A 57,671-nucleotide genomic window follows, 5' to 3' on the forward strand; every position below is an offset into this window, starting at 1 on the left:
GCGACTCGATACAGAAAAAACTTATCTTTAACCAAGCTTGAATATATTGATCGCTCCTGCTCTTGGTTGGCAATCAATTATTCAGCAAGCCCTAATTAGGTCAATTTACTTAAATCAACCAGGATTTACACAGAAACCCGGTTTCTTAAAAAAACCGGGTTTCTCCACACCGTCAAAGTTTTACGCTTAGTTAAGTTAAGCTACCTAGCCAGCGATTTTCAATAATTCCACATCAAAAATCAGCGTAGCATTAGGAGGAATCACCCCGCCCGCACCGCGAGCACCATAACCTAATTCAGGCGGAATAATCAACTTGCGGCGTTCTCCAACTTTCATTGTACCGACACCTTCATCCCAACCCTTAATTACTTGACCGACGCCAATTTTGAACTGAAAAGGAGAATTGCGATCGCGCGAACTATCAAATTTCGTGCCATCCTCCAAAGTGCCAGTGTAGTGCACTACAACCGTCTGACCGATTTTTGGAGTCGCCCCATTACCTTCTTTCAATTCAACATATTTCAGACCTGAACCTGTGGTAACAGTTTTCTCAGTATTTTCAGTTTTCTCTGTATTTCCAGTCATGTTATTGCCAGCAATAGTAGCTGGTTCTTTTGGTAAATTAGCATCAGCTACTAGCAAGCTATCTTCAGTGAAAGACTTCGCTGAGAGTATCTCAAGCGCAGCATCGGTTAAAGGACTATTCACTTCGGAGGCAACTGCTGTAGGTACATAGCCGCTCATTTGAGCGACTATCAAAAACACAAAGCAAACCAGCATTACGCCCAAGCTGACCAGAATTCCTTGCAAAATTAATCCTCCTGACACTTTTAACCGCGATATCTCAGATATCTAAGACATCTAGTACAACAAGAACTACAAAATTTTATCTGAACTTTTCCGCCCAAAAATAGCGGCTGCCAGTTAATTTTAAAGGCAAAAGAAAGTATGAAGTCAGAATCTTTGTAATTCTACCTTCTGCTTTCATTCATAAGTGCCTGATTGAGCCTTCTGCGTTCGGGTGACAATTTTATCACAAGATCGCAGCGAGAGCGCGCGATCGCACTTAGCGCCAGTTACGGTTTTCTAGATCCCGCATCTGACGTTCGAGACGATCGAGCCTGCCGCGCAACTCATCCATTTCCGACTGTCGGGGAACGCCCATATCTTGCAGCATATTCCGGAGTTGGCGCTGCAACTGCGTATCCCAATTGCCCTGCTCGGACTTGAGATGTTCAGTCACGTCATCGACAAAGGTTTTGGCTTGCTCGGGATTGATTTTGCCATCTTTGACCCATTGCTCGCTGGCTTCCTGCAATTTCTCCGCCACCAAGGATGTAGTACCAATGCCCAGCATTACCAGTTGTTTGAGTAAGTTGCTATTGTTATCCATAGATTTTTCCTACTGTTTGCCCCAAAATACCCGATCGGCTCAGGTCGCCTGCGGTCGCTGCGAAACCCTTTGTACAATTTTAGTTACATCAGCACTGACCTACCTTTCTATTTTGGAGCATCCAGCAGCCTGCTGGCGAGTTTAACCCGCCAATCGGCGTTCGGAAAACCCGCTAATAAGCCTCCCGACAAAATTACCCCATCACCCTGCTATCCAATGCCTGAGTGTCCCCGCTGTCACCAACCTGTAGACTCCCGAGCGATCGCCTGCACCCACTGCAAAACCCCTCTCAAAGCTTTCGGTCATCCGGGTATCCCGCTTTATCGATCGGCATCCGCAGAATTTCTGTGCGCTACCTGTACTTACCACGAAGACGACACCTGCAACTACCCGCAGCGTCCCTTCGCCAAAGAATGCACGCTTTATCACGATCGAGCTGAGCCGCTGGTACCACAGACGAGCCGTTATATCAGTGGTGGCTGGCCCCAATCAATCAAAAATTGGTGTCAGCGAAATGTCGTTTGGCTGGCTTTATTTGGTTTAATTATTATTAGCATTGCCCTGTCGATTTAATCTAATTATATCAAGCGTAGAATAGAGATATCTGCGTATGTCGGGCTTGCTATGCGGTTCATTCTCTAAATTATCCATGAGTTACGTATTCGGCATCGACGGCGGCGGAACTAAAACTATCTGCATCTTAATAGACGAAAACAGAGTTGTTTTGGGACGGGGGGAAGCAGGGCCCTCAAATTATCAAACGCAGGGAATCGAGACAGCAAAACAATCAATTGAAGTGGCAATCGAACGAGCAGTTCTGTCCGCTAAAATAGAGCCAAATAGCAATCTCAACATAGAAGCAATTTGTCTGGGACTAGCCGGCGTCGCGCGTCCAAAAGATATTGAAATAGTGCAATTTGTAGTGCAGAACTTGCAGTTGACGAATACTTTACCAGTAACCCGATCGCTCTTGCCCAGAAATATCGTAATTTGCAGCGACTGCGCGATCGCACTTGTGGGCGGTGTCGGCAATCCAGTCGGTATCGCCGTTATTGCTGGAACTGGTTCGATCGTTTTCGGGCAAAACCGTCAAGGGAAAACTAAACGAGTCGGCGGTTGGGGATATATTTTAGGTGATGAAGGTAGCGGATATGACATCGCGATTGCGGGTTTGCAAGCTGCTTTGAAGTTCTATGACGGACGCTCGGAGTTTACCGTGCTGGCCCAAAAATTTCAACAGCATTTAGGTCTAAATAACCTGGAAGAATTGGTAGAAGTCGTTTACCGGCGCGGTTGGGGAGTGACAGAAATTGCAGCTTTAGCGCCGATTGTCGATCGAGCAGCAGCAGAGGGCGATCGCGTCGCTGACGGCATTATTAGTCGTGCTGTGGCAGAATTAACATTTTCCACCAAAACAGCTATTTCAGCGCTGTTTAGCCCCACAGAAGAATTTGAAATTGTGACGATTGGAGGTGTGTGGGGTTCAGAAGCTAATTTCCGGGGTAGGTTTGAAAGTGCGATAAGTGCGATCGCCCCGAATGCTAAGGTAATTTTGCCCCGATCCGAACCAGCTTTCGGTGCAGCGTTGTTAGCATTAAACGCTCTCAAGAATTAAGCTCGTCCGGCGCTTCCTGCTAGGATTTCAGCTTAACTGCTAAAAGGACGATGAATCCCAATCTCTCCTTTATCTTCCTTATCTTCCCGATCGCCCCAGCCTTGCCAATTTTCGAGATTTTGCCAAAATTAAAAATTCTTGATTATCTACCTTATCTTCCCAACTTGCAGAATCTCTACCTGCCATCATTAAAACATCAAATGAATCCGAAACGCGAAACAGATTTAGCAGTAGTACATTCCTAAGTAAAACAAAACAAAACCAAGGAGACAAATTATATGATTACTTCTCACAAATGGCGCTCAGCAACAGCAGCAATCCTCGCAGTAGGCATTACAGTTGCAACCAGCGCGCCTCTGGTGGTAGCTACTCCCGCAGAAGCTCAACAACGAATTTCACAATATGATAGCATCCGAATTCCGTCTGGCAGTGTAATTCCAGTTAGCTACGAAAAAGAAAAAATTGTTGTTACCCGCGATGAAACTGCACCTTTAACTTTAACCGTATCGCGAGACATCCGCACAGATCAAGGAAGAGTATTAATCCCCGCAGGCAGCCAAATTGTCGGGGAATTGCGACCGGTTAGAAGGGGCAATCAAAGGGGTACTCAATTTGTTGCCAGAGAGTTAATTGTCAGCCGCCGCCAACGCTATCGGATTGATGGCTATTCCGGAGTTATTACCAGAACCGAAAGAGTTCAAAAAGGTGCCGGCACAGGTTCAGTAGCGCAAGGTGCAGCATTAGGCGCAGCAGCAGCAGCAGCCCTAGCAGGCATTACCGGGGACAAGGCAATTGCCACTGAAGAAGTATTGGGAGGCGCTGGCATCGGCGCATTAGCGGGAGTATTGTTGGGGCGGCGCAGTGTTGACGTGATCGTGATTCGCCCGGAAGAAGATTTATCAGTGAGATTGCGATCGGACATCGTGCTGCGGTAATATTAAAATCTTCAGATTAAGTATTTGCAGCAAAACATTGTCGATCGCAAACTTGTGGTCTCCCGATAATTGGCTAGGCATACTATTAAGGTTGTGCTTGGCCATGTTTGTTGGCGGAATTATTGGATGGGAGGTTGACAAAGGCTAGACAAATAAGGTAATAGAAACACTTGACAAACCTAGACGACAAAGCGTACTATTGAGAAAGTTATTTAATTGATGCTTGTGCTGTTATCAATCAAGACAAAGTTAAAATTAACAAGTGCCGAAAAACAATTGATGAGTAAACACGCTGGAATAGCTCGTTTTACTTACAATTGGGGTTTGGCGACTTGGCAAAACTTGTACCAAGATGGATTAAAGCCCAACAAATATATTCTCAAAAAGTTTTTCAATAATTACGTCAAGCCAGAGCTGGAATGGATTAAAGAAAAAGGGATTTGTCAAAAGATCACTCAATATGCTTTCGACCAATTAGGTAATGCGTTCGATCGTTTCTTTAAAGGACTGGGTGCTTATCCCCATTTTAAAAAGAAGTTTCAACACGATGCTTTCACTCTTGATGCTGGTGGCAAGCCGATGAGAGTTGGCGGGGTAAGGATTAAATTGCCTACAATTGGCTGGATTCGGACGTTTGAAGGATTGCCAAATGTTACTACTTCTAAAATAACAATTTCTAGGATTGCTGATGACTGGTATTTATCTTTTGCTTACGAGCAGAGTCAGCAAGTAATAGCCAAACAATATGAAGTTGTTGGTGTAGATTTAGGCGTGAAAACTTTAGCTACACTTTCGACAGGAGTTGTGTTTGAAAATCCCAAGTATTACTACCAAGAGGCTGCGAAACTGAAGCGACTGCAAAAACAACTATCTAGAAAAAAGAAAGGCAGCAATCGCCGATTTAAAGCGAGAATGAAAGTGGCTCGTCAACACAGTCTAATTGCCAATCTCCGCAATAATACTCTTCATCACGTTACTACTTATTTAAGCAAAAACCACGCGAAAGTAGTAATTGAAGACCTAAACATAGCAGGAATGATGGCTAATCATAGGTTGGCTAAAGCAATTGCTGACTGTGGATTTCATGAATTCAGACGACAACTAAAATATAAGTGTCGAAAATTTGGTTCCGAACTAATGATAATTAGTCGGTGGTACCCAAGTTCTAAAACTTGCTCTAGTTGTGGGAATATTCAAGATATGCCGCTTAAAAAACGCACGTATGATTGTTGTTCGTGTGGCATATCTATCGATCGCGATCTGAATGCCAGTCTGAACATATCAAGGTTGGCTTAACCTTGAAAGCTCGTTGAGGGATAGCCGCTCCGATGCCCCCGATGAAACGAGAAGTAATGACTAGACTTGTCTAGGATTTATATAGCAGTAATTAAAGTATTGGAGCGTCGAAGTCGTCCCAAATAGTCGAGGGCCCAACTCGCGTGGCTCTGTACTTTTTTGCAGCCGTTAAAACAGACAGATAGACTCTGGTTTGAGGGGACAAGTCTTATTTGCGATTAGATCATCATCTAGCCATAGATTAGTTAGTTTGGTCAAAGATTTCAGGGGTGTAATGTCTGATATTTTATTGTCATTATAATTAGGTATGTAGTTGGGCTTTAGCCCTCTTTATATATATATAAAGGAGGCTCAAGCCCAACTACGTACCTTTATTTATGAATATGAAAATTGCGTCTAATATGCCACCCGACCTTTGAGCGATGCTTTCGGTAGTTTCAGATTTATTTTTCCTACAATAAAACTGCACTGCTTCGATCGGGGGATTAGGGCGAATCTGCCTTAAGTGAACGGTATTGCGTTATAATAAAAATTAGGGGGAAAATCCACTTATAATATTAGTTAATTTTTAGGCATAATAATCACTGTCTATCCAGCCCAAAGACTGAATAAACAGGATTAATTTTTTCCATAAATATTGGGCAAACTTATCAATTCCAAAGACTCTTGCCGCACGCGACCCGCCATCGCAGCTAACTGCAAGCTCATAAAAGCATTCAAATCTTCCAAATCACACTTGGACGAGGAAAAAATATGCTGCATTTCATTTTCCGCTTCTAAACTCAGATATCCAGCGTCAATAGCTTGTTTTACAACTTCACGAATCAGCACGATCGAAATGTTCCTTACTAAAATTCAAGGTGTCCAAAGCAAAATAATTACCAACAAGCAGTTTCCGAGGCGGTCTCCCCAAATATTTCAAATTGTTTGAGTTCGCGAGACTCTTGTTTTACCAAGCCGGACATGGCTGCTAGTTGCAAATTCATAAAAGCATTTAAGTCTTCCAGGTCATACTTTGTGGTGGTTAACATCCGCCGCAGTTGATTTTCGGCTTCCAGACTTAAATAACCTAGGCTCAGAGCTTGTTGGGCGAGATCGCGAATCAGTACCATAACACTTGGGAGTTTTATTTGTTGAATAGCCTCAGTATCAACGGTTTTCACTGACTCCGCAGTGACGGCTATTGCTCAATTTGTGTGACATTTTTAATGGCCGGCCGTGACAGCCGGACTCGCAAAGTGTGACTAAGTGTTTGCACGGGTGTGACATGGATCACGCGGGGGAGAGGGGAGAGGGGGAGATGGGAGAGGGGGAGAGGGGGAGAGGGGGGAGCATTTTTCTTATTCCCTTTGACTAATGACTGATGACTCATGACTCATGACTCATGACTCATGACTGATGACTCATGACTCATGACTACTACCTTCTACCTTCAGAAGGCTCTCACCGTCTATAATCAGCAAGTTAAATATTTACGGCAAGACCTATGGAAGCACCACTTAAAGATTTGTTACAACAAATAGCCAGATTATCGGAAACTTATGCTAATTTAGCCGATCGACTCTCCCAAGCAGCCAAACAACTGCAAGACTCGGGCTTTCCTCCCTCGGACAGCTTACTTCAAGAAATTAGCGCCTACAGCCGAAACTTTGCAGAAGTCCAAAAAAAAGCACTCGAACTCAATAAATCCGCCCTCGCCCCAGGGGAAATTGCTTCCCTCAAAGACATTCAAAACTTAGTCGAGACAGCCACAGCTTCCGCTGGTAAAGCAGGAATTCGCGATGCAGCTTTGAAAGTGCTCGATCGAGTATTGGCGATCGCCCACCGCGAACAAAGCGACTTCGCGCCCTTACAATCAGTTCATGGCAGAGCTCGGGAACTTCACCGCGCCATTTCCGAATCCGCCCCAACTCAACTGCATTCCGACGCAGAATCCTTAGTGGGCGGCAAACACCCAGTTGCAGCAGTGCTCGCCCTGGTGGAGCAGCAAGACAAACTAGATGACGAACAGTGGGTGATCCTCGAAGAAACAGTCAGCGCCGCTTTTGGGAAACAAATAGCCGTCGCCATTTCCAGAGGCAAATTAACCGTTTCGCAGATGGTAAAAGCAGCACCTGCGAAAGTCGAGCCCGTATTTCAAGCAGCAACCGAACCAAAAATCAGCACCGAACCTCTACCGGAAGTTATTATCATCCCCTCGGGAAATGCGGCGCCGAAACAAGTTACAGTTGCACCACAAATCCAAATTTTGGAATCCCCCGCCGCGACGGCGCCCATGCACGAGGTGATTATCGTTCCTAGCGTGGAAGTACCTAAATCCCTCCAAGCAACCGGTTTCGGCAACATTGTGTTTGGGGCACCTCGCGAGATTCAACAAGTGCCAGTAGAGGGCGGTTTGGGATTGAAAGTGTTGGCGCACATTCAAGGAATTGGCGATCGCACTTTTAGCGCTCAAGAATACGCGGGCACTAAAGGTAAAGGCCTCCGCGTTGAAGGATTTCAGATTAATATCGAGCCACAAATTCCTGGCTTAACAGTCGAGTATATGGCTCACGTTGAAGGTGTTGGCGATACCCCTTGGATTAGCGAAGGGGAATTAGCCGGTTTTCGCGGTCAAGCGAAACGAATTGAAGGATTTGCCGTGCGGTTGAGCGGGCCGCAAGCTGATAAGTATGACGTATTTTATACTGCTCACATTCAGAATATCGGCGACACCAACGTATCCTCCAACGGCGAATATTGCGGCACTCGCGGCAAAGGTTTGAGAATAGAAGGGATCAAGGTTTGGATTGGGCCGTCTGCGAGTGCTCAAGTTGTGGGGCCTGTGGGTTTGAAAGTGTTGGCGCACATTCAAGGAATTGGCGATCGCACTTTTAGCGATAAAGAATACGCCGGTACTAAAGCTCAAGGCCGCCGAGTCGAAGGTTTTCAAATTAAAATAGAGCCTCCGGTTCCCGGTTTAAATTTGCAGTACATGGCTCATGTTGAAGGAGTTGGGGATACTGCTTGGATTGAGGAAGGGGAATTAGCCGGTTTCCGGGGTAAAGCCAAGCGCATTGAAGGATTTGCAGCACGGCTGACTGGGGTGAAAGCTGATAATTACGATGTATTTTACACCGCTCACATTCAAAATGTGGGTGATACTCCTGTTGGTTCTAACGGTCAATATTGCGGCACTCGCGGCAAAGGTTTGAGGGTTGAGGGGATGACGGTTTGGGTTGAGGCTAAGGGGTAAAAATGATAAATGAATGGAAAATTTAAATTTAAATTTTCCATTCATTAAGTACCCGAATCAGTAGGGTGCGTCAGTTCGCATTATTTTTGCCAAAAACTAACAATTTTGAAGCTGACGCACCAGCCAATAAATGGTATAGCCTTTCTCAAAAAGATGAGGTATAACTGACAGCTTATATAACCGCTTAAACCAAGAGGGCTCTCTTCCCAACAACGTCCGCGAATCTTTGTGAGAACCGCTATACGTCAGAACGATACTTTATACTTTATGTGCTTATTCAGAATCCCAAAATTGACAGCAATATGTCTCTTTGACCATTTCAGCTTGAATTTTTTGGTTGATTTCGGAGCGATTGAGTTCCCAGTTGCGGATGGTATGCACAATATCGATACCGGCCCAAATCAACATTCCGAGGACGATCGCACCAATTAAATATTCCATAGCTTTTTAAAAGGTTGAGGTTTTCTGGATCTGATCTAGCGCGGTAATTAACAGCAAATGGGATGAAAATTGTCGCAGTTGAGTGGGAATTTTCACATTTATTCTTTAGTCAGCTAGGAGTGGACTTCATTTTAACTGTTAATCAACCTTCCAAAGCTGCCAAGAGACTATGATGTTTTTTACCCGATCGCCCCGCTTAATGGTGCAGCAGGTGCGATAAGCTTTCAGCAGCATGGGCGATCGCACTTGGAGCAGTTTCACAACCCGCGGCTTCGGCGGCGCAGTGGCTGGCGTGGAGTGCGTGTCCGACTGTTTTCGCCCCAGAGTCGATCGCGCCGTCAGCTACAAAACCATTAGCTTCGTACTGACCCATTTCGGCTTGCATCTTCCTGTTAAACTCAGATTGATTCGGTTCCCAGTTGCGGACTGTTTGGACAATCTCGATCCCAGCCCAAATTAGCATTCCGAGGACGATCGCAGCAATCAAGTATTCCATAGCTTTTACACAAATTGAGGTTAGCTTTATCTAATTTAACGCAGCAATTGGCAGCAGGCAGGATAAAATACATCAGATGCGAGTTCGGATTTCCGCCTATTCTAGTTTTCGGCAGCCGGATAGTTCGGCACTCAAGTAATAGTTTTAACAATCGATAACAAAGTAACTATTTTAGAGTTTAACTTAATTTATACCGTAATTTAAACCGAAACAAAATTTATAATCGTGAAGGATAAAAAATTATGCCATACAGTCAATTTACTACGATCGCCAAAGCGAAACAAGCTTTCGGTCTGACAGTCCAAGAAGGAACTCGCTTTATACCTCCGCTAAGCCCGATCGCACCCTCAGACATCCTCAGCGGCACCCTCCAAGATAGCCTCCCCATCGTCGCTACATCGGGAAGTGAAAAAGCGCGATCGGAAGGGATTATCTATCCGGTGCTGCTGGAAGTGAGGCGGATTCTCGATCGCCAAATTAGCCTTTTCTCCGGCGAAGATTTCACGATCGACGAAGCTGTCGGACTGAATGGAGTGTTTGATTTTCTGCTGGCGCGATCGTCCGAAGTGCTAGAAATTGAAGCCCCCGCCGTTGTAATTGTCGAAGCTAAAAAGACCGACCTCAAAAGCGGATTGGGTCAATGTATTGCCGAAATGGTTGCCGCTCAACGCTTTAATCAAGCCAAAGAAAAAAACATCCCCATCATCTATGGGAGCGTGAGTAATGGCATTCAATGGCAATTTATCAAACTCGAAAACCAAATTGTGACGATCGACTTATCCGTCTATCCTCTGCCCCCAGTCGAGCAAATCCTCAGCTTTTTCGTTTGGATGATCCAGAATGGTGCTGTTAACTCAGAAACAATTTAACCTTGCAATGCCGCCAACAGACATAACAACAAAGCCTCAGTCCACTCAACAACAGCACCGTAAGTATCGCCCGTGTGGCCGCCCAAACGGTGGTTAAACCAGGCTCCGGCAAAAATTCCGATCGCACTTCCCCCCAAAGCCATCCCCACCGCCAACAGCCAGCGATCGCCCTCCAAGACAACTTGCAACACGCTCAAACTCAGCAGCAACAGCACTCCTGGGATAAAATCAAAAGGTGAATAAATCGATTCTTTATGAAAAGCTCCCTTCCCCTCCGGGCGGAGATACGGATAGCGGGCGATCGCCACCAGTTGGGCCCACCTCCCCCAACCCGCCACACCCATCAAAGCCAACCACCGATAGTTACTCAAGTCCGAGAGCGCGGCAGTTTTGAGCAGGACGATCGCGATCGCAGCCATCGCTCCAAAAGCCCCTGTAACGCTGTCCCGCATCACTTCCAGCCTGCGAACCGGGTCGGGGACTGCCAGCCCGTCCGCCGCGTCCATCGCCCCGTCTAGGTGCAGCCCGCCAGTCACCGCGATGCCTAAAACTACCACCAAGGCCGATCGAGTCAGAGCAGGCATACCCAACAACTGCAACCCAAAATCCGCGAGTCCCAGCATCCCACCAATCAAAAGCCCGATCGCCGGTGCCAAGCGAGCAATGCCCCGAAACTCCAAAGTCCAAGACATCGGTACCGGCAAGCAAGTATAAAAAGCGACGGCCGCTGCGATGGCGGCACCTTGATTCCGGAAAAAGTCGATCGTAGAGCGAACCAATTTATCATCCATCTTGACACTCCCCGACTATCAAGGTACGGGGATTCTTAAGACATTTCTGTCAAAATATCCCTATTGCTAGGGTTCCCAGGCTGACTACGTTTGCACGCTTAAGTGCGTAATCATATGTCCTCAAAAATGTTTTAGGCGTAGACTTTCCCACCGGGAGGGGGTAGGTTTTTAAATCTTGTCTGATCTGTTTATTCTACCATCTTCATTTGTGAAGATGGATTTGTTATTTTACTTAACAATGGCAAAAAGCCGTCCTATAAGGACGGGGTTTTTAACCCAATTTTTTGATAAGGTAGAAAATTTTTCATGTTGTATGCGGTTGCTAATCCATTAGCCTGTGCCAGAATTGGAATTGTAACAGCCTAGTCCTTTGGATCGGGCATTCCTCCTGCCCGAGCTCTTTTCCCCGGAAAACCTCTGCCGGCAGCGATCCCGAAGATCCCAATCTAAAATGGCTAAACTTAAGATCCGCGTTTCCCGTATCCAGAATTCTAGCTAACTCCCTGATTTCCAAGTCGGGAACATATTACAACAGAGGCTTTTGCTCCATGAGTGACCAATTAAATAACAGGGTAGTTGCTCCTTGCATCATCGATACAGGCATTGTCGTCAACAAGCGCGATATCAAAAGATTGCTGTTTGATTTAGGACGTGTCCGCTACCTTCACATCCAAGATGGCAAGATTTACAGCGAAGGGGAAGGTTATGTGCTCGAAGTCTTCGCCAACCCCGATCGTTCTACCCTGATTGCCAACCACGCGCTTTATTTGAACGTATATAGTTTTGATTACCTGGAACTGAAACACTCCCCAGAAGAAGGTTCTTATTTTGACCTGATGCAAGATGGACGGCAGTTGCGGTTAATTCCTCTCTCCAATCCCTTGCAAGAACAAGTCGCCCGCAATTTAAATGCTGCGGCGTTGGATGCGGTGGTCGATCAGGTACTCTCAGGAAATTGGGATCTGCAATTGGATGAGGATGATTCTCCGTTTTAATCGTCAGTCAGTCGATTTTAGATTTTAGATTTTAGATTTTAGATTTTAGATTTCCTCGCAGCTTTGAATCTGGGAGGTAGAGTTAAGGTCTAAAATTTTTTGCTCTCCACGACGATTGTCGGAAACTTGTCTCTGTTTTTGGGCGGGGTCATGGTTTTTTTTGTCGCGATGTCAACAACAATAGATTACATAACACGGACTGCCCAGTAGCGGTTAACGATCGACGGTGACTAATGACTGAAGACAAGGCAAAATTTTCTTTTAAATGTCAGGCTAATTGCAGCCATACCCAAGCACGTGCAGGGGTTTTTGCGACTCCCCACGGTATTGTGGAAACGCCTAAATTTATGCCGGTGGGGACGCTGGCTAATGTCAAAACCTTGACACCGGCACATCTTGAGGACGCAGGTTCTCAAATGGTTTTGGCAAATACTTATCATTTGCACTTGCAGCCCGGGGAAGCGATTGTCGCCGGCGCGGGCGGATTGCACAAATTCATGGCTTGGCCTGGCCCGATTCTGACGGATTCGGGTGGCTTTCAGGTGTTTAGCTTGAGCCAAATGCGGACTATTTCTGAGAATGGGGTGACTTTTCGAGCTCCCCGCGACGGCCGCATCATTAATTTAACGCCGGAAAAGTCGATCGAGATTCAGAACGAGTTGGGCGCTGACGTGATTATGGCCTTCGATGAGTGTCCGCCTTACCCCGCTACACGGGACGAGGTGGAGGCGGCCACAGATCGCACTTACCGCTGGCTGCAACGCTGTATGCAAGCTCACTCACGCCCGGAGCAAGCTTTGTTCGGTATCGTCCAGGGGGGCGTTTTCCCAGATTTGCGATCGCGCGCAGCGAACCAGTTGGTAGACTTGGATTTGCCCGGTTATGCGATCGGCGGAGTTAGCGTCGGCGAATCGGGGGATTTGATCGCAGATATTGTGAGAGTTACTGCGCCCCTGTTACCGGCAAATAAACCCCGTTATTTGATGGGGATTGGCACCTATCGCGAAATGGCCTTGGCTGTGGCGAGTGGCGTAGATATGTTTGACTGCGTGATTCCGACTCGGCTGGGCCGTCACGGCACGGCTTTTGTGCGTGGGGAACGCTGGAATTTGAAAAATGCTCGGTTTCGGGAGGATTTTGCTCCGCTGGATGAGTCTTGTCCTTGCTATACCTGCCAAAAATTCAGTCGCGCTTATTTGGCACATTTGGCGCGGGCTAAGGAAGCACTCAGCTATACTTTGCTGGCGCTGCACAACGTGACAGAGTTGATTCGCTTTACTGGGAGGATGCGGGAGGCGATTTTGGCCGATCGATTTACTGAAGAGTTTGCCCACTGGCTGGCACCAACTGTCGATCGATCTTGATTGGCTTTGGTGAAGATATGCGACAATTATTAAAATTGTGTTGGATAGGTAGGTTGATTCATGGAAGCTGCATTACTGTTGGCTAAACTCCCCGAAGCTTATGCGATCTTTGATCCTTTGATTAATGTTTTGCCAGTGATTCCCGTGTTTTTCTTGCTGCTGGCTTTTGTCTGGCAAGCGGCTGTCGGGTTCAGATAAGTTTCATTTCATTAAAAAGCAGGGGCAATTTACCAATTGCCCCTGCTTTTAGCTGTTGAGTTTTTGAGCCGATCTCGTTTACGGTTATTTTGGAATTATTTAACCGCAGAGAACGCAGAGAAAGAGCCCAGAGATCTGAATAATTTTGATATGCTATGTTTAGCCCTGGCCCATCGCAATTTTAAATGCCGGTCTTTCTGAGATGCGCTTCATGTAATCTAAAACAGCCGGGTAAGGACTGAGATCGACTTGTAGCATCATCGGAATGTAAATCAACATCGATCCGACTGCTGCGTCAGCGACACCGAATTCATCGCCCATTAAAAACTGCTGTTTCTCGAAAATGCTATTTAATGGTTGTAACAATTTCGGGGTTTCGCGATCGCGGCTGGCTTCGACAAATATTCCCGGGCCGAGAGTGGCGTTAGCAAAGATGACCCACTGCACGATTTCGGCTTGTTTTTCCACAGTGTCCGGCATCTTACCATATTTTTGAGCTAAATACAGCAAAATTGCCCCGGACTCCCAAAGTTTAAAATCTCCGTCCACAATAGCTGGTACTTTGCCGATCGGGTTAATTTCCAGAAACTCAGGCTGCAAGTGTTCCGCTGCTTGCATATCCAGCAAGACGAATTCGTAAGGAACCGCTATTTCTTCGAGATACCACTTGACAATTGAGGCCCTACTGCGACCTTGGCCGTAAAGTTTTAGCACGGAATTTTTATCCTTGTAATGCAATATTGTTGTTATAGCATTTTTGGTCAGTTGACAGTTGATAGTTGATAGTTGATAGTTGTCAGTTGATAGTTGTTGATTGGGAATTAGCCATTTGAAATTAGAACCTTCTGAGAATGCTGATGTTACGGGATCATCTCAGTTTTGCATTTACAGTGCGAGCTCTTAAGCTCGCACTACCTACCATAAAAAATGCTTCTTGCAAAACTGAGATGCTCCCGATGTTACGGTGGGGAAAACGACTAATGACTAATAACGTTCACTTTTCGGGGACAGCGCTACCGATTACTGACTAATGACTAATAACGTTCGCGAGCCGGGGACAGCGCTACCGATTACTGACTAATGACTAATAACGTTCGCGAGCCGGGGACAGCGCTACCGATTACTGACCCATAACTAATGGCACTTCTGTTAAGTGTAAAAACAAGATTCTGCCATCCATTTTTGTTAACTATGAGATGTTATAATTACAATATTCTAATCGACTGTTTTAGTTTACACTAAACTTTAGTAAAATAGCAATATTTCATAATTCATTCATTTTTACGTCACATTTGTTTCACAATTGACTGTTGAAAAATGCCGGGATTAGCTGTATTATATGGCAGACTATTTATCAAGTCACAAAATTCAGAATGCCACAATCTCGACCTTACCAACCATTGCTGCTGAGATTACTGCACGGGGCTAACGCTGCGATCGCCTTTTTATCAATTTTGAGCGCATTTATAGTGTACAACACCTATGACGGGCGCTTCGGGAAAGTCCCCGTGCCTCGGATTGCAGACATTATCGGGATTCACGGCACTTTTGGCAAGCTGTTGCTGTTAGGAGTGATGCCTGCTTTTGCATTGTATAGTTTCCATGCAGGTCAAAGACGGTTGGTGCAGCAAGATTCTTTTGCCAAACTGGCGCAGTTGGGAACACCGATTTGGTGGTACAGTTTGCACCGGATTGTGAATACTTTGATGTTGTTAGCGCTCACTTTTGCGATCGCATCTGGCAGTATGGTTAAGGAAGAATGGCTGCCGGCTGGGGATTTGACACAGGTTTGGTATTATTTGCACCTCTCTGGTTGGGTGGTATTGGTGTTTTGTCTGCTAATACACTTGTTGATGAGTGCGAAGGTGGGAGGTTGGCCCCTAATTTTGTCGATGTTCGATCGCAAATACCGCCCGGAGGATTCACCGGCTGTTTGGTGGCGGAAAATTCGCTCTTTTGTCGATCGCTCTTAATCGAGAACCCATTGATTGTGCATTATTTCTGGTAAAATCACCACAGACCAAACTATTTAACAAGTGATCGTAAAGGTAATGAGGTATGTTGTTGGGCTTAAGCCCTCTTATATTTATTATCTAGTAAGCAATGCCGAATCAAAAACTCCATTTATAGTCAGCTATACTTTATATTTCTGAGAAAGGCTATAGCCTTTCTCAAAAAAATGAGGTATGACTGACAGCTTATAAAACCACTAAACTAAGAAGGGCTGAAGCCCAACAACGTACCTCATCTTTCTGACAAAGGCTATAATAACTCCCAACAACCTCAAAAATCAATTAATTTATGCAAGTTTGTCTCGTTACAGGTGGTAATTCCGGTGTGGGTTTAATGACATCTTTAGGTTTAGCTAAATTAGGACATCATGTCTTTATTGCTTGTCGTTCCCAAGAAAAAGCTAAAAGCGCGATCGCCTACATCCGTGAAACCACTGGAAATCCCAATATAGAATATTTACCCTTAAATCTCGCCTCCTTAGAGTCAGTGCGTCACTGTGTCAAGCTATTTCAAGACCGAAATTTGCCCTTACATATCCTCGTCAATAATGCCGGAATATTCGATGCCAGAGGCATGACTCAAGAAGGATTTGAGTTGATTTGGGGAACAAATTATTTAGGTCATTTTCTTCTGACTTATTTATTATTATCTAAAATACCAGATTTTCCCTCAAGTCGCGTGATTTTCGTCTCCTCAGATTTAGCATTAAAACCAACTCAAATTAACTGGGATTTATTTGTCAAAAAAACACCCTTAAATTTTATCGAATCATATAACCAGTCAAAACTTTGCCTGTTGCTCTTAACCAGACAACTTGCCCAAAAATTAACCAATGTCACAGTTAACGCAGTTCATCCAGGTTTTGTCCAATCTAATATTACCATCGGTCATCGTTTGAGCAAATATCTCGGTTTAGGAATTAGTCCAGAAAACGGAGCTTATAGCAGTCTCTTATGTGCAAATTCTCCAGAATTTGAGTTGATCGCAGGTAAATTTTTAGGTCGAACAGGACAAGAAATAACATTACCTGTATTAGCACAAAATAATGATTTATGCCAACAGTTATGGGAAAAAAGTTTATTATGGACTGGCTGCAATCAATCCGTCCAGAAACAAAGAAATAATTATGATGCTACTGATGGGATATGGGGGCCTTACGATCTCAAGTTGAATCAGGATGAACTCGCGACTATTTGCGATCGTATCTTTAAGGAAGTTTTACCAAAACCGCCCGTTAAAGTTTTATTGACTCAGGCATTAAAAGCCCTTTTGAGGTGCCAATTTGGTTCAATTATGTTACTGCTGGTTCAATGTTACAAAGGCCAATTCTATATGGAAAGACATTTAGATTCGGCTGCGGTGTTGCACCTGTGTCAAGATGATAATTTATTGAAAATACTGACAGCTTATTTAGGAGACAATTTACAATTATGGCGGTCAGAATTATGGGTCAATTATCCCTCGCGTCAATTAATTCCTTTTTGGCATCGAGATATTTATCCTAATTTACTGACTGGGGAGGGAAAAACAATTAATATTTATATTGGTTTAACAGAAGTAACGGAGACAAACGGGTTTGAATATATCTCGAAAAGTGACCTCAAAAAATGTCAAGTCAAAATTACCGATTTCTTTAGTGGGAATCATTTTTTTCGAGTTCCCAATGAAGTTGAAGAGAAGGCGATTCCGGTAGTTTTAAAACCCGGTGAGTTTATTTTATTTACCGATCAACTTGTACATCGTTCGATTTATAATAGAAGTGGCAAAGTTCGTCTTTCTTTAACATTGCGGGTCGCCCAACCGAGTATAAAAGTTTTACCAGGTTACACTTCTAATTATCAGGAACCTGTCACTCTGAATTCTAGGTAAGTTGGGGATTGGGGATTAAAATTTTATTTATTTCTTATTTCTTTCTTCTTTGTGGTGAAAGTGAAGAATGTCAGCCAATTAGTGCAGAAGCTGAAGCAGAAGTTGCTCTGACTAGAAATGTGAAGAAGACTTTTTTCAATAACCAATCCGTAAAAAATGGTAACAAGAATAATAGTCCGATCGCTCTTAATGAAAAAATGAACAGAAATATCGTATTAATTGTTGTAGAAGTTTTGGTGATGGGAGGTTGGTTGTTTGCTGTGGCTGCTCCTTTATTATTCCCCTAATCCTATCATATCAAGTTTGGTGAAGAATTTAGAATTAGGTTTGTAGTGAGGACTTCAGTCCTTCATGAATGCGGACTAAAGTCCTCACTACTAACCGATATGAAGCTTTTTGTGGTGAGCGACAAGATTTGTGGCGGGTTTCCTAGGCTGCGGAATACCCGCTCAAAATATCGGCAATTCTATTATAAACTCAGCACCGCCTTCAGTTGGAGATTGAATTTGAGATTGAACTGGAGATTGAACTGTCATGCGCCCGCCATGCAACTCTACAATAATTTTATAGCAAACCGACAGCCCCAATCCTGTAAAATTTTTTAATGATTTAGTATGGTAAAATGGGTCAAATACTCTCTGTTGAATTTCCGGCGGAATTCGGGAACCGTTGTGGGCGATCGATACTGCAATAAATCTGCCTGTTGAATGCTCGACAATATCTGTTTTAATTGTAATAGTTTGATCGAATTTGTCAATCCTGTTAACAGCATCAATCGCCTTGCTGAGGATATTAGCGAATACTTGGCTCAGTTGACCGGGATAACACAAAATTGGTGGTAGGTTGCTGTACTCCTTGATTACTAATATTTTTTTCTCCAGTCGGTGAGCGAGCAACAGTAGAATATTGTCGATGCTTTCGTGAAGGTTGGCGCGTTCTTTGTTGGGTTCATCTGGAAGTGAAATGTTCCGCAAAGCCAGGATGCTCTGGCGTATGCGATCGGTTCCTATTTTCAGAGAGTTGAGAATTTGTGGCAAGTCTTCGCTGATAAAATCTAGGTCGAAGCTCTCTATTTCTTGGGCAATTCGCGGCACAGGTGTGGGATATTGTTCGCGGTAGAGGCGAAGTATCTTCAGCAAATTATTGAGATAATCGTTGACGTGAATCAGACGGCCGTAAATAAAGTTAATTGGGTTGTTAATTTCCTGGGCAATTCCGGTGGCGAGTTGACCGACAATTGTCATTTTTTCGCTTTGTACTAAATGCTCTTCGGTTCTTCTGAGTTGTGCTAATACTTCTTCTAAAAGTTTGAGTTCTTCTTGAATTTGCCCGTGGAGTTGGGATTGGGAAATTGCGATCGCCAGTGAGTCTGCAATTGCCTCCAAAACTTCCACTTCGTCGGGAGTCGCAAACCGCCGATTCGCACAAGCGAACAGATATCCCAGCCGATTAGTCTGAGTCAGTACGGGTACTGCTGCGTAGTGGCTGTCTGTGAGTTCGAGATGCACTGCTTCCTGAGAGTCTGTGGCATCGGGGGCGGAGGTTTTCTTGAGAAGTATCGTTTCGCACCGATGCAGCCGTGCAGCTAAATCTCCAGAGGGCCCTGTTTGGGCGCCGAAGATTCCCAAGCGCCCCGGTAAACCTTCCCGGCAATATTCCCAGCAAAATTCTACAGTATCTTGTCGCGGGTCGTACCAGCCGAAAATTGCCCGATCGAGCTTTAGCAAGGTACCGAGTTCGTCTACTGTAGTTTGCAGGATGCGATCGAGCTCCAAGGAAGCGCGAATGCGGCCGGTCAATCGGTGGAGAAGGGCTTCTGCGCGAGTGCGAATGCACTTTTGGGAAAACAGTTTCAGTGCCACAATTACCGCGAAAATAGCTGCGGCGAACAGTCCGGTGGCTGCTGCTGCTAATCTATTTAAGGCGAACAGTTCTTTTTCGAGATTGTCGCTGGGAATTACTAGGGCGATCGACCATTCAGCTTGTTCTAAAGGAAGATAGGCAACATAAACTCTGGCGTCGTTGATTTGAGTCAGTACAATGCCCGTTTTTTGATAAACCATCTCCCGGACTACATTCGCCAAATTAGGATCTGCGGACTCTAAAAGACTGGGAGCAGCTTTGTCAATATTTCCCATTAACCGAGTGTCGGGATGGACAATCGGCACTCCTTGAGAATTGAGTACAAAAGCGTAACTTCCTGCCTCATATTCCAGCTTTCCCGCTACTTCCCCAATTCTGTCGATAGTAATGACACCGTTCATTACTCCGATCGCCTTTTTTGGTTGATTCTCCTGAGAATTTGACCACACCGGAGCCGAAATGGGAACAATACTTTGTTTTTTGAGCGTGCGAGAAATGGTAGGATCTGAAACATATACTTGCCCAGCCATTGCCTTTTTGAAGTGTTGGCGATCGCTAACGTTAATCAAAGCTCTGCCAACTTTTGTGGTATAATAAGAACCATCTGGTTCGATTAATGCGAAATGCTTGAAGTCTTGCAGTCGATTTACTTCGGATTTTAAATAAGGCCCTGCCACAGACCAATTCATCGATCGCACCGGAGGAGTGTTAGCAAGGGTTTCGAGCTCAGTCTTTCTCGTGCCGATCCAGCGATCGATCTTATTACCGCGCTCCTTAACTTCTAACAAAACATTTCGCTCTAAATTGTTGACAATCAAGCGGCGAACCCTTTGATAGCTGATACAACCAGCGATGCTAGCTGCCATAATTGTTACGCCCAAAATTAACAACGCGATTTTGTAGCGCAGATCGTATTCGCCCTTAAATCTCGCTGGCAATAGTTGAGTTAATTTCCACCACTTCACTTTCGCAAAGCTTCCCATGGTTTGACCAATTTGTGAGATTGAAATTCTCAGCTCACCAGCGATGAACTTGCCCGCCTGTCAGCAGTCTGAAACTACTAGCAATAATTGCGGGGATTTTTGAATTTTTTCCCGCCGGCCCGCTCACCTTGTCTGACTGGAATCAGATTCTACCATATTTTTGAGAAACTACAATATTTATTCAACAATTTAATTATTCAAATTTTTCATAGTTTTGTTAACTGCTATTAATAATTTATGTCAATTGGGCAAGATAGCCCACAAGCACCCGATGTTGAAAAAAAGAGTAAATCTGGGACAGTTGACAGTTTTCATCAGTCAGAAGGAAGAAGAGAGAGGCAAGAAGGCAGATGCCATTCGGATTCGCGAGCGTCAAAAAAAGGAAGAGGGAACAAGAAGGAAGAAGAGAGAGGGAATACACAGCCAGCTTTGTTAGCCACGGATATTTTATGTTTAATTAGGTGGATTGACTGGTTTGGTAATGTTGAAATATATTGCTTTTGTGCAATTAGATAAGGTGCGGACTGCACCCTACATTGATATGTATGGCGTTGCCGCAATCATAAAATATTAAAAGTTTTGAGTTATTGTTGAACGAAAAATTTGTTGTTAAATCTTTAATTCAAATCTCAAAACTTTTTGCGGTGCTAAATAGCTGCTGTTTGGCGATTTATTTATAGAACCTTGTGAGTGTGTTCGTGCTGTTTCACATTGTCTTCAGTGCGAATGACGCGCTCGGTGTTCAGCACTCTTTTGCGTTCTAAGGAATAGGTAAAGTCGTTGCGAACTGTTCCTAAGGGAATGTGAACTTGAGCCTCGGGGCGGATTTTGTAAGTGCGGGCTGCGGCGATCGCCCGAAAGCCAAATTCTTCGCTAAACTGAGCTTCGGCGGGGAATTCCGGCAGCCTTTTGGGTGATTCGCCGTCGAGTATCGAGCCTAAAGTCGTCCCCCAAGCCATTTCATAAGATGTGGGAATTCCCTTGACAATTGCTTGCAAAGCTGCTGAGGGGATAGGTTCGATTACTTTTACTTGATGAACTTCGCCTTCTTCTTTGATGAAGCAGGTGGCTAAACCCACTACTATGTAGTCGTCGGTGCCGAGTTCGGGTGCGCTGGGATAAACTGTTGCAGTCGTCATAAGAAAAGGTTGGTAGTGGAGAAACCGGGAGGGAGAAATTAAGCGATTTGAGATTTTTGCCGGAGATTTTTTCGGGGGATTTTACCTGAAAAATCTCAAACTGGCGGTTCTAGTCTCTAAAATTTTTGTTTAAAGCTCCAAAAAGCCGATCGCGCCAGTTAGTCGATCGTACCACATCAAGGCAACTGCCGGATGATTCGGCAAGGATTTCCCGCCGCCACGACGTTGGCGGGAATATCTTTGACAACAACACTGCCTGCGCCGATCGTGCTATTGTCGCCAATAGTGACTCCCGGGCAAATAATACTTCCGCCGCCAATCCAAACATTATTACCAATATTAATTTCAGAGGCGAGATCTCGGCCAGAAAGTCGGATTTCCGGATCGGTGGGATGAAAAGCAGTGTAAATTTGCACGTTGGGGCCGCACAGCAAATTTTCGCCGATGTTAACTCGATTGCAGTCGAGAATCACGCAGCCAAAATTCATGTACAATCCGTTTCCCGCATAAATATTGCTGCCGAAGTCGCAGTAAAAAGGCGGCTCGATTTCAATTTTGGGGCCGATTGCACCGAACAATTCGCCAAGGATTTCTAACCGTTTCTCAGGTTCGTCTTCGCGGGTAGAATTGTAGATTCTGGCGAGGCGGCGGGCTCGCTGGCGATCGGCAATTAATTGTTCATCCGCAGCTAGATACAATTCGCCGGCGAGCATTTTTTGTTTTTCGGTTTTTTCCATAAGAATCGGCGGTAATAATCGGCCCTAATAATCGGCGGTAATAATCGGCGGAATAACATAAAACGGCGGTTGAAACCGCGTCTACAGAAACAATGTCCACCTCCGTGGACTGAAGAAAATAAGGTAATTTCAACCCAATACGCGATTGATAAGACGGCGGTTGAAACCGCCGTCTTCTTCAACCCGCGGAGGCGGGTTTTGCTTGTATAGACGCGGTTTCAACCGCCCGGTGTTCTTGATTCTGCAAACAAACTGTTAAATCCAGATTAGTTAATTGCTCAAAAGCTCGATCGATCGATCCTTTTCCCCGCAAAAAACCAGTATTCGCAGCGGGGCAGATATATTGAAGAGTCGAAGGCGAAAATCGATCGATAATTGACTGCACGCTGTTAATTTGCCTCGGCCAGTGAAAAGTTTTTGGCGTTCTCTGCGGTACCGGGGCGCCTTCTCGATTGGGGAGCAAGTGTCTGCCGGTAAACAACACTCCACCGCTGCCAGTATCATAAAGGCAAGATGAACCAGGAGAGTGGCCGGGAGTCCACAATGCTTTTATGCGATCGCTCACAGCAAATTCTCGCTCAAAAACCGTCAGTTGCAATCCTGGGAGCAAATAAGCTTCCTGCTCTTGAATCAGGATATCGCAGCCCGTGGCTTCCTGAATCTCCCGCGCCTTGGCGATCGCGCCGCGGTGGGTGAGAAACAGCAGCCGCACGCCACCGTTTTCCCGCAAAAAGGCTAGGTTAATCTCATCCCAAGCGGGACAATCTACCAGGATGTTCGATTCGTTTTCTACAATGAAATAAGCTGTCGCACCCAGCGTATCCCGGTTAGGTGGGAAAGCAAAGATATTTTCCAGCACGAGCCTGGGCTGTTTGGAGACTGAACTCTGTTGTTTCAAGGATATATTGAGAGGCATGGAATAAATATTATGTTTTTTTTACTATGGTTGCTTGTATTGGGGTTGATCTCTTACTACTTGTTGCAGAGCAGCACCAGCCGCATCACGCGAACTCCGGTATGGCTGCTGTGGCTGGTAATGATGGCGCCGGCGCTGATTTGGAGCGGTTGGCTTTTAGTTAACGGCGCGAGCAAAAAAGTACCGCCCGAGTTGGTAATTATACCTTTTCTGGTTTGCCCTTTTTTGTACTGGTTTTTGGTACAGTTGGGGCGCAAGCAAATTACCGCCTCCACGGCTGAGCAGATAGCAGGCTCTGGAAGTGAACCGACAGAGCCCAAACCGCCCCTGCGCCCGATCGATTCCGAGGAAGAAGCGAGCTTGCGCGATTGTTTTCCTTGGTCAATTTACTTTTTGCAAGATTTAGAATTTCGCGCGCAGGCTGTCATTTGTCGGGGACAGTTGCGTACGAACCCGGAGGCGGCTTATCAGGCGATTCGGGAGAATGTCCAGAAGCATTTTGGCGATCGCTTTTTAGTCATCTTTCAAAATAGCTTGAGTGGTCAACCTTTTTTTGCGATAGTTCCCAATCCCAGCCACCAATCCGGGGAAACTTCGGTCAAAACTGAATCTGTAACCAGGCCATTTTTTGCATTAGCTTTGGTGCTGATTACGGTGTTTACGACTACAATTGTCGGCTCGCAAATTGCCGGAGTCACTGAAAAAATTTTGCAGTCCAACCCGTATGTGTTGCTTCAGGGTTTGCCTTATTCCTTGGCTCTCATTACAATTTTGGGAATTCACGAATCCGGTCACTATTTAGCTGCCAGATTCTACAAAATTCGCACGACTTTGCCTTATTTTATTCCGGTTCCTTTTTTCTTGGGAACTTTTGGTGCATTCATTCAAATGCGGAGTCCAATTCCCAACCGCCGAGCTTTATTTGATGTCAGTATTGCCGGCCCGCTGGCGGGTTTGGTCGCGACAGTGCCGTTGTTGATTTGGGGTTTGGATCATTCGACAATTGTACCGCTGTCTGACAAGTCGGGAATGTTAAATTTTGACTCTTTTAGTCCGAAATTTTCGCTGCTGATGACTTTGTTGAGCAAGTTAACCTTGGGCGGCGCTTTCAATGCGGAAACTGCGATTAATTTGCATCCGGTAGCGGTGGCGGGCTATTTGGGTTTGATCGTGACTGCATTTAATTTGATGCCTGTGGGACAACTCGACGGCGGGCATATTGTACACGCGATGTTTGGCCAGCGGGCTAGTATGGCGATCGGGCAATTTGCCAGAATTTGTATGCTGCTGCTTTCTTTTTTGGAACAAGGTTTGCTGTTGTGGGCAATTATTTTGTTTTTGACGCCTCTCAACGACGAACCTGCGTTGAATGATGTCAGCGAATTGGACGATAGGCGAGATTTTTTGGGGTTGCTGGCGATCGGGCTTTTGTTAATTATTTTGTTGCCAGCGCCCAAGATACTCCTTCAGTGGTTAAATGTTTAGAAGGAAGAGAGAAGAGGGAGCATCTCTTTTTTGTCATTAATCATTGGGCATTGGGCGAAGCGAAGCGGAGGGATTGGGCGAAGCGAAGCGGAGGGATTGGGCATTAGGGCATTAGTCATTAGGCATTCAGTCGGTCAACTGTCAACTGTCAACTGTCAATGACTTGCGAGCTGAGAAAAGCACTACAAATGCTTTGCGCGCTCGATACTTCCTGGAAAGATGCCAGAGAGAAGAAGGCTCGCTTCGGCTACGCTGGCTGACAAGTCGCTCAGGATAAAAAGAAGGAAGAAAAAATTAGGATTTACTTATCGTCGCGAGATAGAAAAAAGAGAGACGTTCACAAATTCCTTAAGGATTGCTATTGAGAGCCTCTCAGTTTTGTCTTTATAGTGCTGTCCCCGATCGCCCGGGCTTTGTCTAACCCGTGCGATGGGGGACATCACTCACATAAAAAAATGCTCTTTATAAAAATGAGATGCTCCCTTACTATTTAAGCTAGTTTATCATTTTTCAACTCGATTTCTATCTCAAAGTGATGTTTATTTTCACCATAAAGAATTGGTTGAAAACCTCTCCCTTTGAGAGAGAAATTAAAATCATAATATTCATTACTCCAATCCTCTTCCTTCTAGTTAGAGGTCGCTCTCAAACTGTCAACTGTCAACTGTCAACTGTTGAACGAGTTATCTGATAAATATGTCCTACAGAACCTTCACTTTCCAACAATTAAAAGAGCGGTTTGGATTGGAGATGTCACTCAGTCCAATTTTGAGTGCCAAAATTATTCCTTTAGAACCATCCCAATGGCTTTGGAGAGCTCTGGAAATTAGTTCTAACACTGCTGTAACAACAGCAAAAGAACGTTCGGAACGGATTATTTCTCCTATTTTGTTAGAATTTAGAGAAAAAAATCACAGACAATTTTCTGTTTTTTCCGGTTGGGCATTTGATGTAGATGTTTCTCAGGGATTGCATGGAGAATGCGACTTTCTACTTTCTGGGACACCGTTGAATTTTGAAATTAAAGTTCCATTTTTTGCACTTAGAGAAACAAAAGGCGGAGAAATAGAATCTTGTCTGCCGCAGTGTGCTGCACAAATGGTGGCGGCTCAGCTATTTAACGAACGCCAAAAAAACTCAATCCCTGCCGTATTTGGCTGTGTAACTTCGGGGGTTGTCTGGCGGTTTCTTAAATTAAAAGGAAATAATTTAATTATTGATGATGATGTTTATTATCTCGATAATCTTCCTCTGATTTTAGGGGTTTTGCAAAAAATTGTTAATTTATACAAATAATCTATAGCCTTTCTCACTAACATGAGGTACGCATAGGGCATGGGGCATGGGGCATGGGGCATAGGGCATAGGGCATAGGGCATAGGGCATAGGGCATAGGCATCGCAGGCATACCTCACTTTTTTGAGAACCGCTATAATTACTATCCTAAAATAGGTTTGTAGTGAGGACTTCAGTCCTTCTCTATTTTTGAGGAATCAAGTCCTAACGATCGCACTAAATTAATTATTCAATCGAAAATAAAACAAGATGAAAGTACCAACGATCGCACTAACTCCCGAACAAACAGCGCTAACTCCCATTTATCGCGAAAAGTGGCGGCAAATTGGACTGTCGATCGCACCACTCGATCGCCCGATCGCGACAGCCGCCATCAACACCGCCTACAACATCATCGGCTTGGGCGAACCGGAAATTATTTTCTGTGACAGCCCTTACATAGCTTTGGAAGCTCTTGAACGGCTAAGGATACGCGATTCGGGTCTGGAAACTGGTAGCGAAATTCGAGACAAAATTCATAATGAATTGTACGATACATTAAGAAGTCAACTCGACCGGAAACTGGAAAATCAGATTTACAGCCAACTCTATAACCCGCTATATGCTCAACTGATAAGTCAATTCCAAATTCACGTTAAAGACGAAGTTTATGCCAAATTAGCAAAGAAGTTGGGCAGCAGATTTCACCAATTTTTTGTCAATATAACCTATAATAATAACTGGATCTTATCCGAACTTTCGGCCTGTCACGGAAGTTGGGTAGATTTTTGTATTGAGGTGTTAGGATTGGAGTGCGATCGCTCTTTGTACTCAGCCTTTAAAGCCTTAGTCGAAAACTGCGGCTGGATTTACCCGTTTGAGAAAAAGTGCTTTGTGTGCGATCGCCCGCGAAGAATTAATTTTGACAGCGAATATTTGCTCCACGCTTTATGTCAGCCCGCCATCGAATTTGCTGACAACTTCAGAGTATACTCTTATCGTGGCGTGCTGTTACCCGAAAGCATCGGTCAAGTTGCGCCGGAGTCTTGGGAGGCTTCATGGCTGCTAAGAGAAAAGAATGCGGAAGTGCGGCGAGTGTTGATTGGGGCGATCGGCTATCCGAAAATTTGTCAAGAATTGCAAGCAATAGAATTGGATACTTGGCAAGAATATACTTTGTTGAAAATTGAGAATGATGTTGACATAGAGCCAATATTTTTGTTGAAGATGACTTGTCCGAGTACGGGACACATTCACGCTTTGCGAGTGCCGCCAAAAGTGCTAACGGCTAAAGAAGCAATTAGCTGGGTAAATTGGGGAATAGCACCCGAAAAATTTCAAGTGCAAACGTGATATTGTGTGCGATCGATTAACCAGCCGTTCGTAGTGCGGACTGAAGTCCGCGGTATTTTGCGGACTGAAGTCCGCACTACAAACCTTACTACAAACCTTTTTTTATGATGGTAATCGATCGCACGCGATCGGACAAAAAAGTTGAGTGTTTGGAGTGCGAGTTTGGAGTTTAGGAACGAAAAGTTAATAACTTATACATATTTGTGGGATGGGCGTCCCGCCCGTCTTTTCGGGACGGGCGGGACGCCCATCCCACAATAATAGACCTCTTGCAAAAATAGTTAGGACGGGCTAGAAGCCCATCCCACAAAAATCTTTTTTCTTGTGGGATGGGCTTCTAGCCCGTCCCAAAATTTTTAAAAGGATTTTTGCAAGAGGTCTAATTAAAATTGTAAGTTATTTAATTCTCATTCCTTAAAGAATCGCAGCCCCGCCTTCATCAGCATTCTGCAAAACTTCAGAAAAATTAAAAAATAATGTAGATTTACTGCCTGGGCTTGGTACTATGTATTCTGGCAGCTAAAACCACCAACTTCAAATAGACATGAGCCAGCATTCAGACCGCATTGCCCCTCACGGCGGCATCCTGGTCAACCGCATTGCTACACTAGACCAAAGACAGGAATTTTTCGACAAAGCAGAGTCCCTGCCGCGAGTCCAGCTTTCGGATCGATCGATCTCTGACTTGCAAATGATCGCGATCGGCGCCTTCAGTCCTCTCAAAGGGTTCATGGTAGAAGCTGATTATCGATCGGTAGTCAAAGAAATGCGCCTCTCCAACGGCCTCCCCTGGTCGATTCCCATCACCCTTTCAGTCAGCGAAGCAGTCGCCGACACCCTCACAGAAGGCACCTTAGTCCGCCTCGACTCCCCGGCTGGCGAATTTGCCGGTATCTTGGAACTCGCAGAAAAATACCGCTACAGCAAAGAAGAAGAAGCCCTCAACGTCTACCGTACCGACGATCTCAAACACCCGGGCGTTCAAGTAGTAGACCAATCCGGGTCAGTGAACCTCGCAGGCGAAGTTTGGCTGCTGGAACGCGAACTAGATGCGCGGTTTCCGCAATATCAAATTGACCCGGCGAAATCGAGAATACTGTTCAAAGAAAAAGGATGGAAAACCATAGTCGGTTTCCAAACCCGAAACCCCATCCACCGGGCCCACGAATACATCCAAAAATGCGCCTTAGAAACAGTAGACGGATTATTTTTGCACCCGTTAGTCGGGACAACTAAAGATGATGATATCCCTGCTGACGTGCGGATGCGCTGCTACGAAATCCTGCTAGATAAATACTATCCAAAAGATCGCGTAATCTTGGCAATTAATCCGGCGGCTATGCGCTACGCCGGCCCCAGAGAAGCAATTTTTCACGCTTTAATTCGCAAAAACTACGGCTGCACTCACTTTATTGTCGGGCGCGATCACGCTGGAGTTGGCGATTATTACGGCACCTTCGACGCCCAACACATTTTTGACGAGTTCGAGCCTTCTGAATTGGGAATTGTGCCGATGAAATTCGAGCACGCTTTCTATTGCAAGGTGACGGAACAAATGGGTACAACTAAAACAAGTCCCAGCACTCCGGAACAGCGGGTGCATTTGTCGGGAACCAAAGTGCGCGAGATGCTGCGCGCTGGAAAATTGCCACCACCGCAGTTTTCTCGACCCGAAGTCGCCGCCGAATTGGCGAAGGCTATGAATATTTTTAGTTACGAGATTTAAGTCTTGAACTTTGGTATTGGTGGCATTCTGAATAGTTTTGAGTTGGGGGTTTTGAGTTTTAAATTGTAAAATTTAAGCTTGAAACTCAAAAGTTAAAACTTAGAAGTTATGGGATCATCTCAGTTTTGCATTTAATAGTGCTGTCCCCGCTCGCGTATTATTACGATACGCGAGCGGGGACAGCACTATAAGAAAAAAATGCTTTTTACAAAAATGAGATGCTCCCGAAGTTATAGCCTTTCGAGATCTCATATGAGGTACGACTGGGAATAGGGAATAGGCCTGCGCCGGCAAAACCCGCAAAACCGGGCATTAGGGCATACCTCACTTTTTTGAGAACCGCTATATCTTAAGAATTAACAGTCAGCATCTACTGGATTCCAGGGTTTTGAGATTTGCGACGCATCCTACTAATGTTGTATAAGTTTTCAGAATTGGTATAAGTCACAATCTAATGAAAGCCCCTAAAATTAGAGAGGGGTATTTAACTTGAAATTCAAAACATAAAATTCAAAACTCTTTAAAAATGGGACTCAAGCGGCGGGAATTTTTGCAGCAAGCTGGCCGGGTGCTGGCCGCCATCGGAATCAGCGAGGCTGGATGGTTGCGGTTGGGATCGCGCTACTTGGAAGCTTTAGCCCAGCCAACAGCGCGTAAATTGGCTTTGTTGGTGGGGGTTGACCAATATCCAGATTCGCCCCTACACGGCTGTGTGACGGATGTGGAATTGCAGCGGGAATTGCTGGTATATCGGTTTGGGTTTGCGCCGTCGGATATTCTGACTTTGACTGATGCTGGCGCTACCAGGGACAATATCGAGACGGCTTTTGTAACTCATTTGAGGGAACAAGCAAAACCGGGTGATGTGGTGGTTTTTCACTTTAGCGGCTGCGGTAGTCGAGTTAGTTTTGGAGACTCTCCGGCAAAAATGCAAAACAGTTTAGTACCTGCTGATGACGTGGTACCGCTGTTAGAAAATCGATCGGTCAACGATATTTTAGAGGAAACGGTGTTGCAGTTGGTACGATCGCTCGCCACAGAAAATGCGATCGCCATCCTCGACACCAGTCACACCTACCCGGGTTTCCTCAAAAATGGCAACTTTCGCATCCGTTCCCGTCCGCGCCCCACCATCGGGCAGCCAAGCCTCGCAGAATTAACGTTTGTTGAAGGTCTCCAGGCAGGCAAAAACAACCGTTCTGCGATCGCCCTGCTGAGTGCGGCCGCCAATTCCCAAATCGCCGGGGAACAAGAATGGAACGGATTTACTGCGGGTTTGTTTACCTACGCCCTCACCCAAAGTCTGTGGTTAGCGACTCCGGCTAGCAGTTTCAGCGTCAGTTTTAGTCGGGCGGCGGGCACAGTCGAGCAAATAGCGGGATTATCGCAGCAACCGCAAATTCGCCCTGACAATTTAACAACCGCACCGGCGCTGAATTTTGCCACAAGTTTAATGTTAAATTCCGCTGCTGCTGATGGGGCTGTGACGGCGGTGGAAGATGGCGGCAAAACTGTGCAGTTGTGGCTGGGCGGGTTGTCGGCTGGGGTTTTGGATTGTTGCGGGGGTTCGGTGTTTGCTGTGGATGAAAAAGAGGGCGATTCCCTAGAGGATAGCAGCTATACTTCACGACTGTTGCTGCGATCGCGCACCGGTTTGTCTGCAAAAGCTCAAATTTTAGATAAGCTCGATCGTACAAAAGGGCAATTAACAGCCGGCGATTTGGTGAGGGAAGAAATTCGGGTATTGCCGCGAAACATCGGTTTGACAGTAGCTTTAGACTCTGGTTTGGAACGAATCGAGCGGGTGGATGCTACCAGTGCTTTCGCGACTGTACCGCAAGTTTCAGCCGTAGGGAGCGAGCAACCGGCTGACTTTCGGTTCGGGAGAGTCTCTGAAACCATTGTCGCTCAGACTCCTGCGGCTTACGAGCCTGCTTTGTATCAAGGCCGCTACGGTTTGTTTTCTGTCAGCCAAATGCTGATTCCCGACACTCAGGGCGACGGGGGAGAAGCCGTTAAGGTGGCGGTACAGCGGTTGATTCCGCAGTTGAAAGCTTTACAGGCGGGGAAGTTGCTGCGGCTGACTGTCAATGAGACATCTTCGCGGCTGAAGGTGCGGGCGGTTTTGGCAACTCTAGCGCCGCAAGCCCGGGTGATGGTGCAGCGGGAGTCGGTGCGGGCGAGTGGTGATTACCGGTTGGAACCCCTGAGCGCTCCAAGCGAGAAATCGAGTAACTTGGGTATACTAAGTTTGCCGATCGGCAGCCGAATTCAATATAGATTATATAACGAGAGCGATCGCCCGGTTTATGCTGCGGTGTTTTCCTCGGATACCGCTGGACGGTTGTTGGCGATGAATTATCAGGCTGAAAGTGATGCTGGTGCGATGTCAATGGCGATCGCCCCTGGGGATAATTTAAGCGTGCCAGCGGCTGGGGCTTTGGGCTTGGCGGTGTCTGGGGCTGTGGGTTTGGCGGAAACCTTGATTATAGTTAGTGAGAATTCGTTCGATCGCACTTTGGCTGCAATAGCAGCGGAAATGCAGCAAACAAGGGATACTTTGCCGGTGATGTTGTTGAATCCTTTAAATGTGGCGCGGGCTGTGTTGGAAGATTTGCACGTGGCTAGTATTCCGGGCGTGCAGAAACTGGGGATATCGACGGATGATTTGGCTTTGGATGTGAATGTTTGGGCGACTTTAAGTTTTGTTTATCGGGTAGTTTAATTTTGGGAATGGGTAATTGGGAATGGGTAATTGGGAATGCTTGCTGCGGGAGCATCTCATTGTTGCAAAAAATATTTTTTATTGTAGTGCGAGCGTCCTCGCTCGCGAGGTGTATAATACTCGCGAGCGAGGACGCTCGCACTATAAATGAAAAACTGAGATGCTCCCCTTGCTGCAACTATCCGAGTACGAAGTCGATATTCACTTCCCAATCAGGAAATGCTAGAGGCGAAACTTGTTGACCGCGCCAAAACTTTTGGATTAAACTGTAACCGTTGGGTGTTGGCTGGCGGTATACTTCTAAGCATTGTGCTTCTAAATCTACTAGCCAAACCTCTGCAATTTGCGATCGCGCGTAAATGGGAACTTTCACATCTCGATCGTAATCCACCGTACTATCAGATACTTCTATCAACAGCAAAACTTGTGATGGTGTAGGATGTGCCGTTGAATAGTAATCAGCACGGGGTTGTAGAAATACTACATCAGGTTGAGGTTCAGTGCGATCGGTCAACTGAACAGGATTTTGGACAGCAATAATCGCTCTTGTTTCGGGAATTGCAGCCGAGAGTCTGTTGAGGCGGTTGACACATCCGGCGTGGCGAGTTCCAATGGCGGCCATTTGTACAAGTTCTCCTTCGATCAATTCTACGCGATCGCCCTGGGGAAAAATACCAGCTTTACCCATTAAATGATATTCTTCTACGGTGAGCAATCTTTTGATTAATTGCACTGCCATAACTACCGTGCCTCTAATTATATTTATTAAATTGTAGTCGATCGAAGGAAGAAGGAAGGAAGAAGGAAGAAGGAAGAAGGCGCTTCTGGTTTAATATCAAATCCACTCTTCATCCTCCTGTATTAATCTCTCTATTCTCTCTCTGTGTCCTCTGCGCCCTAGTAAGGTTAAATCATTCCGATGCAACCATAAACGATATATAGCGGTTCTCAAAAAAGTAAGGTACGTTGTTGGGCTTGGGCCCTCTGAGAGTAGTGATTATATACTAAGCGAGGTGGCATCAAAAACTCCATTTACATTCATCATCTTTCTGATAAATGCTATAACTGGTTCGTTCTAGTAACGAGTACAAAGAAGACGGGCGGTAAAAACCGCCGTGTCATCTAATAACAAATTAAGATATAGCCTTTCTCAAAAAGATGAGGTATAATTGACAGCTTACATAACCGCTTAAACTAAGAGGGCTGAAGCCCAACAACATACCTCATCTGTCTGAGAACCGCTATATGACTGACAGCTTACATAACCGCTTAAACTAAGAGGGCTGAAGCCCAACAACGTACCTCATCTGTCTGACAACTGCTATTGATAAACTTTTTCTACCAGTTGAGCCAAACGTTTCATCGCAGTTTCAATCTCATCATTTGTCGCAGTCAAACTAATTCGCAAACACTCGTGTTTGTGCTGCCAATCTTCCCGCAAACCGGGGAAAAAAGAACTTCCCGGTACCACAATCACGCCGACTTTTTTCAATTCTTGATACATTTCCCAATCAGTCATTGGCAAATCTTTGAGCCACAACCAGGCAAAGATTGCTCCTTCACCTCGGTGCAAGAACCATGGCAAATCCTTCGGCATTGCGTGTTCTAACGTGCTTTCAACTACTGCAAATTTGCTTTGATAGTACGGGCGAATTACGTTGAGGGAAATGTCGGCTAGGGCGCCGGAAGCAATGGCCCTAGCTGCGATCGCCTGTCCGTATCTCGGCGAGTGAATGCACATATTGGTCTGAAAAGACTCTAATATTTGAATAATTCCTTCATCGCCGATCGCAATTCCGATTCTTTCACCCGGTAATCCGGCTTTTGACAAACTCATGCAGTGGACGATATTGCCGCCGAAAATCGGCTTCATTTCGGTAAAGTTCAAGGCCGGGAAGGGAGGCCCGTAGGCGGAATCGACTAACACCGGCACGTCGAAAGCGGCTGCTAAATCGGCGATTTTCTGCACTTCGTCGTCGGTGAGGACGTTTCCCGTGGGGTTGCAGGGACGGGAAAAGATCACGCAACCGCTGGTTTCATCGATCGACAGTTGGCTGAAATCCGGGCGGTATTTGAATCGGTGGGCGGCTGCATCAATATCTAGGGTGGGTTTGCAGGCGATGACTGCTTCGGGAATTAGGCTGACGCCGCCGTAACCGGTGTAGTCTGGGCTGAGGGGAAGGACGATCGACTTTAGGTTGCGGATTTGAGATTTGGGATCGGAAGTGTCGGCGACTGGTGCAGTGTAGCCTCCGAAAGCGTTGGCTGCGTAGAAGTAGATTGATTGACTTCCCGGAGTAATTAAAATGTTGCGATCGGTCAAATTGAGATTGTAACGTTGGTTAAAGTCGGCCAATACTGCATCGATAAAGGGCTGATAACCTTGGCTGGAACCGTAGCGACAAACGACTTCGCCGTATTCGGGGCTGGCTAAAAGTTCCGCAGTGCAATCGCGCCACAATTGCTCGACTTCCGGCAAAATCACCGGATTTCCGGCGCTTAAGTTGATAAATTCCTGCCCGTGGCCGGCTCTGAGTGTTTCTATAATATCTTTCATAATTGCCCGAACTCCTGTGAGTTGGGACATTTGAGTGCCAAATTGTGTGAGGGCAGGGTTCATGATGCGGCGAGGATGATAGAGGTTGACGGTTTATTTATGATAGCTTTTGTGCGATCGGGTCAAGACTTACGTATCGATCGCGTATTATGTCATTGCGAGGAACGTTAGCGTAAGCGATCTCTTATGAAAGCAATCGCAGCATCTGTTTTTGATGGGTTTTGGGTAGGGTTGAGGGCGTGGTTTGGTTCGATCGGGCGATCGAACAATATTTTTTGCTTAGTTTCCGTGAACCGGTAGGTGTTAAAATAGAGGTATGAAATTTTTTTGCTCAAACTCATGTTCCGCAAGGATTTGATGCCCCTCTTCTGAAAAAACGATTCACGGAAAGTCTGGAAGCTTTACAGGATAACGTTTTGGAGTGAGTATGAAAAATTGGGGATTGACAAGCCGAAGGCTAGAATGGTACTTTAGTTTTAGATTCACGGAACTGCACCTTGAAAACCAAATACAGCAAAGCTTCTGGAGCGGGCGGCCGGAAAACCCATAAATCCCTATCAGGGATTGAAACAACCTACCACGCCAGTAATGAACAGGCTGCAAACCGTGCTCCGTGCGCCGGAAAACCCATAAATCCCTATCAGGGATTGAAACGGGTAATTTCCACAATCCGATTTTGGCTCTTTGGCCGGAAAACCCATAAATCCCTATCAGGGATTGAAACTTTTACGTACATGATGATTTTGGAATTGTCCGCGCCGGAAAACCCATAAATCCCTATCAGGGATTGAAACTACAAAAACGAGAGGATTTCTCTTCGGCAGCACCGGGCCGGAAAACCCATAAATCCCTATCAGGGATTGAAACTTAGACCTCACCCCTACTACAAATCTCTTGCCGAGCAAGCCGGAAAACCCATAAATCCCTATCAGGGATTGAAACTTGGTATGGCTGAGTGGACTCATGACTTGATACTCTCCGCCGGAAAACCCATAAATCCCTATCAGGGATTGAAACCAAATCGACAAGAAGCTCGATTTCATTCACGAGGGCCGGAAAACCCATAAATCCCTATCAGGGATTGAAACTCCGAATTACTTCTAGAATGCAGTATCAACTGTCGCCGGAAAACCCATAAATCCCTATCAGGGATTGAAACTGACAATCAGGGCAACCTCGGAAGAATCAATATTGCCTCGCCGGAAAACCCATAAATCCCTATCAGGGATTGAAACATTGCCCTCTTGCTCAATCGGGGGGATTCCTTGAAAAGCCGGAAAACCCATAAATCCCTATCAGGGATTGAAACTTATCCTTGGCTTTAACTTTTTTCATCATTATGGGCCGGAAAACCCATAAATCCCTATCAGGGATTGAAACGGTCTGCCGGACACAAGCGCCAACCGCAAGGCAGCGCCGGAAAACCCATAAATCCCTATCAGGGATTGAAACTCATGCGATCGCCACTCACACTTGTATCAGCTTTTTGGCCGGAAAACCCATAAATCCCTATCAGGGATTGAAACAAATTCCAAACTCGGATCGAGTGCTATCTCGATATCGAGCCGGAAAACCCATAAATCCCTATCAGGGATTGAAACAAAATAATCAAGTTTTGCAACCACTTTGACGAATCGCCGGAAAACCCATAAATCCCTATCAGGGATTGAAACAGTCGCCTTCAATGCCTACTAAATTTTGCATTTCTGCCGGAAAACCCATAAATCCCTATCAGGGATTGAAACAGCGTCAAATTCAAACGCCCTCAACCAGCAAATTGGCCGGAAAACCCATAAATCCCTATCAGGGATTGAAACTAACTATTTCTTTCATCTCTTCTTTGACGCTATTTAAAAGCCGGAAAACCCATAAATCCCTATCAGGGATTGAAACTGGGTACACCTGCCGCCAGTTAGCCACCTTTTTGGGGCGCCGGAAAACCCATAAATCCCTATCAGGGATTGAAACTACTCTTCTTTAACTACTACTGCAATGGCAGCAGGCCGGAAAACCCATAAATCCCTATCAGGGATTGAAACGGAGTGGACAGACGTGGTGCGGATTTTGAGTGAAAGCGCGCCGGAAAACCCATAAATCCCTATCAGGGATTGAAACCGGGAGACAAGATGGCAATAAAAAACACCCTTTGCCGCCGGAAAACCCATAAATCCCTATCAGGGATTGAAACATCATGCAGCCTTTTCCAAATCTCAAAAATCTGTTTCGCCGGAAAACCCATAAATCCCTATCAGGGATTGAAACCTTCTTTGCGGGCTACCAATGCTCGAACCAGAGAATTAGTGAGCCGGAAAACCCATAAATCCCTATCAGGGATTGAAACGCGCTTCTTGTAAAGAATAATTGTAAAGGCTTTAATGCCGGAAAACCCATAAATCCCTATCAGGGATTGAAACCGTACTCATTCACTCAAAGAATTTGATTGGAGTGGCGCCGGAAAACCCATAAATCCCTATCAGGGATTGAAACTGATAAATGCCTGATCGATTAAGCAGAATGAATTCATGCCGGAAAACCCATAAATCCCTATCAGGGATTGAAACGTAGCCACTTTCTAGGAATTCCGGGGCCGCGAGCCGGAAAACCCATAAATCCCTATCAGGGATTGAAACTGGAATAATAAGTCTTCTTACAAATTAAAGGCACTCCAAGCCGGAAAACCCATAAATCCCTATCAGGGATTGAAACGTAGCCACTTTCTAGGAATTCCGGGGCCGCGACTTCTGAGCCGGAAAACCCATAAATCCCTATCAGGGATTGAAACGATCCTTGTAAGATTCAGGCGAAAATACCGCCAGTGCCGGAAAACCCATATTTCCCTGTCTAGGGCTTGAAACGGCGGTAAAACGTAAGCCCCCGCGAGAAAACCGCAAAATCCCGATCGCGAATCCAAACCAGATTAAAATAATCGAGTCAAGTTGACTTTATTTTTTAATTCCCATGCGTATTTGGCAAGCCGATTTCTACCGCCGCCCTCTCCGAGACGAAACCGGCAAACCATTGTGGGAACTCCTCATCTGCGACTCCGCACAAACATTTCAATTTAGCGCCCTTTGCCGCCAGTCGGAAGCCAACTCCCATTGGCTAGCCGCCCAATTCCAGCAAGTTCAAACCCAGAAATTGCCCGACACAATCCAAGTATTTAGACCTCAATCTCTCAGTTTAATCGAAGCAGCGGGCAAAGTTTTGGGCGTCAAAGTAGAAGCAACTCGGCGCACCGCCGCCCTCAAAACCCTGCTGCAACAACGCGATCGAGAATATTCCAGTCTGCCTAATTATACTAATGAAGCTTATCGGGCGATCGACCTAGAAACTCCTCCACCCATCCCCCTACCCGAAAATCTCTGGGGCGATACCTGGCGTTTTGCATCCCTACCCGCCGGCGACATCCTAGAAGCCATCCAAGGGCGTCCCATCCCCATCTTAGAAATGCCCGAATTCCTATTACCCCTGAACTTAGGTTTAGCCTCAACAGTACCCGTACCCGGAGTTGTAATTGACGGCGGGCGACAGTCAATGCGCCTAGCTAGATGGCTTCAGGAAGCCAAACCCTTCGCCTTGAACTATATCGCCGGAGCTCCCGACGGATTGATATTGGAAGCTGGGTTAGCCGATCGATGGGTTGTCGCAACCTTTGAAGATAGCGAAGTAAAAGCCGCCGCCGAAACTTACCAACAGCGCAAACAATCGAGTAAAGGATTGCATTTTCTCCTAGTCCAGCCCGATGATAGCGGCATGACTTATACAGGGTTTTGGCTGCTAAATTTTAATTAATAATACCAATCCTAAATCTTTAAGGTACGTTGTTGGGCTTCAGCCCTCTTTAGATATATAGATAAAGAGCGCTGAAGCGCAACAACGTACCTTTTTATATTGACAATAAATTTTTGATAAACAAACCAAACATTTATTGTGTAGCAATCTTTTTCCAAAAATCGTATTAAATGCGGTACAGCTTACAAGCATGAAAAAAATTTGCTAAGCACCAAATTTTGTGGTACCGAGCAAAACAGAGGTTGTTTCCTCAAATCTTGTCGGTGCGTCGCTACGAGATTTTGAATCTTTTTTAGGGATTATTCATAGCGACACACCCTACAAACACTTTTGGCTGCTAAATTTTAACTCGCAATAGTTAATGCCGAATCCTGGACATCCGCAGCCAGTAAAACTTTAACAAAACGATCGCCCTTTCTAGCTGCGGAAAAATGAAACTATCGGAAATTATCTTATTTTTGATTTCAAAATTCGATCGCCAAAATCAGATGATCTCCCGAAAATAACTGCCAGCAGATACAGACTGAAGCACCCTTTTTAAAAGTCTATCTATTCCACAACCAGAATCAATCCATCTTGGATGCCCTGATGCACTCGGTTAATCTGACACCGATCCTTTTCGTTGAGACGGTTTGTCGAAAGCATTGCAGACTTCAGCAGCCGCCTGTCGAGAGGCGTAATTTGGCGGAAAGCAAAGATTCGTTGGACGATCGCCTCGATCGCGATCTTAGGTACGCTAGCAGAACTGACTGTCATTTTTTTAACACCCTGAAAATAGATAACAGAACCCTGTACCTTTATTTTTAAAGATTTTGTAAAGATACATTGTGATTCAGATCATACATATCTTGTGACAAAACAGTGTATAAACGATCGCAATCGCTATAAAAATTAAATTATTTTAACGCAAACTTAACAATAGCTCGATAGAATCAATGTTGTAAAACTGAGGCAGAGGGTAAAATGGCACAGGCAAAAATCGGCATTATCGGCGGCAGCGGTTTGTATAAAATGGAAGCCCTCAAGGATGTTGAAGAGGTAAAAATCGATACACCTTTTGGCGCGCCATCTGATGCAGCCATTGTGGGAACCTTAGACGGTACGCCCGTTGCATTTTTGGCCAGACACGGCCGCAATCACACTTATTTGCCCTCGGAAGTCCCCTATCGGGCAAATATTTATGCCATGAAGAGTTTGGGAGTTGAGTATTTAATCTCAGCGTCGGCGGTTGGTTCCCTAAAAACAGAGGCCAAACCTTTAGATATGGTAGTGCCAGATCAGTTTATCGATCGCACAAAAAATCGAGCTTCTACATTTTTCGGAGAAGGAATAGTCGGTCACATCACCTTCGGCGATCCGATTTGCGGCGAATTGGCTAAAGTGTTGGTAAGCGCGATCGAATCCTTGAACCTCGCCGACGTTTCCCTGCATCGCGGCGGCACCTACGTCTGCATGGAAGGCCCCGCATTTTCCACAAAAGCAGAATCAAATCTTTACCGCAGTTGGGATGCGACAGTCATCGGGATGACTAATTTACCCGAAGCAAAATTAGCCAGAGAAGCAGAGATTGCCTACGCAACTTTAGCATTAGTTACCGATTACGACTGCTGGCATGAAGAACATGACAGCGTAACAGTAGAAATGGTAATCGCCAACTTGCACCGCAATGCGGAAAATGCCCAAAAAGTAATTCAAGAAACTGTGCGGAGGCTAACCGAAAATCCCCCTGTTTCTGAGGCACATTCCGCTTTGAAATATGCAATTCTGACTCCACTGGACAAAGTACCTCCCGCAACCAAGGAGAAAATGGGTTTGCTATTGCAGAAATATTTGTAGGGGATAGGGAATAGGGCATCGGGCATGGGGCATCGGGCATCGGGCATCGGGCATCGGTTATTAGTTATTAGTTATTAGTTAATTGCTAACAATTACCAATTTCTAAATTCCTAATGCCCAATCCCCTGGGAAGGCCGATGCCCTGGGAAGGCCAATGCTTTTCGGCCCTGGGAAGGCCTTCTTCCCAATGCCCAATGCCCAATGCCCTGCGCGGGGCAATGCCCAATGCCCAATGCCCAATGCCCAATGCCCAATGCCCAATGCCCAATGCCCAATTAACCGATCAACTGTTTAAACGCATCATGTTCGCGAAGTTTTTCTAAATCTGCTTCAGTTTTTGCCAACTCTTTGCACAAATTCGGATTGAGATTCAGGGCGCGCTTTAAATTTTCAATTGCTAAATCAATTTTACCTTGGAGCGCATAACATCGGGCTTTATTGTACCATATTCTGTAAAAATCAGGTCGAATTTTAGCAGCATTGTCGTAGGACTCGATCGCCGCTTCGTACTTTTGCAATTTGGACAGTGCCACGCCTCGATTGTTCCAAGCGTCAGTATAATCTTTTTTGACTTGTAGGGCTTGATTGTACGAAATTACTGCTTGTTCGTATTCCTGCATTTTGGAAAACGCAACGCCTCGGTTGTTCCAAGCGTCGGCGTAATCGGGTTTAGCTTGGATGGCTTGTTCGTAACAGCCGATCGCCTCCGGGTACTTCTGCAACTCCAACAATACCACGCCTCGGTTGTTCCAAGCGTCGGGATAGGTCGGGCGAATTGTGGTAGCTTGTTCGTAGGATGCGATCGCCTCGGGATACCGCTGCATTCGAGTCAGCACAACTCCCCGATTGTTCCAAGTATCGGCTAAATCCGGCTGAATTTGCAGTGCTTGATTGTAAGCTGCGATCGCATCTTCATAGCGGTTTTCAAAGAAACAAGCATCTCCCTGTTTGGCATAGTCGGCTGCCGTCAATAACTGTTGATAATTGCCGTAGTTAACCGGAGCAAATTCTTGAATTTGGGCATCCGGTAATAACAAATCTGTTTCTACATCTGCTGGGTGATTTTGGTATTGAATTTCACCTAAGATACTTTCAGCATCGGAAATTAATAGTTTTAATTGAGAGATGGTATCGTAGTGGAGACTTTCGATTTCTTGGCGAGCAATTGTTGTCTGCTTGGACAATTTGCCCAACAAAAACCAAACAATGACTCCGGCTGCTGTCGGAAACAAAGTTAAGGCAATTACCAACCCATTTAGCAGCAGGCCCGTGCGCCCAAAAGCAATGTCCACTTCTTCTTGAACTCGATCGCGAATTTCGTCTTTGAGTTGCTGCTGGGGCAATTCCTGCTGAATTAACAGTCCCCCAGCCTTCGCTTGGGATGCAGAAACCTTACTGGTACAGAGTAAAATAATCAAAAGGGCGATCGGGCTAATACTTGTTCTAAAAATACTTGACAAACGCATTGCCTTAGTGATACGCACCTGATTTGCGATTTTCATATCTCAAGAAATGCTGGTAAAGATGATCTCAGCCTAGCCGATTTGTTCAAAAACTATTAAATACAGGATATCTATTGTGCAGCCTTCTCCGATTAAGTGTTTGACGCAAGAATTGCTAGACGAAGTTGCAGCTTCCTCTCGCAGCAATCCCCGCGGGCGACAAAACTACAATTTCCACGATTTGTCAGAAAAGGTGCAGCGGTTTGTCAACGTGCTGCAAATGGGTACTTACGTGCGCCCTCACCGCCACCTGCGCGCCCCGGAAGTTAACGGTTTTGAGTTTTTTGTCGTGATTCAAGGAGAAGTGGGTATTCTGATTTTGAACGAAGACGGTCAAATTTTGCGATCGTTCCGAGTTAGCGCAACCGGGCCCACTCGCGCTGTGGAACTTCCAGAGGGCACTATTCACACGTTGGTAGCTTTGGCTGCGGATACTGTGATTTTGGAGTTCAAGGAAGGGCCCTATGAGGTGGCGGCGGATAAAGACTTTTTGCCCGATTTTCCGGCTGAGGGTACTGAGGCGGCGCGGGAATTAGTCGGGATTTGGGAAGCGGAATTTAAATAAGAAGGAAGAAGGAAGAAGGAAGAAGGAAGAAGGAAGAAGGAAGAAGGAAGAAGGAAGAAGGAAGAAGGAAGAAGGAAGAAGGAAGAAAATTAAGGGTTTCAGCAATTAAGAACGTACTAATTCTTGGTCGCAGTTGCCCAATGCCCAATGCCCAATGCCCAATGCCCAATGCCCAATGCCCAATGCCCAATGCCCCATGCCCAATGCCCAATGCCCCATGCCCCATGCCCAATGCCCAATGCCCCATGCCCAATGCCCAATGCCCAATGCCCAATGCCCAATGCCCCATGACTACTAACTAATGAATCTAATTGTTGTCATCCGATTGTATAAATCTGGGGCGGTGCGAATGATTTTTCTGAGAAGTTCATCTGTTACCCAAAAGACGATGGGAAAGGAAAACTTTTTGCTGAACTCGCTGCATACTAGATTGGTAGAACTTAGCAATCGATCGATCGACTCCACTGACTCCAAACCGAGGATCATTAAAGCTGGAGGCTTTGCGCCGTCTACTTCTGTGGCGATTGTCGTGTAGAGAGATGTCGCCGATTTTGGCACAAACAGTTGCTGCGGTTTCTGGGTGCAAGTTGCTTGGAGGCGATCGACTATTTGCTGCCGCAAAGCCAGGGAGTTGCAGTGGACTAAAACGAAAGAAAAGTAACCTTGGGAAAGACGGATTGCCCGAATTAAAGTTGAGAACGACCGCTCGTTATATTTGGCTGAGTCGTACCTCGCTGGATCGTTTTGATCTGTATTTTCTGAGCAGTTCTCGGCAAACATAAATTGCAGTTCTGTTCTCTAGTTTTAGGGATTTTCTAGATTAAATAATTTTTATAAATAAAATATGAAGATCGAACAAAAAAAATTGGAAAATGTTCCGGCGATCTTACCACTGCTTGAAATTAACATCAATAGTGCGATCGACAGATTTTTCTGCACCCGAGCTAAACGGATATAATACAATCAAACCCAACAATGAAATGTATTTAAAAATACAAAAAAATTATCCCCGCTCAAATGTAGTTAAAAATACAAAAAAATCATCGGCTATTTTCAGCTAGGGGCAAAGTAAACCAAAAAATTGCCCCTTTACCGTGACTGCTAATTACCCCAATTTGCCCGCCGTGAGCGCCAATAATTTGCCTGCACAGGTATAAGCCCAAACCCAAACCGACGGAGTGTCTGGATTGATTGCCCCTAACGTAAAGGTCAAAAAGATGTTCGCACTGTTCCGGCAATATTCCCACTCCGTCATCTTCAACGGTACAGTAAATCATACTTGGGGAATGGGGAATTGGGAATTGGGAATGGGGCATTGGTAATTTATCGATATCTGGTTTCGATTCACTTTGATTTATGATATTTTTTCCCCTAGGGATTACTTTAGCAAAAATTTTCAAATTTAGTCCGGGAAGATTGTGTTTCAAAGCATTAGAAATTAAATTAGAGAAAACGCGCCACAACTGAGTATAGTCAGCATTCACTGCGGGCAAATCATCTGGCACTAAATTTGTAAAAGTAGCTTGAGCATCATTGATTAAAGGCTCCAAATCAGCCGCCGAAGCTTTCACTAGCGCTCTCAAATCTACTCCTGTGCAGTGCAGAACCAAACCGCGCAATTCCCCAGCATGAACTTCCAACAGCGAATTTATTAACCGCAATTGCTGCTCGCTACCTTGAATCATCCGCTCCAAAACAGAACGGGGAATTGCGATCGAATCCCCCGTTTTTGTCTTCCAATTTTTCAGCACCATTAACATTCCCGCTACCGGATTTCGCAAGTCGTGTGAAAGAGCGTGAATAAACAGCCGCTGCGATTCTTGGGCCTGTTTGCGCTGCGTGATATCCTCAATTAAACCCTCATAATAAAGCACGGAGCCGCTGCTATCCCGTACCACCCGCGCTTTCTCCGATATCCAGACAATACTGCCGTCTGAGCGATAAATTTGCGACTCAAAATCCGATACTGTGTTGCTTTGCTCGATCGATCGCAAAAACTGATTTCTGCGTACAGGATCGACATACAACTGTCGCTCAATATCAGTAAACTTTGCCGTCACTTCTTCGGGGGAATCGCAGCCGTAAATCCGCGCCAAAGCTGGATTAGCCGTAATGTAGCGCCCCTCGGGAGTGCTTTGAAAAATTCCCTCGCCGGCATTCTCAAAAATGCTGCGGTACTTCGCTTCAGCCACTTCCAACTGCTGGTAAGCAGATTCCAACTCGCGCCTGGTACTAAACTCTTTCCGTTGCAGGCATTCGTACCAATAAACCGACAAATCGCAGATCAAACAAAACCAAAACAAATATAAGTAAAACCCGCTCAGCCGAAAAGTAGTATACTTAGCAAAACTTAGATTTAAAATTAAATTTATGCCAACGTGGCAGAACAAAACGCCGAGCTGAGAAATCAGGTGAAGGCGCCAGCGGACGGGCATCAGTGTCGCTTGAGTGAGAAACGCTAAACTCCAAGTTAAAAGTGGTAAGTCTCCGATTTTTGCAGCGGCTAATCCAAGCTGTACAACGACTGTTAACGACCACGAAAAACCCAAAAATAGTAAACCGGGATAGCGTTTTCCGATCGAGGTTTTTTGCAACACCAAACAAGTCAGCAAGCCAAATTGTATAGCAGCGCTAGTGTACAAATAAACAATTTTAAATTCCCGGGGAGCGAAGATTGCTTCGCCCAGAAGATAGACAATTATTGTGAAGGCAAAAAAGATGGCAATTCGGACAGCAGGGCTCAGCCGATCTCGCAGGAAGCGATCGCGCCACACCTCGTAAACCGTTAACGCCTGAACTGATTTTTCATGGCCAGGATAAAACATACGATTTTGGATTTTGGATTTTGGATTTTGGATTGAAGAATTGAAGACTGAATAATTGAATAATTGAAGATTTAATAATTGGGTTAATAGCGATTGTCTGAGTTGAATCAGCCCTCATATGATGTCCAGTCGATTGACCGCGATAAAATAGGTTCGTAGTGTGGACTTTAGTCCGCTCTTTTTGCGGACTAAAGTCCACACTACGAACCGTTTTTGTTATGGTAATCGCTCGGACATCATATCAAACGGATACAAGCGCCCGACTGTTGTCGTGGAGAAATTAAAATTTTAGACTAAGAGTTAAACCTCCCACATTCATCTGTGAAGTAAATTAAAAATCTAAAATCTAAAATCTAAAATCGACTGACAGTCGGTAGCGAAAACCAGAAAGTCGAGCCACCTCCGGGAGTGGTTTCGACGCCGATGAAGCCGCCGTGAGCTTTGATAATTTGCTTGGAGAGGTAAAGCCCCAAACCCAGCCCTGTTAATTGTCGGCTATTGGGGTCTTGAACGTAAAGTTCAAACAGAGATTCCCGCTGTCTAGCACTGATTCCGACTCCATTGTCTGTTACAGTGCAGCGAACCATTTTTACGGTGACATCGGGCAATTTGCCACCTGTATTCCCAATTTGACCCTGATAGCGGGGCAGTTGGCAACTGCCGTCGAGGTGAAATTTGGCCCGGGTTTCTTGATTTTTTGGGGTGTCGAACATCCCCGTGCGATCGCCCGCAGCAGATGACAGGTTAGGGATACAGCGGGCGACGAAATTATTTCGGGAGGTGAAAACCTGTGTATTTTCTGCAAAAATCAGTGCTTTTTCTACTTCAATTACCTCGGCTTTAAAAGTTATATTGACTCCCGGATGATTGTGCTTGATAGCATTGGTTAGGAGATTTTCCAGAACTCGCTGCAAGTGTTTGCTGTCGGCATTGACTTGTGGCAAATCTGCGGGTATTTCCAAAGTCAAAGTTGCTTGATTTTTTGCCAGCATTGGTTCTAACTCAGCAACAATTGCGGAAGTTAAAGACTGCAAATGCAGCGGTACTGTATTTAGGACAATACCTTGAACTTCGCTAGCGTGAGCGTCGAGTAAGGCATTAACCATTCTCAACTGGTGTTCGCTAGCTTCAACGATCCGCTTCAAGATCGATCGAGAAACCGCAATATGCTCTAGAGAGTCAGAGGCCGATTTGTTGAGCAAATTTTTCAGCAGGATTAACATTCCCATAACTGGAGTGCGGAGATTGTGAGAAACTGCGTGCAAAAATAAATCTTTGAGGCGGTTGCTTTCTTGCAGTTCGTGCATTTTTTGCTGCAATTGGCGGGTGCGTTCCTCCACTTGAGATTCCAAGTTGGCATTGAGATCTTTTACTTGCTGCAAAAGTTGGGCTGAAGAGAGGGCGATCGCGACTTGGGTAGCCAGTTTTTCTAACAAATCAATTTCAAATTCTTGCCACTGGCGGGGCCCAGAACACTGGTTGACGGCCAAGATCCCGAACAATTCTTCCCCGAGGAAGATCGGCACAGTTAAGGTCGCCCGAATTTGATAGTCGCTGTACAATTTGGCAATGATGTTGCTGACTTGCACCGTAGCAGTATCGGAGACTACTCGGACGAGGTTGTTAGCATAAAAAGCTTTCTGCTTTTCGATAAAACTTTCGTCAGCGAGCACCCATCCTATAAGAGAAGGACATTCCACAGCGACAGACTCAGCAACAACTTTGCCGCGCGCCGGGCTAGCCAAATTTGCCCCGCCTCCGTCCATAATACCGATGAACACCCGGTCTGCCTTGAAAAATTGCCGGACTTCGGCAACAGTAGTGTTGAGAATTGCTTCGAGATCGAGGGAGTGGCGAATTCTCAGGGCCATTTCTGAGAGCAACCGATCGCGCTCCGAGGATGTTCGCAAAGCCGCTTCTGTGCGGTGGCGATCGGTAACGTCTTGGACTGTGGCGGCGATGACGTTAGAATTAATTGCCGACTGTTCGCAGACAGTGCGCTCAGAGCCGTCGGCGAGTACAATTCGATAGTTAATGCAATAGGATTTGCGCTCAAATATCGCTTGACATTGCGATCGCGCCACCAATTCTCTATCATCTGGATGTACCGCCTGCAAAAAAACGGATGGTGTTGGTTTCACAGTTCCCGGAGCCAAACCCAAGAGGCGATAAAGTTCATCCGACCACCGCAATTCGATATTGGATATATGATGTGCTGCGGCTTCTGCACAGTTTGTAGTTGTGGCGACGGCGGCGCAATTTAAATCCCAATTGCCCAATTGAGCGATGCGCTGAGCGTTAGCTAAACTAGCGTGAGCGTCGCGCAACATGGCCGCGGTTCGGTGTACCTCAACCAGAGCTTGCTGGCGTTCAGCGACAGCAGCAGCCAACATCAGGGCGACAATGGCGATCGTAGCAGTAAAAGCTTGTAAAAATAAAACCGCCTGTTGCAAATTTTCGCTTTTGACCAGAAACGGGCCGCCTCCCTGCACAGCTCCCAAAATCGCGATGCAAGAGACGATCGAATAAGCAAAAATTGCTCCCTGCTGTTGAAACCGCAGGGCAGCCCAAACTATGAAAGGAAAAGGCAAATATTCCAGCGGATAAAGAGCACTCGCCCCCTTTGTTTTACAACAAAAAACTAGCCAACTCACGCTCAACAGCAGAACAAATAAAATGAGTGCTTCTAAATAATCAGAAATTAAAAATATAATATTATAGCGATTTCTGGCTTTATTTGATATAGTTAAATAATGAGCAGTTAGCGATTGATAATTAGCAATTGATGATTCATAATTAGCAACTGGCAATTGGCACTTTAGCCAGTTAAACAATGATAAAAAGTCAGTAATAATCGGAGGATTTATGGGAGATTTAAAACTTTTAATAGCGTGGTGTAAAGTCAGCAACACTGGCGTGACAATTAAAATTCCCATGCCGTCTCCGAGCCACGTAGTCCACCAGTTGCGAGAGAAATTGCTCCACTGAGCCCAACCAAAAAAGCACGTACCCAAGTTGCCGAGTGCAGAACCGAGCAAAGTAGACCCGATGACAGCGCCCGCCACCAAACCCAGAACATCTCGCAGTCGATCGAGCTTAGTACAAAATCCGATCCGCGCGAGCACAGCCTCCCCAGCCAGTGCTTGCAGGGTGACGCTAAAAGCGGATGTCACAATCACGGGGGAGGGTATACCCGCGGCGAAGGTAGAGTTTAACAGTACCGAACCGAGGGCAATTCCCGGCCACATCCGTCGCCCTTGTAGCAGCACTGCCGCCAGAGCAATGCCTGCGGGTGGCCACACGGGGGAGGCTTCGGCTTTTACCAGTCCCAGTATGGACGCTGCGAGTTTTCCGGTGACAAAGTAGGCCAGGGCCAGGATGCTGGCGTGCAGAAGGGGACGAGTCCGGCGGTTGAGCAGTTTCATTTTTTGTGCGATCGAATCCTCCATTGCTATTTTTTAATTTAGGCGAATTTGGGCGATCGAGCTTCCTCCAGACGAATCACCTGACTGGGGGAAGGGTTCAACAGTTGACAGTTGACAGTTGACAGTTGACAGTTGACAGTTGGGGGAGAGGGGGAGATTGGGGAAGATTGGAGGAGATTGAGAGAGATTAGGAAAATATTCCTTTTTCCTTCTTCCTTACTTCTTTCCTTCTTACAACTTCGATCGGACTTTCATCCGTTACATCCGTTACATCCGCTACAGAATCCGTTGCCGAACTTCCTTCTTCCTTCTATTAAAATCCAAAACCCCGCTTACCATCGGGCTTAGTAGTCAACCAATTTGTCTTTGCACTTGCGAGTTGTTCCTCAGTAACTGTAGCGTCAGTTAGATTCGCGCCGCACAAATTCGCACCCCGCAAATTCGCCTTGCTCAAATAAGCGCCCGTCAAATCAGCACCTCGAAAATCCGCACCTTCAAAATTAGCAGTGCTGCAATAAGCTTCAGTCAAATTTGCCGATCGCAAATTTGCCTTCACCAACCTCGCGTGGCCCAAATTCGCCCCCGACAAATCCGCTGCTTGCAAATTTGCCTTCACCAACCTAGCCTGATAAAAATTTCCCCCCGCCAACTGCGCTTTTGGCAATTGCAAACCCGACAGTTCGCAGTCAGCAAAATCGCGTTTACCTTTAAAATATGCCGCTCGCAAGCTGTTACTTTCCCACTTTACAACCGCTTTCGTTACCTTTTGTCCTGCTAAATTGCCATTGGACAAGGCCGCAGTTCCGAAAGTTCTGCCAGACTCAGCCAAAGTCCGGGAAACTCTCGGCTGCATCCCTGTATTTCCCGATTGACTGAAGGAAGTTCTAGTGCGGATGCTTTGCTTCGATCGCAAATCTCGATCGTTTTTCATCTGGGGCGAAGGCAACGAAGTAGCATCACTATTAAATATCGTTGGTTCTTCAACCGTGCGGCCACCTGCGTTGAATTGAGTTGTCAAGCCGTTGCAAAGATCTGCGTCTTCAAATTCGCCATTCAGAGCTTTGACGACATCTCCTGTCGATTGAAAGCGATGGCCGACCATGGGCTTGAGCATTTTCTCAAGAATCCGCGCAAAATTTGGGCTCACCTGAACGTGGGGCTGCCAAACAATTTCGCCAGTTACCGCATCAAAATCTAAATCTTTGGGAGACTTTGCTGTCAGCAAATACAAACAAGTCATGCCCAAGGCGTAGATGTCGCTGGCAAATATCGGCCGCAGCGCCATTTGTTCGGGGGGAGCAAAACTAAACGTACCAACTGAAAATTTCGTGTTGGCGCTTTGGTCGGCGGGGTCTAATAATATTGTTTGGCTAACTTGGTCTTTAACCGCTCCGAAATCAATCAGAACCAAGTGATTGTCTTGAGCGCGGCGAATAATATTTGCGGGTTTAATGTCTCTGTGAATTACTCCTTGGCTGTGGACGTATTGCACTACCGAGAGAATTTCTAATAGAAAATTTTTAACATCTGATTCATTGAAACGCCCTGATTGTTTGACTTCTTGTTTCAAAGTCGAGCCTTTAACATACTCTTGAACTAAGTAAAATTGCTGTTCGGTTTCAAAATAATCTAACAGCCTCGGCACTTGCGGGTGATCGCCGAGTTGGCCGAGGGTTTTCGCTTCTCGCTTGAATAATTCCCGCGCCATTTCTAAAACTCGCGGCGACGAACTACTGGGTCGGAGTTGCTTGACTACGCAACTCGGTTGACCTGGCAAAGAGATGTCTTTTGCCAGAAATGTAGCTCCAAAACCTCCTTGTCCTAACGGTTCAATGACTTGGTAGCGAGCGCGCAGCAATAACCGCGCACCACAGGTCTGACACTGGAGAATAGAGTCAGGAGGGTTTTGAGGATGTGGACAGCCCGGATTTACGCAGTAGCTCATGTTGATTGAGTTTGCCTATATTTTTCTGATTTTGCTCTGGCGATCGCTCGAGGGCACAAATTCCCTTAAACCGCATCTGCTAGAAATACAGCTCTATCAGTTGCCGGCGGGCCGTGCTGCGGCGTGCGAATTGGAATTGCACCTAAGTCTTTTAGGCCGATATCTTTTCCCTATTTTAATTATCTCGTTGCTGTGAGTTTTTGCGGTAGATTATCCTTGAAGATAGTTTAAAGACTTGCTAAAGTTGTCCTTTTTTATGTAAAGTCTTTCTAAACTTAAGTGCTTTTTGCGCTGTTAGATGTTTCTAGCATACCTCATTCTCTGATTGAGAATGTTACTCATCCCACAGCAGACATCGATCGAAAGGGCGATCGCTCGTTTTTGCTGATATCTACCACAATCATCTTGACAAATTTTAGTTAGTATGGTATGAAAAGTTTTCCCGAATAAATTCTCGGACTGCACAGTCGAAGCCCCCCGGCGTAGACTAATGACGAATAACTACCGAGCACTGACAACAAACTACTGACAAAATTATGCGTATTTCTCTAAACTGGCTGCGGGAATTGGTCGATGTGACGAGTTCCCCGGAAGAATTAGCCGAAACCCTGACAATGGCAGGATTTGAAGTCGAAGAAATCGAAGACAGGCGTGCATGGGCCGACGGCGTAGTATTGGGCAAAATAGTCGCCTGCGAACAACATCCCAACGCTGACAAATTGAGAGTTTGTCAAGTTGATGTCGGCAAACCTGAACCCTTAAATATTGTGTGCGGGGCACCCAATGCGAGGGCGGATATTTATGTACCTGTAGCCGTTGTCGGTACTTTTTTATCGACGATAGATCTGAAAATTAAACCTGCTAAATTGCGGGGTGTTCCTTCGGAAGGAATGATTTGCTCTCTCGCCGAATTGGGATTGTTGAAGGAATCAGCAGGAATTCATATCTTTGATCTAGAAAATCCCGAATTAGGCAGCGATATTCGTCCGCTTTTAGGTTTAGATGATGTGATTCTAGACTTGACAGCAACTGCGAACCGTGCAGATGCTTTAAGCATGGTGGGTGTAGCCCGGGAAGTGGCGGCACTAACTGGCGCAAGTTTGAGAATTCCGACAACTAATGATGTGGCGATTCATGGCGAAAAAAGTCCGAATTTGGCAGTAGAAATATCGGAACTGCAAGGCTGCCCGATTTATATTGGTACCGAAATTTCAGGGGTAAAAATTGCACCGTCTCCGGCTTGGTTACAACAGCGGTTGCAGGCGGCGGGAGTGCGATCGATTAGTAATGTGGTTGATGTCACTAATTACATTTTACTGGAATGGGGACAACCGCTGCACGCTTTCGATCGCGATCGACTGCAATCTTTCACCGGTACTTCTGACATCAGCATCGGCGTGCGCTTTGCCAAACCAGGCGAATCCTTCAAAACCTTGGACGGACAAAACCGCAATTTGCAACCTCAAAACCTGTTAATTACTGCTAGTGACAAACCCGTAGCCTTAGCTGGGGTAATGGGTGGCGAAGACACGGAAGTGCACGAAGGTACGCAAAATTTAGTCTTAGAAGCTGCCATTTTCGACCAAGCAACGATTCGGCGTTCTGCCCGCGCCCAAGGCCTGCGGAGTGAGGCTTCGATCCGCTACGAACGGGGTGTGAATCAGGCAGCTTTGACGACGGCGTGCGATCGCGCTATTGCCCTAATTTTGCAGTTGGCTGGCGGGACTGCGACGGTGCAGAAAACGGCGAGTTCGGGGGAAGATATGAGTTTTTCGCGATCGATCGAATTGCGTCTAGATCGCATAAACTTGGTGTTAGGACAGTTAAAAAGAGGAGCAACCGGCGGTTCTCCCTATCTGGAACCGGAGGAAGTAAAAAATATCCTCACAGCCCTGGGCTGCGAAGTGGCTGCGACGGAAAAAGCACGAGTATTTGCGATAACTGTTCCGCCTTACCGCTACCGGGATTTAGAAAGGGAAATTGATTTAATCGAAGAAGTCGCGAGACTCCACGGTTACGACAATTTCTGCGATACTTTGCCTAGCGAAACAGAACCTGGTTATCTATCTCCAGAATACGCGCAAATACGGAATGTGCGATCGGCTTTTCGGGCGGCAGGCTTAACAGAGTTGATGCACTATTCCTTAGTGAAAACCGAGGGAGACAATCAAGTTGTGCTAGCGAATCCGCTGTTTGTTGAGTATTCGGCTTTGCGGACGGAAATGCTGTCGGGTTCGATCGATGCTTTCCAGTACAATTTGGAGCAAGGAAACGGCGCGCTCAACGGTTTTGAGGTCGGACGCATTTTTTGGAAAGAAGGGGATGCGAAGAAAGAAGCAGACGCCGTAGCGGGGATTATTGGCGGCGACCCGACTGTGTGGAAATGGCAGCAAGGTGGGCGCGATCGACCTTTGACTTGGTTTGAAGCGAAAGGTGTCCTAGAAAGTGTGTTTCAGCAGTTGAGTTTGGCTGTGGAATATGCAAGCGATTCCTCTAATCCACGCCTGCATCCTGGCCGCACAGCCGCGCTATCGTTAAACGGGAAACGGTTGGGAGTTTTCGGACAGCTACACCCGCAATTACAGCAGGAAAAGGGTTTGCCGGAACAGGTTTATGTGTTTCAATTAGATTTAGGCGTGTTGTTGGGTGAGTTAGGTCGATCCTCTACGAGGGCTTCGCTAACGCACAACTCGACTCGCAAATTCGCAGGTTATTCGAGTTTCCCGGCTTCTGACAGAGACATCGCATTTTTCGCGCCGGTGGAAGTTCCGGTAGTTGAGATGCAGGGCGCGATGAAGCAGGCGGCGGGTAGTTTGCTGGATTCCGTGGAACTCTTCGACGAGTATCGCGGCGAAAACGTACCGGCGGGACAACGTAGTTTAGCATTTCGGTTGGTTTATCGATCGGGCGATCGAACACTCAGCGAAAGCGATGTCGAACCAGCCCAACAAAAAGTCCGCGATGTTTTAGTCGAGAAATTCGGCGTTAGTTTGAGAAGCTAATTGTAGGGTGCGTCGCCATGAGATTTTCGATATTTAGTGAGGGATTTTTGATGGCGACACACCCTACGGCTAACTTCCTTCAACCCACGGAGGTGGGTTTTGTTTGTGTAGACGCGGTTTCCAACCGCCGGGAAATTCAATTTGTAACTAAAGGACGCAACATATCCCGAACCATAAACGAAACATCAGGAAATTGCAAAGGAGAAATACTCGCATCATCCCCAAGAACTGCTATACTTTGATAACCATCCTGACTCGGTTCTCGAAAAACATGAAGTTGCCGATTATTCACATCCAAAACCCAATAATCAGCAATCCCCGACTCAGCATAAATTTTCGCTTTAATCCCGCAATCCGTTCTCAGCGTAGTATCCGCAACTTCCACAATCAGATAAATTTCCGATGGCGTTGGATGGTGGTCTTCATAGTAAAGTGGATCTGGTATAACTACAGAAATATCCGGTTCAGGTTCCGAGTAATTATCGAGCCGAACAGGGTCTTGCAGTCGCACCAAAACCCTCTCTCCCAAACGGTTTTCCAGTAGCTTCTCTGTTCGTTTTACCGCCGCACCGTGTGCTGTTCCCTTTGCGGCCATCTTTACTATCTGTCCTGCTAGTAATTCTACCCGTTCATCCTCATCAAAAATACCAATTTCCGTCATCCGGTCATATTCTTGAACCGTTAGCAGCCGAAGGTCTAGTAAAGTCATAGTTATCTCCTCCTATTTAACAAACGTCTCTCTTTCTCCCCTCTCTTCCTCAGCGCCCTCAGCACCCTCTGTAGTCAATCAATCTTATCCTAAAAAAAATTATCAAATCCTGCTACACTTATTGTACAATAAATTTCAAATAAATTCATCCAAGGCTCAAAACCGTGACCAAATATGTAATGTGGGGAAGTTACTGCGAAGATGTCCTCGAAAAACGTGCTCCATTTCGAGACGCTCATTTAGCCGGACTTGCCAAACAGAAAGAATCGGGAGTGTTAATTGCGATCGGGCCAACCAAAGATTTAAGCAAAGTTTTTGCAATTTACGAAGCAGAAGATGAGGCGGCTGTGCGAAAATTAGTTGAAGCCGATCCCTATTGGGTAAATAAGGTTTGGACTGAGTACCAAGTGAAAGAGTGGATTCAAGCTTTTTGAAGCGACAGAGAAATTAAGAATTGTTTGGCTAGTAAATACAGAAATCAACTTGCTTGACTAATGAATCAATGTGGGCTAACATAGCTGAATTGCATAAGTTGTCAAGCGGTGCGAGGAGGTTGCAGAGTGAATACCCTAAGAACAACAGGCGGGGATTTAGTTGCCGTTGACTGTGGTGACTTATTGGACAAGATTTTAGCAATTTTAGAGAAGCCGGAGACTCAGAATCCATTTAAGATACATGGTAATTGCGATCGGTTAATCATCGACATTGACAGCATCGCCGAAGCAGTCGCAGGTTTGGGAGTAGAAAATCCTTTAGGTGCTTCCGAACGCGGTGCTCGTACCGCCACAGTCAACTTTACTCCCGGCTTCAAAGAACGCTTTCCCAATCAAATTACCAAAATCAAAAATAGTTTAAAAACTCGACTGGAATCTGCAATTAATCAACAAAACCCACAGCTTGCGATCGAACAATTTGTTGCCAACTTAATTACAGATTTGGAAAAGTTTAAAAATAATTATGCCAATTTAGACTTTAGCTATCCCTTTGGCAAATATTCCGGGTTGCAAAAGCAGCGATTGAGTATCACAAAAAATCCTAGCAGCAAAGAACTGCTAAAATTTCACAAACTAACTATCACCGTTGGAAATACCAGTACATTTAACACCGAGCTAAAACAAGGCTTAGGAAATTATATCAAATCTCAGTTTGCTAGCGCTAGTGAGAGCGATCGCGACGAATTAGATTTTATTCTTCAAGATTTAGAAGAAGATGCCAAATCAGATTTCTACAGACTCAAAGAATTTGTAGATATCGAAACTATCGGCAAACTCAAAAAGCAAGCACAGATATGTTATCTAGAATTTCTGCAAGACAACATTAGCACCAGCAATAACCCATTCAATGCCGAGGGTTTAATTTATTTAAAAGTCCTAATTCAGCGTCTCAAACAGATTGATGAATATATAGTCAAAAATGCCGATGGCGATTACTTAGTGAACTATGCCGGCACTGACTTGAACTATGCAGATGCTTTTGCTCGTGCTGAAGCCTTTGATATGTTGCCAATTATTCCCAAAATAGAAGGATATTTAGGAGAAACCAAAGACGAAAACAAAGGAGATATCCAGTTTATTTTTGGACTCAAGCTTAAGTTTAATAACCCAGTTCAAGCCTATGGCGGCAAAACAGTCTTTGAGTATTACCTCAATCTGCTTGACCCTGAAAGTGAGGAACATAAAGCCGAACTTGCCGACCCTGCTAGAAAAGAGATTTTCGCCAGAAAGCTATTGAAGTTAGTATTTTTGTACTACTTCGTTTTTGCCGCAAAAGACCCGTCATCAGAGGGTTATACAATTAACTCAGACTTAGAATACGATCCAATTCCAGTATTTGAGGAAAAAGTATTAAAAATCTTCAAAGGTTCTGATGAAGTATCAAAGCAAAAACTTTTGCGAGGGATCAAAAAAGGTTTTGAACAATATAATGTTGCCTCTAAAATAGACACTCTCAAGAATCTCCTACAAAAAATTCTGAAACACAAGCATTCACCGAAAGAATTTCCGCTTCACATTTCGGTCAGAAAAAACATTTTAGATAATAGTATCAACAATATTTCTACAACCTCTACATTTTTCAAGCCTGAGCTACGAACCAAGCCCAAAGAAGTATTAAAATATATAGCTATTGGTCAAGCAAAGGCTAGTGAAAATTCCCTATGTACTCTCACAGCTAAAATCGCAATTAGTGATGTTCATTATTTTGCTAGTGACGACCTACAAAGCTTTAGTATGGAGTATGATGTCACAGGTGTAAAAGCTCTGCCAGTGTTGCTGAGACCAACTGAGCAACAGTGTACAACTATATATAATCGGTTTTATCAACAGCGTAAGCTAGTCGAATTTACCTACAGTCTTGCTAGCAACAAATGGGATAATAAAAAAAGTTTTGTGTATCGATTTACCTTCGATATACTTGCCTATACTTGCCTCAAACTGTTATTGGAAAAACAGAGTAGATTATTCATTCCCATACTGCGACTGCAACTGAGCAATCAACAGTCAGATTCGCCCGTAGAAGAGTTCATGCGTTCTTTATCTAAAAGGTTATCGCATTTACTAAATGAAGAACATCGTTCTAATTCTCAGGGTATTGATATCAGAAATATAGAATACAAAGCTCCCAATGTAATGAGTTCTCTATATTCTGTATTGCCTAAAAAGTTTACCTTTGCCAAGCAGTCAGATTCTCCAAAAGAACTCGACAAACTGGCTATAGTTATAGTTTCCAGTCGCGAGAGTGATGCTAGGTGGAATAGCAACCAAAAGCTATCGAATTTGCAAGGAGAAATTGTCGGTGCAATTCGTCAAAAAGATGGTTCTGTCAGGCTACAATTGCTCAAAACCTTCTCGGAAACCTACGAACACGAACAGATGTTTAAAGAACCCACTGTGGTGCGAGATGAAATAGGGAAAGTTTACAAATTGGGATTCAGACACTTTCTCTACATAGCCAAAGCTCCCTATTCTAGTACCTTGCACATGACACAAAAAGAAGATGCTTTATTTTTCATGTCGAAAGATGTGATTAAATATTTTAAAGAAAACTACAATGATATCAAAATTTACCCGATGTTTTTTGACAAATACTATGCAGTTAAACTGTCAGAAAGATTGGGAGTAAATTCTTTATACATTCAGGATACATTGGAGTTAACCGCTTTAGTCAAAGACCCCAGCAAACGCTCTGTGGTATTTTTTAATTTGTTTAATGGTTTGGTAGTCGGCTCAGAAGCAGAACGTAATTATAGGGGTGTAATTTCCTATGCCACCTTGTTAAATATTTATCAAGATATACTGGATGATGAACATATCCATCAAGGATTGATTTCTAATACTCAATTAAAAAATGACATTTTGCAGTATTTGACCTTGTTCCACTTTTCTCGCTACGAAAAAGCAAGTGGTAAAAACGCTCAAATTAGTTTTAAATTAGACCCCTACGAAAACCTGATAGGAGATCAGTCTGTAGGTAAACTATCTCTCTACAAGCATATGGGAGGAGTTGCAGAGTTTAATGCCTTGGCATTTTTGACTAAAGTTAAAGAAGTTTTAAATACACCAACAGGAGGCACGCAGTCATGAAATCTAAAATAGCAGAAGATTTGGGGCGTTTGTTTGAAGTTGGGTTTAATATTGGGATTCTTGCTTGTATTAAAGAGAAGCAAATTAAGCATAACTTTGGAAACTTGTACCTTCAGGAATTGCAGGAGTTAAAATTCCCGAAGATGCTGAGAAAAATCACCGATAAAATAACCAGTCCCCTGGAAAGAAAGATGGCTGAAAAGTGGAGTACATTTTTCCT

The 57,671-nt window shown here is 45.3% G+C and carries 49 protein-coding genes and 1 CRISPR repeat array (1 of these 50 running past the window's edge); of the genes, 27 read left to right on the forward strand and 22 right to left on the reverse strand.

Features of this window, described 5'->3' with window-relative positions; genetic code table 11:
• Positions 1–204 precede the first annotated feature (204 nt).
• Together JGK16_RS06000 and JGK16_RS06005 are read right to left on the reverse strand one after the other, a co-directional pair.
• Complete coding sequence (locus tag JGK16_RS06000) at positions 205–810, reverse strand: FKBP-type peptidyl-prolyl cis-trans isomerase (protein WP_293178415.1); 606 nt, start codon at positions 808–810, stop codon at positions 205–207.
• Between the two features lie 256 nt (positions 811–1,066).
• Positions 1,067–1,393 (reverse strand): phasin family protein, encoded by a 327-nt coding sequence (locus JGK16_RS06005; protein WP_265235356.1) that lies wholly within the window; start codon positions 1,391–1,393, stop codon positions 1,067–1,069.
• A 216-nt stretch (positions 1,394–1,609) separates the two neighbouring features.
• Here JGK16_RS06005 and JGK16_RS06010 point away from each other — a divergent pair, with 216 nt between their 5' ends.
• The 5 genes from JGK16_RS06010 (at position 1,610) to JGK16_RS06030 (ending at position 5,239) form a co-directional block, all read left to right on the forward strand.
• The gene (locus tag JGK16_RS06010) at positions 1,610–1,966 is read left to right on the forward strand and encodes a zinc ribbon domain-containing protein (protein ID WP_293178492.1); all 357 of its coding nucleotides are present in this window, start codon (positions 1,610–1,612) and stop codon (positions 1,964–1,966) included.
• 76 nt (positions 1,967–2,042) lie between these two features.
• Entirely contained in the window at positions 2,043–3,008 is a 966-nt protein-coding gene (locus JGK16_RS06015; protein WP_293178418.1) for a BadF/BadG/BcrA/BcrD ATPase family protein, read from the forward strand.
• A gap of 50 nt (positions 3,009–3,058) precedes the next feature.
• Positions 3,059–3,253, forward strand: coding sequence for a hypothetical protein (locus JGK16_RS06020; RefSeq protein WP_293178421.1), 195 nt, complete (start codon positions 3,059–3,061; stop codon positions 3,251–3,253).
• A 33-nt stretch (positions 3,254–3,286) separates the two neighbouring features.
• On the forward strand, positions 3,287–3,943 hold the full coding sequence (locus JGK16_RS06025; RefSeq protein WP_293178424.1) for a hypothetical protein: 657 nt from the start codon (positions 3,287–3,289) through the stop codon (positions 3,941–3,943).
• A 219-nt stretch (positions 3,944–4,162) separates the two neighbouring features.
• The gene (locus JGK16_RS06030; RefSeq protein WP_293189941.1) at positions 4,163–5,239 is read left to right on the forward strand and encodes a transposase; all 1,077 of its coding nucleotides are present in this window, start codon (positions 4,163–4,165) and stop codon (positions 5,237–5,239) included.
• Positions 5,240–5,857: 618 nt separating this feature from the next.
• On the opposite strand, the gene JGK16_RS06035 is transcribed toward JGK16_RS06030, so the two are convergent.
• Entirely contained in the window at positions 5,858–6,073 is a 216-nt protein-coding gene (locus tag JGK16_RS06035; protein ID WP_293189943.1) for a hypothetical protein, read from the reverse strand.
• 44 nt (positions 6,074–6,117) lie between these two features.
• Entirely contained in the window at positions 6,118–6,351 is a 234-nt protein-coding gene (locus tag JGK16_RS06040; protein WP_293149962.1) for a hypothetical protein, read from the reverse strand.
• A gap of 374 nt (positions 6,352–6,725) precedes the next feature.
• On the opposite strand from JGK16_RS06040, the gene JGK16_RS06045 reads away from it, so the two are divergent.
• On the forward strand, positions 6,726–8,474 hold the full coding sequence (locus tag JGK16_RS06045) for a hypothetical protein (RefSeq protein ID WP_293178431.1): 1,749 nt from the start codon (positions 6,726–6,728) through the stop codon (positions 8,472–8,474).
• 273 nt (positions 8,475–8,747) lie between these two features.
• On the opposite strand, the gene JGK16_RS06050 is transcribed toward JGK16_RS06045, so the two are convergent.
• Positions 8,748–8,915 carry a hypothetical protein gene (locus JGK16_RS06050; protein WP_293178434.1) on the reverse strand — a complete coding sequence of 56 codons (168 nt, stop codon included), beginning with the start codon at positions 8,913–8,915 and terminating at the stop codon, positions 8,748–8,750.
• A gap of 196 nt (positions 8,916–9,111) precedes the next feature.
• Positions 9,112–9,411, reverse strand: a complete 300-nt coding sequence (locus JGK16_RS06055) for a hypothetical protein (protein ID WP_293189879.1) — start codon at positions 9,409–9,411, stop codon at positions 9,112–9,114.
• 242 nt (positions 9,412–9,653) lie between these two features.
• Here JGK16_RS06055 and JGK16_RS06060 point away from each other — a divergent pair, with 242 nt between their 5' ends.
• The gene (locus JGK16_RS06060) at positions 9,654–10,280 is read left to right on the forward strand and encodes a hypothetical protein (RefSeq protein ID WP_293178440.1); all 627 of its coding nucleotides are present in this window, start codon (positions 9,654–9,656) and stop codon (positions 10,278–10,280) included.
• Here the strand turns inward: JGK16_RS06060 and cobS are convergent.
• On the reverse strand, positions 10,277–11,071 hold the full coding sequence (gene cobS, locus JGK16_RS06065; protein ID WP_293178443.1) for an adenosylcobinamide-GDP ribazoletransferase: 795 nt from the start codon (positions 11,069–11,071) through the stop codon (positions 10,277–10,279). The genes JGK16_RS06060 and cobS overlap by 4 nt on opposite strands.
• Before the next feature lie 548 nt (positions 11,072–11,619).
• Here cobS and JGK16_RS06070 point away from each other — a divergent pair.
• The 3 genes from JGK16_RS06070 to JGK16_RS06080 all read left to right on the forward strand — a co-directional run bounded on the left by JGK16_RS06070 (position 11,620) and on the right by JGK16_RS06080 (position 13,628).
• Positions 11,620–12,066, forward strand: coding sequence for a hypothetical protein (locus JGK16_RS06070; RefSeq protein ID WP_293178446.1), 447 nt, complete (start codon positions 11,620–11,622; stop codon positions 12,064–12,066).
• Positions 12,067–12,299: 233 nt separating this feature from the next.
• The gene (tgt, locus tag JGK16_RS06075; protein ID WP_293178449.1) at positions 12,300–13,430 is read left to right on the forward strand and encodes a tRNA guanosine(34) transglycosylase Tgt; all 1,131 of its coding nucleotides are present in this window, start codon (positions 12,300–12,302) and stop codon (positions 13,428–13,430) included.
• A 60-nt stretch (positions 13,431–13,490) separates the two neighbouring features.
• A complete protein-coding gene (locus JGK16_RS06080; protein WP_293149949.1) occupies positions 13,491–13,628 on the forward strand; it encodes a photosystem II reaction center protein K in 138 nt (45 codons plus the stop codon).
• A 159-nt stretch (positions 13,629–13,787) separates the two neighbouring features.
• Here JGK16_RS06080 and JGK16_RS06085 read toward each other — a convergent pair whose 3' ends face one another.
• Complete coding sequence (locus JGK16_RS06085) at positions 13,788–14,342, reverse strand: glutathione S-transferase family protein (RefSeq protein ID WP_293178452.1); 555 nt, start codon at positions 14,340–14,342, stop codon at positions 13,788–13,790.
• 659 nt (positions 14,343–15,001) lie between these two features.
• On the opposite strand from JGK16_RS06085, the gene JGK16_RS06090 reads away from it, so the two are divergent.
• The 3 genes from JGK16_RS06090 to JGK16_RS06100 all read left to right on the forward strand — a co-directional run bounded on the left by JGK16_RS06090 (position 15,002) and on the right by JGK16_RS06100 (position 17,797).
• A complete protein-coding gene (locus JGK16_RS06090; RefSeq protein WP_293189881.1) occupies positions 15,002–15,601 on the forward strand; it encodes a cytochrome b/b6 domain-containing protein in 600 nt (199 codons plus the stop codon).
• Between the two features lie 328 nt (positions 15,602–15,929).
• Positions 15,930–17,510 carry an SDR family NAD(P)-dependent oxidoreductase gene (locus JGK16_RS06095; protein ID WP_293189883.1) on the forward strand — a complete coding sequence of 527 codons (1,581 nt, stop codon included), beginning with the start codon at positions 15,930–15,932 and terminating at the stop codon, positions 17,508–17,510.
• 8 nt (positions 17,511–17,518) lie between these two features.
• A complete protein-coding gene (locus tag JGK16_RS06100) occupies positions 17,519–17,797 on the forward strand; it encodes a hypothetical protein (RefSeq protein ID WP_293189885.1) in 279 nt (92 codons plus the stop codon).
• A 162-nt stretch (positions 17,798–17,959) separates the two neighbouring features.
• Here JGK16_RS06100 and JGK16_RS06105 read toward each other — a convergent pair whose 3' ends face one another.
• Positions 17,960–20,356: a cache domain-containing protein gene (locus tag JGK16_RS06105; RefSeq protein ID WP_293202876.1), complete on the reverse strand. Its 2,397-nt coding sequence runs from the start codon at positions 20,354–20,356 to the stop codon at positions 17,960–17,962.
• 271 nt (positions 20,357–20,627) lie between these two features.
• Between JGK16_RS06105 and JGK16_RS06110 the strand changes: the two genes are divergently transcribed.
• Positions 20,628–20,792 (forward strand): hypothetical protein, encoded by a 165-nt coding sequence (locus JGK16_RS06110; RefSeq protein ID WP_293178467.1) that lies wholly within the window; start codon positions 20,628–20,630, stop codon positions 20,790–20,792.
• 238 nt (positions 20,793–21,030) lie between these two features.
• Here the strand turns inward: JGK16_RS06110 and JGK16_RS06115 are convergent, their stop codons facing one another.
• The 3 genes from JGK16_RS06115 to JGK16_RS06125 form a co-directional block, all read right to left on the reverse strand.
• Positions 21,031–21,495 carry a hypothetical protein gene (locus tag JGK16_RS06115; protein WP_293178469.1) on the reverse strand — a complete coding sequence of 155 codons (465 nt, stop codon included), beginning with the start codon at positions 21,493–21,495 and terminating at the stop codon, positions 21,031–21,033.
• Positions 21,496–21,671: 176 nt separating this feature from the next.
• Positions 21,672–22,232, reverse strand: coding sequence for a sugar O-acetyltransferase (locus JGK16_RS06120; protein ID WP_293178472.1), 561 nt, complete (start codon positions 22,230–22,232; stop codon positions 21,672–21,674).
• Positions 22,233–22,410: 178 nt separating this feature from the next.
• The gene (locus tag JGK16_RS06125; RefSeq protein ID WP_363319729.1) at positions 22,411–23,130 is read right to left on the reverse strand and encodes an MBL fold metallo-hydrolase; all 720 of its coding nucleotides are present in this window, start codon (positions 23,128–23,130) and stop codon (positions 22,411–22,413) included.
• 30 nt (positions 23,131–23,160) lie between these two features.
• On the opposite strand from JGK16_RS06125, the gene JGK16_RS06130 reads away from it, so the two are divergent.
• From JGK16_RS06130 to JGK16_RS06150, 5 genes are all read left to right on the forward strand, one after another.
• Positions 23,161–24,633 carry a site-2 protease family protein gene (locus tag JGK16_RS06130; protein ID WP_293189890.1) on the forward strand — a complete coding sequence of 491 codons (1,473 nt, stop codon included), beginning with the start codon at positions 23,161–23,163 and terminating at the stop codon, positions 24,631–24,633.
• Positions 24,634–25,401: 768 nt separating this feature from the next.
• Positions 25,402–25,929 carry a hypothetical protein gene (locus tag JGK16_RS06135; RefSeq protein WP_293189891.1) on the forward strand — a complete coding sequence of 176 codons (528 nt, stop codon included), beginning with the start codon at positions 25,402–25,404 and terminating at the stop codon, positions 25,927–25,929.
• A gap of 249 nt (positions 25,930–26,178) precedes the next feature.
• On the forward strand, positions 26,179–27,261 hold the full coding sequence (locus JGK16_RS06140; protein ID WP_293189892.1) for a DUF6745 domain-containing protein: 1,083 nt from the start codon (positions 26,179–26,181) through the stop codon (positions 27,259–27,261).
• A 544-nt stretch (positions 27,262–27,805) separates the two neighbouring features.
• Positions 27,806–28,987: a sulfate adenylyltransferase gene (sat, locus tag JGK16_RS06145; protein WP_293189893.1), complete on the forward strand. Its 1,182-nt coding sequence runs from the start codon at positions 27,806–27,808 to the stop codon at positions 28,985–28,987.
• Positions 28,988–29,513: 526 nt separating this feature from the next.
• A complete protein-coding gene (locus tag JGK16_RS06150; protein ID WP_293189895.1) occupies positions 29,514–31,712 on the forward strand; it encodes a caspase family protein in 2,199 nt (732 codons plus the stop codon).
• A gap of 178 nt (positions 31,713–31,890) precedes the next feature.
• On the opposite strand, the gene JGK16_RS06155 is transcribed toward JGK16_RS06150, so the two are convergent.
• On the reverse strand, positions 31,891–32,451 hold the full coding sequence (locus tag JGK16_RS06155) for a Uma2 family endonuclease (protein WP_293189897.1): 561 nt from the start codon (positions 32,449–32,451) through the stop codon (positions 31,891–31,893).
• A gap of 582 nt (positions 32,452–33,033) precedes the next feature.
• Positions 33,034–34,332: a valine--pyruvate transaminase gene (locus tag JGK16_RS06160; protein ID WP_293189899.1), complete on the reverse strand. Its 1,299-nt coding sequence runs from the start codon at positions 34,330–34,332 to the stop codon at positions 33,034–33,036.
• A 471-nt stretch (positions 34,333–34,803) separates the two neighbouring features.
• Positions 34,804–37,123: a CRISPR direct-repeat array (repeat unit 37 nt; unit sequence GCCGGAAAACCCATAAATCCCTATCAGGGATTGAAAC).
• Positions 37,124–37,227: 104 nt separating this feature from the next.
• Between JGK16_RS06160 and JGK16_RS06165 the strand changes: the two genes are divergently transcribed.
• Positions 37,228–38,061 (forward strand): Tab2/Atab2 family RNA-binding protein, encoded by an 834-nt coding sequence (locus JGK16_RS06165; RefSeq protein ID WP_293189901.1) that lies wholly within the window; start codon positions 37,228–37,230, stop codon positions 38,059–38,061.
• A 549-nt stretch (positions 38,062–38,610) separates the two neighbouring features.
• Here the strand turns inward: JGK16_RS06165 and JGK16_RS06170 are convergent.
• Positions 38,611–38,817: a hypothetical protein gene (locus JGK16_RS06170; protein WP_293149903.1), complete on the reverse strand. Its 207-nt coding sequence runs from the start codon at positions 38,815–38,817 to the stop codon at positions 38,611–38,613.
• A 207-nt stretch (positions 38,818–39,024) separates the two neighbouring features.
• On the opposite strand from JGK16_RS06170, the gene JGK16_RS06175 reads away from it, so the two are divergent.
• Positions 39,025–39,897 carry an S-methyl-5'-thioadenosine phosphorylase gene (locus JGK16_RS06175; RefSeq protein ID WP_293189903.1) on the forward strand — a complete coding sequence of 291 codons (873 nt, stop codon included), beginning with the start codon at positions 39,025–39,027 and terminating at the stop codon, positions 39,895–39,897.
• A 275-nt stretch (positions 39,898–40,172) separates the two neighbouring features.
• Here JGK16_RS06175 and JGK16_RS06180 read toward each other — a convergent pair whose 3' ends face one another.
• Positions 40,173–41,399: a tetratricopeptide repeat protein gene (locus JGK16_RS06180; RefSeq protein WP_293189905.1), complete on the reverse strand. Its 1,227-nt coding sequence runs from the start codon at positions 41,397–41,399 to the stop codon at positions 40,173–40,175.
• 76 nt (positions 41,400–41,475) lie between these two features.
• Here JGK16_RS06180 and JGK16_RS06185 point away from each other — a divergent pair, with 76 nt between their 5' ends.
• Positions 41,476–41,964 carry a WbuC family cupin fold metalloprotein gene (locus JGK16_RS06185; protein WP_293189907.1) on the forward strand — a complete coding sequence of 163 codons (489 nt, stop codon included), beginning with the start codon at positions 41,476–41,478 and terminating at the stop codon, positions 41,962–41,964.
• Here the strand turns inward: JGK16_RS06185 and JGK16_RS06190 are convergent.
• The 5 genes from JGK16_RS06190 to JGK16_RS06210 form a co-directional block, all read right to left on the reverse strand.
• Positions 41,957–42,253 (reverse strand): hypothetical protein, encoded by a 297-nt coding sequence (locus JGK16_RS06190; RefSeq protein WP_293189909.1) that lies wholly within the window; start codon positions 42,251–42,253, stop codon positions 41,957–41,959. The genes JGK16_RS06185 and JGK16_RS06190 overlap by 8 nt on opposite strands.
• A 5-nt stretch (positions 42,254–42,258) precedes the next feature.
• Positions 42,259–42,744, reverse strand: a complete 486-nt coding sequence (locus JGK16_RS06195) for a hypothetical protein (protein ID WP_293189911.1) — start codon at positions 42,742–42,744, stop codon at positions 42,259–42,261.
• Positions 42,745–43,004: 260 nt separating this feature from the next.
• A complete protein-coding gene (locus tag JGK16_RS06200; RefSeq protein WP_293189913.1) occupies positions 43,005–44,789 on the reverse strand; it encodes a PAS domain-containing sensor histidine kinase in 1,785 nt (594 codons plus the stop codon).
• Positions 44,790–45,142: 353 nt separating this feature from the next.
• The gene (locus JGK16_RS06205; RefSeq protein ID WP_293189915.1) at positions 45,143–48,238 is read right to left on the reverse strand and encodes an MASE1 domain-containing protein; all 3,096 of its coding nucleotides are present in this window, start codon (positions 48,236–48,238) and stop codon (positions 45,143–45,145) included.
• Positions 48,239–48,527: 289 nt separating this feature from the next.
• A complete protein-coding gene (locus JGK16_RS06210; protein WP_293149884.1) occupies positions 48,528–50,159 on the reverse strand; it encodes a serine/threonine-protein kinase in 1,632 nt (543 codons plus the stop codon).
• A gap of 279 nt (positions 50,160–50,438) precedes the next feature.
• On the opposite strand from JGK16_RS06210, the gene JGK16_RS06215 reads away from it, so the two are divergent.
• Both JGK16_RS06215 and pheT read left to right on the forward strand, forming a co-directional pair.
• Entirely contained in the window at positions 50,439–50,582 is a 144-nt protein-coding gene (locus JGK16_RS06215; RefSeq protein WP_293183457.1) for a hypothetical protein, read from the forward strand.
• A gap of 113 nt (positions 50,583–50,695) precedes the next feature.
• Positions 50,696–53,161 (forward strand): phenylalanine--tRNA ligase subunit beta, encoded by a 2,466-nt coding sequence (gene pheT, locus JGK16_RS06220; protein ID WP_293183459.1) that lies wholly within the window; start codon positions 50,696–50,698, stop codon positions 53,159–53,161.
• A 136-nt stretch (positions 53,162–53,297) separates the two neighbouring features.
• On the opposite strand, the gene JGK16_RS06225 is transcribed toward pheT, so the two are convergent.
• Positions 53,298–53,870: a Uma2 family endonuclease gene (locus JGK16_RS06225; protein WP_293183461.1), complete on the reverse strand. Its 573-nt coding sequence runs from the start codon at positions 53,868–53,870 to the stop codon at positions 53,298–53,300.
• Between the two features lie 164 nt (positions 53,871–54,034).
• Between JGK16_RS06225 and JGK16_RS06230 the strand changes: the two genes are divergently transcribed.
• The 3 genes from JGK16_RS06230 to JGK16_RS06240 form a co-directional block, all read left to right on the forward strand.
• Complete coding sequence (locus JGK16_RS06230; RefSeq protein ID WP_293183463.1) at positions 54,035–54,304, forward strand: YciI family protein; 270 nt, start codon at positions 54,035–54,037, stop codon at positions 54,302–54,304.
• Positions 54,305–54,430: 126 nt separating this feature from the next.
• Positions 54,431–57,451 carry a hypothetical protein gene (locus JGK16_RS06235; protein WP_293189917.1) on the forward strand — a complete coding sequence of 1,007 codons (3,021 nt, stop codon included), beginning with the start codon at positions 54,431–54,433 and terminating at the stop codon, positions 57,449–57,451.
• Positions 57,448–57,671, forward strand: partial view of a helicase-related protein gene (locus JGK16_RS06240; protein ID WP_293189919.1) — the 5' end (the start) only. 3,406 nt of this gene lie beyond the right edge of the window; only the first 224 of its 3,630 coding nucleotides appear in the window; its start codon is at positions 57,448–57,450; its stop codon lies off the right edge, out of view. The genes JGK16_RS06235 and JGK16_RS06240 overlap by 4 nt, the downstream gene beginning before the upstream one ends.

The sequence above is a fragment of the Microcoleus sp. PH2017_09_SFU_O_A genome, from assembly GCF_020738625.1.
Lineage (GTDB): Bacteria > Cyanobacteriota > Cyanobacteriia > Cyanobacteriales > Microcoleaceae > Microcoleus.

Excerpts from the sequence above, each read along its gene's own strand:
- JGK16_RS06005 (WP_265235356.1), bottom strand. The coding sequence starts at position 1,393 with ATGGATAACAATAGCAACTTACTCAAACAACTGGTAATGCTGGGCATT.
- JGK16_RS06010 (WP_293178492.1), top strand. The coding sequence starts at position 1,610 with ATGCCTGAGTGTCCCCGCTGTCACCAACCTGTAGACTCCCGAGCGATC.
- JGK16_RS06015 (WP_293178418.1), top strand. The coding sequence starts at position 2,043 with ATGAGTTACGTATTCGGCATCGACGGCGGCGGAACTAAAACTATCTGC.
- JGK16_RS06020 (WP_293178421.1), top strand. The coding sequence starts at position 3,059 with ATGAATCCCAATCTCTCCTTTATCTTCCTTATCTTCCCGATCGCCCCA.
- JGK16_RS06025 (WP_293178424.1), top strand. The coding sequence starts at position 3,287 with ATGATTACTTCTCACAAATGGCGCTCAGCAACAGCAGCAATCCTCGCA.
- JGK16_RS06030 (WP_293189941.1), top strand. The coding sequence starts at position 4,163 with ATGCTTGTGCTGTTATCAATCAAGACAAAGTTAAAATTAACAAGTGCC.
- JGK16_RS06040 (WP_293149962.1), bottom strand. The coding sequence starts at position 6,351 with ATGGTACTGATTCGCGATCTCGCCCAACAAGCTCTGAGCCTAGGTTAT.
- JGK16_RS06045 (WP_293178431.1), top strand. The coding sequence starts at position 6,726 with ATGGAAGCACCACTTAAAGATTTGTTACAACAAATAGCCAGATTATCG.
- JGK16_RS06050 (WP_293178434.1), bottom strand. The coding sequence starts at position 8,915 with ATGGAATATTTAATTGGTGCGATCGTCCTCGGAATGTTGATTTGGGCC.
- JGK16_RS06055 (WP_293189879.1), bottom strand. The coding sequence starts at position 9,411 with ATGGAATACTTGATTGCTGCGATCGTCCTCGGAATGCTAATTTGGGCT.
- JGK16_RS06060 (WP_293178440.1), top strand. The coding sequence starts at position 9,654 with ATGCCATACAGTCAATTTACTACGATCGCCAAAGCGAAACAAGCTTTC.
- cobS (WP_293178443.1), bottom strand. The coding sequence starts at position 11,071 with ATGGATGATAAATTGGTTCGCTCTACGATCGACTTTTTCCGGAATCAA.
- JGK16_RS06070 (WP_293178446.1), top strand. The coding sequence starts at position 11,620 with ATGAGTGACCAATTAAATAACAGGGTAGTTGCTCCTTGCATCATCGAT.
- tgt (WP_293178449.1), top strand. The coding sequence starts at position 12,300 with ATGACTGAAGACAAGGCAAAATTTTCTTTTAAATGTCAGGCTAATTGC.
- JGK16_RS06080 (WP_293149949.1), top strand. The coding sequence starts at position 13,491 with ATGGAAGCTGCATTACTGTTGGCTAAACTCCCCGAAGCTTATGCGATC.
- JGK16_RS06090 (WP_293189881.1), top strand. The coding sequence starts at position 15,002 with ATGCCACAATCTCGACCTTACCAACCATTGCTGCTGAGATTACTGCAC.
- JGK16_RS06095 (WP_293189883.1), top strand. The coding sequence starts at position 15,930 with ATGCAAGTTTGTCTCGTTACAGGTGGTAATTCCGGTGTGGGTTTAATG.
- JGK16_RS06105 (WP_293202876.1), bottom strand. The coding sequence starts at position 20,356 with ATGGGAAGCTTTGCGAAAGTGAAGTGGTGGAAATTAACTCAACTATTG.
- JGK16_RS06110 (WP_293178467.1), top strand. The coding sequence starts at position 20,628 with ATGTTGAAAAAAAGAGTAAATCTGGGACAGTTGACAGTTTTCATCAGT.
- JGK16_RS06115 (WP_293178469.1), bottom strand. The coding sequence starts at position 21,495 with ATGACGACTGCAACAGTTTATCCCAGCGCACCCGAACTCGGCACCGAC.
- JGK16_RS06120 (WP_293178472.1), bottom strand. The coding sequence starts at position 22,232 with ATGGAAAAAACCGAAAAACAAAAAATGCTCGCCGGCGAATTGTATCTA.
- JGK16_RS06130 (WP_293189890.1), top strand. The coding sequence starts at position 23,161 with ATGTTTTTTTTACTATGGTTGCTTGTATTGGGGTTGATCTCTTACTAC.
- JGK16_RS06140 (WP_293189892.1), top strand. The coding sequence starts at position 26,179 with ATGAAAGTACCAACGATCGCACTAACTCCCGAACAAACAGCGCTAACT.
- sat (WP_293189893.1), top strand. The coding sequence starts at position 27,806 with ATGAGCCAGCATTCAGACCGCATTGCCCCTCACGGCGGCATCCTGGTC.
- JGK16_RS06150 (WP_293189895.1), top strand. The coding sequence starts at position 29,514 with ATGGGACTCAAGCGGCGGGAATTTTTGCAGCAAGCTGGCCGGGTGCTG.
- JGK16_RS06155 (WP_293189897.1), bottom strand. The coding sequence starts at position 32,451 with ATGGCAGTGCAATTAATCAAAAGATTGCTCACCGTAGAAGAATATCAT.
- JGK16_RS06160 (WP_293189899.1), bottom strand. The coding sequence starts at position 34,332 with ATGAACCCTGCCCTCACACAATTTGGCACTCAAATGTCCCAACTCACA.
- JGK16_RS06165 (WP_293189901.1), top strand. The coding sequence starts at position 37,228 with ATGCGTATTTGGCAAGCCGATTTCTACCGCCGCCCTCTCCGAGACGAA.
- JGK16_RS06170 (WP_293149903.1), bottom strand. The coding sequence starts at position 38,817 with ATGACAGTCAGTTCTGCTAGCGTACCTAAGATCGCGATCGAGGCGATC.
- JGK16_RS06175 (WP_293189903.1), top strand. The coding sequence starts at position 39,025 with ATGGCACAGGCAAAAATCGGCATTATCGGCGGCAGCGGTTTGTATAAA.
- JGK16_RS06180 (WP_293189905.1), bottom strand. The coding sequence starts at position 41,399 with ATGAAAATCGCAAATCAGGTGCGTATCACTAAGGCAATGCGTTTGTCA.
- JGK16_RS06190 (WP_293189909.1), bottom strand. The coding sequence starts at position 42,253 with ATGGGGCATTGGGCATTGGGCATTGGGCATTGGGCATTGGGCATGGGG.
- JGK16_RS06195 (WP_293189911.1), bottom strand. The coding sequence starts at position 42,744 with ATGTTTGCCGAGAACTGCTCAGAAAATACAGATCAAAACGATCCAGCG.
- JGK16_RS06200 (WP_293189913.1), bottom strand. The coding sequence starts at position 44,789 with ATGTTTTATCCTGGCCATGAAAAATCAGTTCAGGCGTTAACGGTTTAC.
- JGK16_RS06205 (WP_293189915.1), bottom strand. The coding sequence starts at position 48,238 with ATGGAGGATTCGATCGCACAAAAAATGAAACTGCTCAACCGCCGGACT.
- JGK16_RS06210 (WP_293149884.1), bottom strand. The coding sequence starts at position 50,159 with ATGAGCTACTGCGTAAATCCGGGCTGTCCACATCCTCAAAACCCTCCT.
- pheT (WP_293183459.1), top strand. The coding sequence starts at position 50,696 with ATGCGTATTTCTCTAAACTGGCTGCGGGAATTGGTCGATGTGACGAGT.
- JGK16_RS06225 (WP_293183461.1), bottom strand. The coding sequence starts at position 53,870 with ATGACTTTACTAGACCTTCGGCTGCTAACGGTTCAAGAATATGACCGG.